Below are 57671 nucleotides of genomic sequence, written 5' to 3' on the forward strand. Positions count from 1 at the left end.
TCGGCATGGTGGACACCCACCTTGTGGACAGCCACCGCCGGGGAACATCCGGCGTCTGGGCCTGACCGCCGCCGGGCTGCGAACGGCCGCCCCCCAGCTGCCGGTCCACAGATGTTGGTAAAGATATCCACAGTGTTGATAACTTCGCCGGCTGCGTCCCGGGGAAAGGCACGGCGGGCCCGGCTGGCGCCGCCGGAAGGCCGAAACTTGCATTTTCCAAGTTATTAACAGTTGTGGAAACGGCTGTGGAAAACCCTGTCTTTAGCCGTTTTCGGGCCGCACCGGATGCTGACTGGTGATGGAAACGCGATTGAAGGCGTTCATCGCGATGGCCAGCCAGCTCACCGCCGAGCACTGCGCATCGCTGAGGTGCTTGCGCGCATAGGCCTCTTCCAGGTCGCGTGTGCGGGCGTCCGGAAGGACCGTGACACTCTCGGCCAAGGCCAGCGCAGCACGCTCGTGGTCCTCAAATACTTCGGTGTCCCGCCAGGCCGGCAGGACAGCCAGGCGCTGGGTGGATTCCCCGCCCTTGACTGCATCCGCAACGTGCATGTCGAGGCAATAGGCGCAGCCGTTGATCTGGGATATGCGGACGTTGAGCAATTCGATGAGCTTCGAGTCCAAGCCGGCCTCAAGCATCGCTTCCTTGGCCTTCAGCCCCAGCCCGTTCAGCGCCCGCCAGGCTGCGGGATGATGCTTGTCCAGGAAGATGTGGCTGTGGGTACTCACTCATTGCTCCTTGCAGATGCCCTCGTGGCTGTCAGTCAGACATTACACGGGGATGGTGTGCACCTCCGGGGGTTTATCCACTTAGCAACAGGCGGCTACCCACAAGTTATCCACAGATGGGGAAAACTTGTGGGCATTGTCGACGGAATCGGCACGATCTAGGCCTTCCGGGACTGCCGGGCATTGGAATCACACGCCTGTCAGTTATTAACAGTGTGAATAACCCTGTTGAAACCACGCCAGCAGGACCACCCGGAAGGCGTTCCCGTCTCTGTTTATCCCCAGAACACCCCGCAACGGTGAATTTTGGGCGAAGTTCTCCACTTAACCACAGCCCTGCGCGCAAAAGTTATCCACAGGTGTGGACTCAAGCGTGCATATCCTGTGAAAGTCGCCGGATGGCCCGGTTTTCCGGGCCCCGGCCCGTGACTTACAACTGTGTAAGTTATTAACAGTGTGGATAACCGCTGTGGAAAACCCGGCACGCTGTCTCCACCAGAACCTCCCTTTGCCCTCAGACAAAAAATGCCCCTGCTTCGAAAAGCAGGGGCATTGCGGGGGAGAGGCTGCAGGTCGGTCAGGACGCCACGAGGACCCGGTACCAGGAAGCCACGAACAGCAGGGCCAGAACCAGCGCAAGGCCGCCGGCCTGGAGGACGTTGCGACGCGGACTGCGGGGGACGTAGGCGATGGCAGCCGCGCACAGGGCTCCGGTGATGAGACCACCCAGGTGGGCCTGCCATGCGATCTGCGGCACCATGAATCCGATGACGCCGTTGATTGCGATGAGTACCCAGAGCTGCCTCGTTTCGCCGCCACGGTGGCGCTGCACCACGAGCATGGCGCCGAACAGCCCGAAGATCGCGCCGGAAGCACCAACCAGGCCCACTGGCCCGCCCTCGGGCAGGATCGGGGTGAGAATCAGGTATCCCACCGACCCGCCGATGGCGGACAGCAGATACACCGCAAGGAAGCGGATCCGCCCCAGCAGCGGTTCGAGCGCCTGCCCGAAAATCCACAGCGTGTACATGTTCAGCACGATGTGGAGCAGGAAGCCCTGGGAGTGGAGAAATGCCGAGGTCAGCATGCGCCACGGCTGGAACACGCCGTACTCAGGCGTGGCGTACACGGATGCGTAGGCCAGGGTCCGGTACACCGCATTTCCCGGGAGTATCCACTGCAAAACAAACAGCAGCGCACACACGGCGATGATGGCGAACGTCACCACCGGCTTGCCGGACGCAACGGCGCCGCCGTATACCGTCCGGGCTGTCGGCGTCGTACGTTTTGATTCGTTGACGCAGTCAACGCATTGGAATCCGACGGCGGCCGCGCGCTGGCACTCGGGGCATGCCGGCCGCCCGCAACGCTGGCAGCTGACATAGGAGGGCCGGTCCGGATGCCGGGGGCACACCGGGGCTTGCGCGGACGGCTCCGCCGCCGGAGTTCCGTAGCTCATGTGGCTAGAGCTGCTCGATGTCGATGCTGTTGATGGTCACATCTTCAACGGGGCGGTCGCCCATGCCGGTGCGGACACCTTCAATGGCGTCCACAACCTTCTTGGATTCGTCATCGGCAACTTCACCGAAGATGCTGTGCTTGCCCTGCAGCCAGTCGGTGGGGATGGTGGTGATGAAGAACTGTGAACCGTTGGTTCCCTTGCCCATCTGGATGCCGGCGTTGGCCATGGCCAGCTTGTAGGGAGCGCCGAAGCTCAGTTCGGGGTGGATCTCGTCGTCAAAGCGGTAGCCCGGTCCGCCGGTGCCGCGGCCCAGCGGGTCGCCGGCCTGGATCATGAAGTCCTTGATGATGCGGTGGAAGATGGTGCCGTTGTAGAGCGGCGTACCGGTCTTGTCCTCACCGGTCTCCGGGTGGGTCCAGGCCTGCTCGCCCGTTGCCAGCCCGATGAAGTTCTTAACAGTCTTGGGCGCGTGGTTGCCGAAGAGGTTCACAACGATGTCGCCGAGGCTGGTGTGGATGGTCGCTTTTGCAGTTGCTGTGGCAGTCATACGGTCATTCTTTCACGGCAGGTCAACGCGGACCGGGGCCGAAAAGACAGTTCCGCGTTCGGTGAAATCCACCGTGAATCCGCCGGAACGATAGCAGCCCGGCTATCCGTGCACGTAGGCTAACAACAGAACCGTCACATTAATCGGGAGGTAGTTGTGAAGAAATCGGATCGTATTGCCCGCGAACTGGAGTTGTCGGTCAGTTCTGCAGTGGAGAACGCAAAAGACCGCGTGGAAGCAGCAGTGGATTGGGCAGTTCCCCGCCTGCAGCATGGCCTCGACACCGCTTCCCCCAAGATCCAGGAGGGGCTCAAGGTAGCGGCCCACAACCTCGCTGACGGCGTCGCCACGGTTACGCCCCGGATCCAGGACGGCCTGGCACAGCTTGCCCCGAAGATCCACGACGTCGTCGAGGTCGCCACCCCGCGCATGCATGATGCACTGGACCGGGCCACCCCTGTTATTGCCCAGGCCCGCGACCGCGTGGTTGTTGAGTACCTTCCCCGGCTGTCCGACCAGATCGGCACCGCCTCCGAGGCTGTCCACCGGACGCTCGAAAGCACTCCGGCCCGCGTTGACGCCGTGGCCCAGAAGCTCGGTGACGTCGGCATCATCCACACCATCCAGGAGCAGGCACATGTTGCCGGCGGGCACCTGAAGTCGGCCGCCAACGAGGCCGGCCGTGCAGTGACGGGCAAGGCGCTGGTGGTGGAGCCCCAGAAGCCGAAGAAGCGCGGACTCCTCATCATCGGTGTGATCACCGCGGCCGTGGCCGCCGGGGTGGCGGCGTGGAAGGCTTCGAAGCCGGTCGAGGACCCCTGGAAGACTCCCGCTCCCGTGACGCCCGCACCGTCGACGCCGGCTGCGGCCACTCCGGCTGCCTCCGCCACTGGTGTGGGCTCGGCCGCTGAGACCCCCTCCCCGGTTCCGGCTGCTTCGGCGCCGGCTGACACGCCGCTGGATGCCGCCTTCGCCCTGGCTGCCGAGGACGAAACCGACACCAGTGCTGACAAGGCAAAGCACGTCGCCGGTGACTCGGACTCCGCCGACGCGGAAGTGGCCACCGATGCCAAGACCGCAGTGAAGAACATCGCGTCCAACATCGGGAACGGCACAGACAAGAAGGACTAGCCAACTGCCCGCAAGGGCCGTAACAGGAGGGGTTCCGCAGCCGCGGGGCCCCTCTTGCTGTCTGTGCAGGACTGCCTGCACGCTCGTTGCCTGCCGGGGAAGTGCCGCCGGGTTTCGGAGCATCGGTGCTAAGTTTGAGGTGATGTCACCCGATAGATCCGCAGAGGATGCCTTGACTGACACTGAGCCGCGCGTATCGATTGTTATCCCGGCATACAACGAGGAAAGTGTTATCCGGCAGTGCCTCATCGCGGCGGTGTACCAGTCGGTCCCTGCACACGAGATCATCGTGGTGGACAACATGTCCAAGGACCGCACGGCGTCGATCGTCACGCAGATGCAGCAGGAGTATCCGGAAAGCCCCATCATCCTGCTTAGCCAGGACAGGGAGCAGGGGCTGATCCCCACCCGCAATTACGGCCTCGACCACGCCACCGGGGACATCCTCGGCCGGATCGACGCCGACTCGGTGGTGGAGCCTGACTGGGTGGAGCAGGTGCAGAAGGCCTTCGAGGACCTGTCCACCTCGGCCGCCACCGGGCCCGTGGTCTACTACGACATGCCCATGCGGCGTTTCGGCCTCAAAGCGGATGACAAGATGCGCCAGCTGATGCTGAAGCTGGCCAAGCACCAGTACCACTTTCTGTTCGGGTCCAACATGGCGCTCCGCCGCTCAGCGTGGGAGACCATCCGCAGCGAAACCTGCCGGGACGAAAAGGACGAGATGCACGAGGACATCGACCTCTCCCTCCATCTCGCCGAGCACGACCTCAAAGTCCAGTACTGGCCGCAGATGGTCTCCGGAATGTCGGCGCGGCGGCTCGAGGACTCACCCCGCGACTACCGGTATTACGTGACTCGCTTTGACCGCACCTACAAGGCCCACAACGTCAAGAAGATGGCCCTCAAGGCGCCCATGGTGGTGTTCTTCTCCGTCTACTTCCCGGCGAAGCTCCTGCGCGCGATCCACACCGTCAACACCAGCCAGCCTGTCCGCCGCGGCGGACAGTAAGCCAGCCGTGGTGCCACGGGCGCTTTAGTCCGCGCCCAGCTCCGCAAGCGGACGTTCTTCCGGCGGCTTGCCCCGCCCGCCTTTGCCGTTCCGCTGACCGGACACCACGACGGCGAGGCCCACCAGGATGAGCGCGAGCCCGGCGTACGTGCCGGCCGGCAGGGTCTCGTTCAGGAACGCGGCAGCCAGCAGCGCGGCACCGGGTATCTCCAGCAGGATGATCATGGACACCAGCAGCGGGCTCATGGTGGCCAGCAGGTGGTTGAACGCCGTATGTCCCACCAGCTGGGCGCACACGGTGATGGCCAGGATCCCCAGCCAACCGCCGGCGTCGAACCCGGACAGGGGCTGGTTGGTGGAGATCGCCAGCACGGCCACGAGCACAGCGCACATGCCGTAGCAGAGGGTGGTGTAGGTCCCCGTGGTCATGCTCTGGCGGGCCCGGCCTCCGGCCAGGGTGTAGATGCCCGCGAGAAGTCCGCCGGCCAGGGCCAGGAGGTCGCCCAGCAGCGCGTCCGGGGAGGTGCCCATGTCGAACCCCGTAATGGCCACTACGCCGCCGAAGGAGATGCCGAGGCCCACCAGGACCTGCCAGCGGTGCCGCACGCCGCGGAAGAGCTGAATGATGGCAATCCACGCGGACTGCAGGCAGACGAGGGCCGTAGCGGCGGCAACGGAGGTCAGCTGCAGGGACGTGATGAAACAGGCGAAGTGCAGGGCCAGGGCCACGGCTGCAACGAGCGACCAGCGGAGTTCATTGCCCCCGATGCGTCCGAACCGGCGCGGTTTCCGGATCAGGGTGGGGGTGGCCATAACGGCTGCCGCGATGGCATTGCGCCAGAAGGCGATGGCAAGGGCGGTGACGGTGGTGGCGCCCAGCGTCGCGGCGATGAGCGGCCCTGACGAAGCCACACCCAAAACGCCCAGGGCAGCAAGGAAAAAGTTCACGCCTCCCACAGTAGTGGGCCTGACAGTTGAGCCTGCCGAAACACGTGGCGCCGTGGTTTGCCCGGCGATTCCCCAGGCAAAGCAAAAGGCCCCGACCGTTTCCGACCGGGGCCTTCCTTATGGTGGAGGCACGGGGACTCGAACCCCGAACCCCCTGCTTGCAAAGCAGGTGCGCTACCAATTGCGCCATGCCCCCATAAGAAGCAACCCGTCCATCATACCCTAGTCCCGGAGGCTGGCTGACCAGCTTCCGCGCCGGGGATCCGGGCTATTCAACCTTGTCGGTTGATTCGCTCCAGACTGTTTTCCGGGCTTCGGATTCCTGCACCCTTTTCTTGTAGAAGAGGACGCCTGCGACTGCAGCTGCTATGACCAGCAACTTCTTCACACGCACCCCGTTCCGGCGGGATTCCTGGAAATCCTGCCTGACTTCGACTTGAACCTGTGCAGGTTCCGTGGGCGTACCAGGACTTGAACCTGGGACCTCTTCGTTATCAGCGAAGCGCTCTAACCGCCTGAGCTATACGCCCCGATGCCTCATCGGGCCGAGACATGACTCTACAGCACATCCCGGCCCGATCTCAAATCGAGGCATTCCAGCGGGGTTTTTCCGCGGAATTACGGGGATTTAGTCGTCCGTCAGGGTCACGCCGATGCCGCCAACAAGGGTTGCCGAGATGTTGTACAGCACCGCCGAGAGCATGGACAAGGCTGTGAGAAGAACCACATTCACGACGGCGATGATCGTGGCGAACGACGCCACCTGGCCGAGCGATGCGACCTTCTTCAGTTCGAAGCCGCCGCCCTCGGAACCGGCGAGGGTTCCCAGCAGGCTGTCCACCTGGTCAAAGATGCCGGTCAGGTCCAGCACGGTCCACAGCACGATTGCGGCCACCACCGTGACAATGCCGAGCGCGACCGAGAGCAGGAACGCCATTTTCAGGACGGACCAGGGGTCAACCTTGCTGACCAGGAGCCGGGCGCGGCGCACCTTGGCCTTAGGGGCCGGCTTGACCAGCCCCGCGGCACCGGGCGCACCCTGGGGGCGCTGGCCGGGGGCCGCCGGGCGCTGGGCGGGAGCCGCGGGCCGCTGGCCCTGCGGACGCTGACCTGCCGGGGCACCCTGGGGACGCTGTCCCGCTGCTGCAGGACGCTGCCCCGGAAGGCCCGACGGCGCGGCCGGGCTCTGCTGGGGACGCACCGGGGCATTCACCCGGGGAGCGGATGCCGGCTGACGCATCCCGCCGGGACCATTACTGTTCGGCTTGGGATATGAGTCGGAATTACTCACTCGTTACCTCCGGTGTTGTCTTCGTTCGCCTCAGCATCGCCGGACGTTCCTTCTGCTTCATCGGCCAGTTCCGAAGCCGCCTGCGCGGAATCCTCGTCTGGTCCGGCATCTTCAGCCAACGTTACGTCATCAGCAGCGATAGCCAAGATTTCTGACGCACTGGGTTCATCGGCGTGGTCGGCCTCGGACTCCCGCTCGGCGCTGGCCTCAACCTCGGCTTCGAGGCCGCGTTCGGTGTTGCGGGCCACCTCGATGATGCGGTCATTCTTGTCGGGCTTCGCGAAGATGACACCCATGGTGTCGCGTCCCTTGGCAGGGACGCCGGCCACGGATGAACGGACCACCTTGCCGCCGCCCATGACCACGAGGACCTCGTCTTCCTCCTGGACCACCAGGGCGCCCACAAGGTCACCGCGTTCCTCGGCGAGCTTGGCCACCTTGATGCCCAGGCCGCCTCGTCCCTGGAGCCGGTACTCCTCGACGGCGGTGCGCTTGGCGTAGCCGCCTTCGGTCACCACGAAGACGAAGGATCCCTCGGCCACCACGTTCATGGCGAGCAGTTCGTCATCCTCACGGAACTTCATGCCGGTCACGCCGGACGTGGCACGGCCCATGGGGCGGAGTGCGTCGTCGGTGGCCGTGAAGCGGATCGACTGGCCCTTGCGGGACACCAGCATGAGGTCGTCCGTTTCGGAAACCAGCTGGGCGGAGACCAGTTCATCCTCCTCCCGGAGGTTGATGGCAATGACACCGGCGGACCGGTTGGTGTCGTAGTCCTCCAGCCTGGTCTTTTTGACCAGGCCGCGCTTGGTGGCGAGCACCAGGTACGGCGCCTGCTGGTAGTCCGTCAGATCGAGCACCTGGGCTATGTGCTCGTCCGGCTGGAAGGCCAGCAGGTTTGCCACATGCTGCCCCTTGGTGTCGCGGCCGCCCTCGGCAAGTTCGTAGGCCTTGGCCCGGTAAACGCGCCCGAAGTTGGTGAAGAAGAGCAGCCAGTGGTGCGTGGTGGTCACGAAGAAGTGTTCCACCACGTCGTCGCCGCGCAGCTGGGCGCCCTTGATGCCCTTGCCGCCGCGCTGCTGCGAGCGGTAGTTGTCGCTCCGCGTGCGCTTGACGTAGCCGCCGCGGGTGATGGTGACCACCACTTCCTCTTCGGGAATGAGGTCTTCCATGGACATGTCGCCGTCGTAACCCATCAGGATCTGCGTGCGGCGGTCGTCCCCGTGCTTGGCAACGATCTCGGCGAGCTCCTCGCTGATGATCGAGCGCTGGCGTTCCTCCGAGCCGAGGATCGCATTGTATTCGGCGATCATCGCTTCGAGTTCGGTGTGCCGGTCCTGGATCTTCTGGCGTTCCAGGGCAGCGAGCCGGCGCAGCTGCATGTCCAGGATAGCGCGGGCCTGGGTCTCGTCGATGTCCAGCAGCTCCATGAGCCCGTCGCGTGCGGCCTCCGTGGTGCTGGACGCGCGGATCAGTGCGATGACCTCGTCCAGCATGTCCAGTGCCTTCAGGAGCGCACGCAGGATGTGCGCTTCTTCCTCGGCCTTGCGCAGGCGGTAGCGGGTGCGCCGGGCGATGACATCCAGCTGGTGGGTGACCCAGTGCCGGATGAAGGCATCGAGGCTCAGAGTGCGCGGCACTCCGTCCACGATCGCCAGCATGTTGGCGCCGAAGTTCTCCTGCAGCTGCGTGTGCTTGTAGAGGTTGTTCAGCACCACCTTGGCGACGGCGTCACGCTTCAGGACGATGACCAGGCGCTGGCCGGTGCGTCCGGACGTCTCGTCGCGGAGGTCCGCGATGCCCTGGACCTTGCCGTCCTTGACCAGTTCGGCGATCTTGATGGCCAGGTTGTCCGGGTTCGCCTGGTAGGGCAGCTCGGTGACGACGAGGCAGGTCCGTCCCTGCAGCTCCTCGACGTTGACGACGGCACGCATGGTGATGGAGCCGCGGCCCGTGCGGTAGGCGTCCTCGATGCCCTTGTGGCCCAGGATGGTGGCGCCGGTAGGGAAATCGGGTCCCTTGATGCGCTTGAGCAGTTCCTCGAGGAGCTGCTCACGGCTTGCGGTCGGGTTGGCCAGGTACCACTGGACGCCGTCGGCCACCTCGCGGAGGTTGTGCGGCGGGATGTTCGTGGCCATTCCGACGGCGATGCCGGAAGACCCGTTGACCAGCAGGTTGGGGAACCGGGCCGGGAGGATGGTGGGTTCCTGGTTCTTGCCGTCGTAGTTGTCCTGGAAGTCGACGGTTTCCTCGTCGATGTCACGGACCATCTCCATGGCGAGCGGTGCCATCTTGGTTTCCGTGTAACGCGGGGCGGCAGCGCCGTCGTTGCCGGGTGAACCGAAGTTGCCCTGGCCCAGCGCCAGCGGGTAGCGCATGGTCCAGTCCTGGATGAGGCGCACCAGCGCATCGTAGATCGCCGTATCACCGTGCGGGTGGTACTGGCCCATGACCTCGCCCACCACGCGGGCGCACTTGTTGAAGGCACGGTCCGGGCGGTAACCGCCGTCGAACATCGCGTAGAGCACGCGGCGGTGGACGGGCTTCAGTCCGTCACGGACGTCAGGAAGTGCACGGCCCACAATAACGGCCATCGCGTAGTCGAGGTAGGAGCGCTGCATCTCCGTCTGCAGGTCCACCTGCTCCACGCGGTCGATCAGCACGTCGCCCTCCAGCACCGGCTCCGTACCGTCCGGAGACTCGGCCGGGACCTCAGGTGTTTCGTCACTCATAGTCTGTATTTTCCGTTTCAGGTATATGTCAGTTCTGGAATATCAAGCAAGTAGCCGCTAGATATCCAGGAACCTGACGTCCTTGGCGTTCTGCTGGATGAAGTTTCGGCGGGACTCCACATCCTCGCCCATCAGCACGGCGAAGATCTGGTCGGCAGCTGCCGCGTCCTCCATGGTCACCTGCAGGAGGGTGCGCCGGTCCGGGTCCATGGTGGTGTCCCAGAGCTCGGTGTAGTCCATCTCGCCCAGACCCTTGTAGCGCTGGATGCCGTTTTCCTTCGGAATGCGGCGCCCTGCTGCCTGGCCGGAGACCAGGACGGCGTCACGCTCACGGTCGCTGTAAACGTAGTCGTGCGGTGCGTTGGACCACTTGATCCGGTACAGCGGCGGCTGGGCCAGGTAGACGTAGCCGTTCTCGATCAGCGGGCGCATGTACCGGAACAGCAGCGTCATCAGCAGGGTGGTGATGTGCTGGCCGTCAACGTCGGCATCGGCCATCAGCACGATCTTGTGATAGCGCAGTTTGCTGAGGTCAAAGTCCTCGCCGATGCCCGTGCCGAACGCGGTGATCATGGACTGGACCTCGTTGTTGCCGAGCGCCTTGTCCAGGCGCGCCCGCTCCACGTTCAGGATCTTGCCGCGCAGCGGCAGGATGGCCTGCGTCTCGGGGTTGCGTCCGCGCTTGGCCGACCCGCCTGCCGAGTCACCCTCAACCAGGTAGACCTCGCACTTCGAGGGGTCCTTGGAGGAGCAGTCGGAGAGCTTGCCCGGCATGCCGAAGGACTCCAGCGGGCTCTTGCGGCGTGCATTGTCGCGGGCCTTCCGCGCTGCCATGCGGGCCTGTGCAGCAGAGATGGCCTTGCGGATCACGTCACGTGCAGGGCCGGGGTTGCGCTCCAGCCAGTCACCCAGCTGGTCCGTGACCACGCGCTGGACGAAGCCCTTGACCTCGGAGTTGCCGAGCTTCGTTTTGGTCTGGCCCTCGAACTGCGGCTCGGACAACTTCACGGAGATGACAGCCGTCAGGCCTTCACGGATGTCGTCGCCCGTGAGGTTCTCTTCTTTTTCCTTGATGATGCTCTTCTCCCGCGCATAGCGGTTGATGAGCGAGGTCATCGCGGCGCGGAAACCCTCTTCGTGGGTGCCGCCCTCGTGGGTGTTGATGGTGTTCGCGTAGGTGTGGACGCTTTCGGAGTAGGCCGTGGTCCACTGCATTGCCATCTCGACGGCGATGTGCCGCTCGGTGTCCTCGGTCTCGAAGGCGATGACGTCCTCGTGGACCACATCCACCTTCTTGCTCGAGTTCAGGTGCTTGACGTAGTCAAGGAGACCTTCGTTGTACTGGTAGACCACCGTGCGGTGCCCGGCGAGGACCTCGCCCTCGGCCACCACGCCGTCCAAGTCAAGGTCACCGGCTTCGTCCGTGCCGGCTGCTGCCTGGCGCTCGTCCGTCAGGGTAATGCGCAGGCCCTTGTTGAGGAAGGCCATCTGCTGGAACCGGGCGCGGAGCGTCTCGAAGTCGAATTCCACGGATTCGAAGATGCCCGCGTCCGGGTAGAAGGTCTGGGTGGTGCCCGTCTCGGCGGTTTCCTCGCCCTGCACCAATTCGCCCTGGGGCTTGCCGCCGTCGGCAAAGGACATCCGCCAGACGTGGCCCTGCCTGCGGACCTCGGTGTTGACGCGGCTGGAGAGCGCGTTAACGACGGAGATACCCACGCCGTGGAGTCCGCCGGACACGGCGTAGCCACCGCCGCCGAACTTGCCGCCGGCGTGCAGGATGGTCATGACCACCTCGACGGTGGGCTTGCCCTCGGTGGGGTGGATGTCCACCGGGATGCCGCGGCCGTCGTCGACCACCTTGACGCCGCCGTCGGCCTGCAAAACAATCTCGATGTGGGTGCAGTAACCCGCCAGGGCCTCATCAACCGAGTTGTCCACCACTTCGTACACCAGGTGGTGCAGGCCGCGCAGCCCGGTGGAGCCGATGTACATGCCGGGCCGTTTCCGTACGGCCTCGAGGCCCTCAAGTACGGTAATGTCGCTGGCGCCGTACTCCCGCGGTGTGGCCGTCTCCGCCGGGTTGCCGGTGGTCACGGCGTCCTCCGTTGCGGGCTCCACTGCCTCGATGTCTGCATTGTCGTTAGCCACAGGCGCTTTCGACTCCTCTATGTTCGATGATGGCCGGCCTCCGCCCTTCGCCGAAGCAAAAGGCATCCGCCAAAAGGCACGTCACTGGCGGCACCCGCTACCCGGTTGACCGCGGAACCGCTCCCGCGCAGAAAGAAGCGCTGGAAAACGGACTCAGTCAACGTTTCACCGGCGCCCAGTTATCTAGGGGAATTCTATCGTGAAACGCGGTTGAAACCCGCATTGGCGGGGTGTGGGCGCAGGCCAATATGCCGCTGGCTGGCCATTGGCCCCGCCTGCAAGGCCCCAGCAGTCCCCGTTTTGGGGTCCTATACGGCCGACGGCGGTTTGAGCGCCCTGCACGCCGTTTCCGCTTTGTTCACGGAAGGCACAACCGGCGGGAGCTGAACCGACGGATTTGGCCAGCGCCGTCGCCGCTTTGCCGGGTCTATCCGTACGTATCCCGCGGGCCGCGCCCGTTGACGGTGCGTCCGCCCTTGCGCCAGTTCGGGGCGGCCGGGCCGAGCACCTGGATGCTCGTGACCACGCCGTCACCAAGTTCGGTGCGGAACTTCTCCAGCAGGCTCATGCTGAGCAGGCGGAGCTGCGTGGCCCAGGCCGTGGAGTCGCACCTGACGTGGAGGGTTGTGTCGGTGAAGCTTTCGGGCGTGCAGTGGGCGGCGATTTCCGGTCCCACCAGCGCCGGCCACTCTGCCATGACCGAGCCCACGGCCACCGGAGAGGTCCAGCCACGCTCGGCCACCAGCCGGCCCACGACTTTTCCCAGGCCCAGGGGGTCGCGTCCGGTGGAGTGAAACTGGCTGAAGCCCCGCGTTCCCTGCGCTGCGGTGCGAGGTTTTTGTCTGGCGCCTGCCGGCGGCGCTTTCCGGCGGATCTCGCCACGGGCCGCCGCCGCCTCCCGCATCCTGTTGAGTGCCGCCTGGGCAGCATCGATTTCATCGGGATCGCGGCCGGGCTGAAGACCGCCGTCCTTATCCCTGTTCATCGATTCCTCCCGGGATTACCTTCACCCGCCGGCCCGCCAGCTCGTCCGGAATGTCGGCGTCGACGGCGGCGGTCACCAGGACCTGCTCGGCGCCGGCGACTATTGCGGCCAGTTTACGCCGCCGCTGCACATCGAGTTCGGCGAAGACGTCGTCCAGGATGAGGATCGGCGCGGAGCCTCCAGTGCGGGCGTCGTCAAGCATGACGTAGTAGGACGCCAGCCGAAGGGACAGACACATGGACCAGGTTTCTCCGTGCGAGGCGTAGCCTTTGGCCGGGGCCTGGCCGAGCACGAGTTCCAGCTCGTCCCGGTGCGGGCCCACCAGCGAGATGCCCCGTTCGAGTTCCCTGCGGCGGGACGCCGCGAAGGCCTGCACGTAGCGTTCGGTGAGCTCTTCCACAGACAGCAAGCGGAGATCCTCTGCCGAATTCTCCGGCGCTGACGGTGACGCCGAAGCGCCGGCCGGCTCGCCGTCGTCGTCCATCATGTTTTGCAGTGTTGAACGGTAGAGCGCATCCGCGTCCTTGGAGCCATCAGTGAGCTGGGCGTATGCGTTGTTGAGGTGCGGCCGGATTCGCTCAACTAGCTCCAGCCTCGCGTGCAGCAGCTCCGCACCGGCGCGCGCCATGTGCTGGTCCCAGACATCGAGCGTGGCTTCGTGGCCGGCGGTGAATTTGCCGGCCCGTGCGGACTTGAGCAGCGCGTTGCGTTGTTTCAGCACCCTGTCATAGTCGCTGCGGGTGGCCGCGTGCCGCGGAATCAGGCTCACCAGGAGCTCGTCAAGGAACCGACGGCGGTTCGACGGATCGCCCTTGACCAGGGCCAGGTCCTCCGGGGCGAACAGGACCGTGTGGCAGATGCCCAGCAGGTCGCGAGCCCGGACGGGGTTGCTGCGGTTGATGCGTCCGCGGTTGGCCCGGCCGCCGTTGATTTCCAGCTCCAGGACGGTGGACTGTTCACCCCGGACCAGCTTCGCCCGGATCATGGCGCGCTCTGTGCCGAACCGCAGCAAGGGGCCGTCGGTGCTGACCCGGTGCGAGCTGAGGGTGGCCAGGTAGCCGATGGCCTCCATCAGGTTGGTCTTGCCGATTCCGTTGGAGCCGACCAGGACCGTGACGCCGGGCTCAAACCGGAGATCCACCTGGGCGTAGCTGCGGAAATCGGTCAGGGACAGGTGTTCTAGGTACACGCGCTCTTCAAATTCTCGGGAACCGCCGGCCCGGAAGCCCTACGGAACCCGGACAAGGAATTACTTGGCCGGACGGGTGGCATGACCGCCGAACTGGTGGCGAAGCGCGGACACCATCTTCATGGCGGGCGAGTTGTCCTCGCGCGAGGCGAAGCGCGCAAACAGCGCAGCAGTGATCGCGGGGGCCGGCACCGCATTGGCGATCGCCTCTTCCACGGTCCAGCGGCCTTCACCGGAGTCTTCGACGTAGTCGTCGATCGAAGCCAGTCCGGGATCCTCGTCCAGGGCTTTCACCATGAGGTCCAGCAGCCAGGACCGGACAACTGTTCCCTTCTGCCAGGCGCGGAACGTGCCGGGCAGGTCGGTGACGATTTCCTTGGCGGCGAGGAGTTCGTAGCCCTCGGCGTAGGCCTGCATCAGGCCGTACTCGATGCCGTTGTGCACCATCTTGGCGTAGTGGCCCGCGCCGACGGCGCCCACGTGGACGAAGCTGTCGGCGCGGTCGCCTTCCGGACGGAGTGCATCAAAGACCGGAAGCGCGCGTTCGATGTCCTCGGCGTCGCCGCCTGCCATGAGGCCGTAGCCGTTCTGCAGGCCCCAAACTCCGCCGGAGACGCCGCAGTCGGCGAAGCGGATTCCCTTTTCGGCCAGGGCAGCGGCGTGCTTCTGGTCCTCGGTGAACCGCGAGTTGCCGCCGTCGATCACCATGTCGCCGGGCTGCAGCTTCGCACTCAGCTCGGTGATGACGGCGTCGGTGATTTCACCGGCCGGGACCATGACCCAGATGAGTCGCGGCGCGGGAAGCGCGGCGATGAGTTCATCCGTGGAGGCCACATCGGTAACGTCCGGGTTGCGGTCGAAGCCCGTGACCTCGATCCCGCCCTTGCGCAGCCGTTCGCGCATGTTGAAACCCATTTTTCCAAGGCCGATCAGTCCGATGTGCACGGTAAGAACTCTTTTCTGCATTGGGTGACGGGTGGGCCCACGCCGCCAGGGTTCCCTGGCCGAGCTTGCGAGGGGAGGGTGGCGGTGGGGATTAGTTGGGCAGACGCACTGGCATCACGAGATAGCGGTAGTCGTCCTGATCTTCGCCGTCGATATCGTTCTGCGCGGTGATCATGGCGGGCTTCGGTGCCGTGGTGAACGAGAAGCGCACGAACTTGGTTTCAATCACGCTGAGGCCTTCAACCAGGTAGTGCGGGTTGAATGCCACCGTGATGTCATCGCCGGACAGCTGTGCCTCGAGCTCTTCGGATGCCTGGGCGTCCTCGCCCGTGCCGGCGTCGAGGTGCAGCTGTCCTTGGGTGAAGGCGAGCCGGACCGGGGTGTTGCGTTCCGCCACGAGGGAGACACGGCGGACGGCCTCCACCAGCTCCTGGGTCTGCACGGTGGCGTGGATCGGAGTGGAATCCGGGAACAGCGAGCGGATCTTGGGGTAATCGCCGTCGACCAGCAGCGACGTCGTGGTGCGGCCGCCGCTCTCAAAGCCGATGAGCCGGCTGTCGTCGTCGGCGATGGCCAGATTGATGTCCCCGCTGCCACCCAGAGTCTTGGCAACCTCGTTGAGTGTCTTGGCCTTGACCAAGGCACTGGTTGAGATTCCCGGGGTGACCGGCTTCCAGGGCACTTCCCGCATGGCAAGCCGATAACGGTCCGTGGCCAGGAGCGTGATGAGGTCGTCCTCGATCTCCATCCGCACGCCCGTGAGGATGGGAAGGGTGTCGTCTTTGCTGGCCGCAATGATCACCTGGGAAACAGCCTGGGCGAACGCGTCGCCGGCGACAGTTCCGGTGATGGTGGGCAGCGGAGGGAGAGGCGGGTATTCCGCCTCGGGCATGGTGGCCAGGTGGAAGCTGCTTCGGCGGCAGGTGAGGGTCACTTTGTTGCCGTCGGTTTCGATGTCCACCGGTGCCGAGGGCAGGCTGCGGCAAATGTCGGCCAGGAGCCTGCCGGAGACCAGGATGGTGCCTTCCTCCCTGATGTCGGCAGGAATCTCGAGCCTCGCTGAGGTTTCGTAATCGAAGCTGGACAGGCTAACGGTACCGGATTCGGCCTTGAGGAGGAGGCCGGAGAGCACCGGTACGGGCGGCCGCGGAGACAACGATCGGGCTGTCCATGTAACGGCTTCTGCCAGGACGTCCCGTTCGACTCTGAACTTCACGGAAGGGTGCCGCCTTTCATTGCTGCTGCCATTTTCTGAACGGGAACTCCCGAGGAGCCCACAAGACCATTGCCCCCGAATCCCGGAACCTGCATGGTCCGCGCATGGCCGACCTCAAACAGACCCAGGGATGGGAGCGCTGCAGACAGCTTAGCCGGAACAACAAGAATTTCCCCATCCCCGTCTGTGATGCCGGCTCTGCCGGCGTTCGGGCTGCCGATGCTTTGGCCGGTGCGGAAGGTCCGGGAACGAGATTGTTGTTTGAGGGATTTCAATTTTTTGGGATTAGTAGTGTTAATAACTGCTGTGGAAACTGTGGATAACCCCGTTCTCCGGCTCGGATCCGCGGTTAAGCCCTGTTCATGGACTGTGGGTTCGGCGTGTTTTAAACAGGCTGTGGATGGGGACAAAATTTTTGGCCTGTTTCGGTGATCCACAGACGCCTTAAGGGTTTTAAGCCCATTAACCGCGGTTGTCCCCTTAACTGTCCACAGGGTTATCCACACGCACCTGTTAATAAGGTTAAGAACCCCGGATCAGGAGTCGCGCTGCTGCTGCTTGATCCGGTTGGTGAGCTCGGTGACCTGGTTGTAAATCACACGTCGCTCGGCCATGAGTTCACGGATCTTGCGGTCGGCGTGGATCACGGTGGTGTGGTCGCGGCCGCCGAGCTCCTGGCCGATCTTGGGAAGTGACATGTCGGTCAGCTCACGGCACAGGTACATGGCGATCTGCCGTGCGGTCACCAGCGTGCGGGTCCGGGACTTGCTGCAGAGCTCCTCCATGCTGAGTTTGAAGTACTCCGCGGTCTGCTGCAGGATCTGGCTCGAGGTGATTTCCTGGGCGCCGTCGTCGGTGATGAGGTCCTTGAGCACCATCTCCGCGAGGGCAACGTCCACCGGCTGGCGGTTGAGGCTGGCGAACGCGGTGACGCGGATGAGCGCGCCTTCGAGTTCGCGGATGTTGCTGGCGATCTTCGAAGCGATGTACTCCAGCGCGTCGTCCGGGGCGGAGAGGCCTTCGCTGAGGGCCTTCTTCCGGAGAATGGCGATGCGGGTTTCCAGTTCGGGCGGCTGGATGTCCGTCAGCAGGCCCCACTCGAAGCGGGATTTCATCCGGTCCTCGAACCCTGCGAGCAGCTTGGGCGGCTGGTCCGAGGTGATGACCACCTGCTTGTTGTTGTTGTGCAGCGAGTTGAACGTGTGGAAGAACTCCTCCAGCGTCCGGTCCTTGCCGGCCAGGAACTGGATGTCATCGATCAGAAGGACGTCCACGTTGCGGTACGTCGTCTTGAAGCTCGCGCCTTCGTCGTCACGGATCGAGTTGATGAAGTCGTTGGTGAATTCCTCGGAGTTGACGTACCGGACGCGGATGCCGCTGTAGAGGCGGCGGGCGTAGTGGCCGATGGCGTGCAGCAGGTGCGTCTTGCCCAGACCCGAGTCTCCGTAGATGAACAGCGGGTTGTAGGCCTTTGCGGGGGCTTCCGCCACAGCGACGGCCGCGGCATGGGCGAACCGGTTCGAGGATCCGATCACGAAGGTGTCGAAAACGTACTTGGGGTTGAGGCGGCCGAATTCATGCGAGGTGCTCGGGAGCATGGGCTGCGGCTTCTGCTCGATTGAGGGATCGTTTGCGAGGGAAAGCTCGACGGCGGGTTCGGGCTCCTCGTGGATGGGAACCAGATCGGTGTCAACGTCGATCGCGCAGCGGATGTCGTCAGAGAAGACGTTGCGGAGCGCGTCATCGAGGGCGTCTTTGACCTGGGTCTGGAGCACTTCCCGGGTCAGTTCGTTGGGCACAGCGACGAGAAGGGTGGAACCGATGAGGCCCTGGGCCTGCGCGAGGATGACAAAGCCGCGTTGCCGGGGCGAGACGCGGTCGTCCTGTTCGAGAAGGTTCACCACGCGCCGCCAGGAACTTCCGACAGTGTTGGCGTGGTTGGCTTCGTCTACTGTCATCAAATTTGGTTCCTCAAAGCTTGCTGTCTGCATTACATGCAGCCGCAAGCGTGAACCAGGGTGCTGGCCCGGCTTAATCCACAGGGTTATGCACAGTCCGTGGATAATCGGCTACTGAGACACTCTAGGGGATGAAAAGCCTAGAAGATAGCTGGGAAGTGCCTTGTGGATAATTACACCGTTGTGGTTCGAAAACGGCGGTAGTGAGCCGCTTCATCCACAGGTTGGGGACCCCGTTAGCCACAGCTGGGGAAACACGCGGGGTGGCCTGCTGGTTTGACTCCCCATAGCGTTTTGCCCTACCGTTGTGGAGTCCTTTGTGCCTGCTTTGTGAACCCATTTTGGACTTCCGGACGCTCCGCGTGTTTCGGGAAATCACGGGAAGCAGACACATACAAAACTTAGCGTCGGCCAGTTCTTCCCCTTACTGATCGGGTGGGCGCACCTTTGATCCACTGGAGTAACTAACGTGAGCAAGCGGACTTTTCAGCCGAATAACCGCCGTCGGGCCAAGAAGCACGGCTTCCGCCTTCGTATGCGCACCCGTGCCGGCCGCGCCATCCTGGCCGCCCGCCGTGGCAAGGGCCGCACCGAACTGTCGGCCTAAATACTGACTTGTCGGTCTTCTTCCTTTTGCGAGATTAGCGGTGCTTGCCACCCGGAACCGCCTGAGGACTTCAACCGATTTTTCAACAACTGTACGTTCCGGCGTCCGCAATGGACGCCGGAACGTAGTGTTATATACGGCAACTATTGGAGCCGACGAACCCAGCCGCATCGGCTTCATCGTGTCCAAAGCTGTCGGGAACGCTGTTGCCAGGAACCTCGTTAAGAGGAGACTTAGAGAAGCCGGCGCTGTCTCGCTGCGTGAGTACGGTACCGGATTCGCTATTGTGGTGCGTGCTTTGCCCGCTTCTGCAACAGCCAGCTGGGATGAGCTCCTGGCGGACTACAACGCCGCCTTGGAAAACACCATGAGGCGGCTGGCTGGCCGCCTTCCGGCGGTGACCGGAAAACGGCCGGCTGGAACGCAACCGGACGCAACAACACAGGAAGGGACACAGCGTGCTTGACCCGACTGCCGCCGTCGTCCGTTCCCCCAAGTCCGCAGCTGCGGCCGCGGGCCGATTCCTTTGGAACCTGCCCCGCAACATCCTTATTCTTCTGCTCCTGGCCTACCGCAAGGTGGTTTCGCCCTTGTACGGCCAGGTTTGCCGCTTTTTTCCCTCCTGCTCGGCGTATGCGCTTGAAGCAGTCACCGTCCACGGCGCCGTCAAGGGCAGCTGGCTCGCGGCCAGGCGCCTGGCGCGCTGCCACCCGTGGAACGCCGGTGGCGTGGACCATGTCCCCGCCGGCCACCGGGAATGGCCTGAAAACCGGACCCCCAGAATTGTTGTGCTGAATAACCCGGACAAGTACCTGGCTGCTCAGACTGATGGAGAAGGCCGCGCTGCGGCCTGACGAATAGGGAATCGTATGGACTTCTTTGGAACAATCATGGCGCCGTTCAAATGGCTGGTCTCAGTCATTATGGTCGGCTTCCATGACGGCTTGAGCTTCATCGGCCTGCCGGCCGCGAACGGCTGGACGTGGACGCTGTCCATCATTGGACTGGTTCTGGTTATCCGTGCCGCCCTGATCCCCGTGTTCGTCAAGCAGATCAAGGCCCAGCGCGGAATGCAGCTGCTGCAGCCGGACCTGAAGAAGATGCAGGACAAGTACAAGGGCAAGACCGACCAGCTTTCGCGCCAGGCCATGGCGCAGGAGCAGATGGCCCTGTACAAGAAGCACGGCACCAACCCGTTCTCCGCCTGCCTCCCGATGCTGATCCAGATGCCGTTCTTCTTCGCGCTGTTCCAGGTGCTTTCCGGCATCAGCTCCGCCAAGGCGGGTGGCCAGGGCATCGGTGCCATGAGTCCTGAGCAGGTCAAGCAGTTCGACGAGTCCAGCATCTTCGGTGCACCGCTCTCCGCGACCCTGCTCCACGGCACGCCAGTGGGCGGCAACGTCGTGGCGGTTTGGATCCTCTCCATCGTGATGATCCTGGCCATGACGGCCTCGCAGTTCATCACGCAGAAGCAGATCATGGCTAAGAACATGTCCGAAGAGGCCATGGCCAGCCCGTTCATGCGCCAGCAGAAGATGATGCTGTACATCCTGCCCATCGTCTTCGGTGTGGGCGGCATCAACTTCCCCATCGGTGTCCTGATCTACTGGACCACGACCAACCTGTGGACCATGGGCCAGCAGTTCTTTGTCATCCGACGCATGCCGACGCCGGGGTCCCCCGCCGCCAAGGCCCTCGCCGAGCGCCGTGCCGCCAAGGGCCTTCCGGCTCTTCCCATCCTGGGCGGCAAGAAGGCCGACGCCGAAACGGAAGCAGCTGCCGCCGCTGCGGTTGCGCAGGCCCGGACGCAGCGCACCCAGCCACAACGTAAGAACAGGAAGAAGAAGTAATGTCTGTTGAGAGCTCTGAACACGCACTTTCCGCTGACGCCAGCGAAGACCAGGAATCCGTTGCCGGCACCGTGAATGCGGGCAAGGGCACGTCGGCAAGCCGCCTCGAAGAGGAAGGCGACGTAGCTGCCGACTACCTTGAGGAACTGCTCGACATTGCCGATATCGACGGCGACATTGACATTGAGGTCCGCAACGGACGCACGTACATCTCGATCGTGACCGAGGAAGAATCCGCCGGGCTCGAGAGCCTCGTGGGACACGACGGCGAGGTTCTGGAGGCCCTTCAGGAACTCACCCGGCTCTCCGTGCTGTCCGCGACGGAGAACCGCTCACGGTTGGTTCTCGACATCAACGGCTACCGGAAGGAGCGCGCGGGCCATCTGCAGAAGATCGCTGAGGACGCCGTCGCTTCCGTCAAGGAAACCGGCGAGGCTGTCGCCCTGGAGCCCATGAGCGCCTACGAACGAAAGATCGTCCACGACGCCGTTGCTGATCTTGGGTTCGTCAGCGAGTCCGAGGGCGAGGGTGCCGGCCGGCACATCGTCGTTTCCGCCGACTGAACCGTTGGCTGACTTACTGATGGTTGAAATGACGGCAGCTGAGCGCCAAGCGGCGGAGAAGATCTTCGGAGACCGCCTGGGCCTCGCTGAACGGTATGTCGAGCACCTGGCCACGTCCGGGACCGAGCGCGGACTCATCGGTCCCCGGGAGATCCCCAGGCTCTGGGGACGCCATGTCCTGAACTGTGCGGTCATCGAAAGTGAAATTCCCCAGGGCAGCCACGTGGCTGACGTCGGAAGCGGTGCCGGCCTGCCGGGCCTTTGCCTTGCCATTGCCCGCCCTGACCTCGAGCTGACCCTCATCGAGCCACTGGAACGCCGGGTGATCTGGCTGCAGGAGGTGGTTGATGACCTCGGCTTGAGCAACGTCACCGTCATGCGCACCCGTGCCGAGCTCGCCGTCGGAATGGTAACGGCCGACGTCGTGACCGCCCGTGCGGTATCAGCGCTGAGCAACCTTGCAGGCCTGACCATTCCGCTGCTCGGGGGCGCGGGCGAAGTTGTTGCCATCAAGGGCCGCAGCGCCGCCGACGAGATCGAGAAGGCAAGCAAGGTCATCCGCAAGCTTGGCGGCGTCGAGACATCGGTGGTCACCGTTGGCCAAAACCTGCTCGAGGAACCCACCACGGTGGTGCGGATCGTAGTTAAGAAGACCCAAAAGAGCGCCTAGCACCGCAAGGTGCCGCGGGTCCTTAGGCTGTAGCGGTTAGGCTAGAGAACGGCAGTGAAGGCCGAACGAGAGTGAGTGTGTCCCAGTGACCAGTAGCGAAACCTCCACGCAGCGGATCCCCCCGTTCGTGTCCTTGGGGTCGGCGCGGGCCTTTGGCGTATCGCCGGTCGCTACGACAGTAAGTCAATTCAATCCGGTTGCAGGAACCAGCGCTCAGAAGGTTTCACGTGAAACCGCGGCCCGCGGAAATGTCCTGGACACCCTGGATGACTCAAGTCCGATCGCCCGTGAACTCGCGCACGAGAACAGGCGGCGGGAGCGGCTGCTCGGCCGCACCCTGCCGAAGCCTGAGAAGACACGAATCTTCACAGTTTCAAACCAAAAAGGTGGTGTGGGGAAAACCACCACAACTGTCAACATCGCTGCGGCGCTGGCGGCTGCAGGCCTGAACGTCCTGGTCATCGACATCGACCCGCAGGGCAACGCGTCCACGGCTTTGGGCATTGAGCACCATGCCGACGTCGACAGCATCTACGATGTCCTGATCAACGATGTGGCGCTCGAGGACGTAGTGGCGCAGTGCCCTGACATCAGCAACCTCATCTGCGCCCCGGCCACCATCCACCTGGCCGGCGCTGAAATTGAACTGGTTTCCCTGGTGGCGCGGGAGCAGCGCCTCCGCCGTGCCATCGACGTCTACGCCAAAGCCCGGCAGAAGAAGGGCGAGCAGCGGCTGGACTATATCTTCATCGACTGCCCGCCCAGCCTGGGACTGCTGACCGTCAACGCCTTCTGCGCGGCCAGCGAGGTACTCATCCCCATCCAGTGCGAATACTATGCACTCGAAGGACTGAGCCAGCTGCTGAAGAACATCGAGATGATCCAGAAGCACCTGAACGCTGACCTGGAAGTTTCCACCATTCTCTTGACCATGTACGACGGGCGGACCAACCTGGCCGCCCAGGTCGCAGCCGAAGTCCGGCAGCACTTCCCGGACCAGGTCCTTGATGCTGTGGTGCCCCGCTCCGTGCGGATCTCCGAGGCACCGAGCTACCAGCAGACGGTCATGACCTACGACCCATCCTCCAGCGGCGCGTTGTCCTACCTGGAAGCCGCAGCGGAAATCGCTGAGCGTTAGAATTTTCCAAACACAGCAACAGCCGGAGCCCGGCATGGCCGGGCTCTTCCGATGGAGGGAATCATCCATGAGCGATAAGCGACGCGGGCTCGGTCGCGGTCTTGGCGCACTCATTCCAAGTTCCGCTTCCGCAGGCGCTTCGGGTAACGGAGCAGCTCCGTCGCGCCCTGTGGATCTCTTCTTCCCGGAGGCGCGGAAGACGGCTGAACCGGTTCCGGCTGCTGAGCCGGACAAGCCTGTCCTCGATGACGCCCCCGCACGCCGGTCCGGCCGGAAGTCTTCGGCTCCGGGCTCGGCTGAGGCGCCAGCTGAGGCTGCCGCCGGTCCGGACGCGAAGACGGCTTCGGATGGAACGAAGGCCTCGTCCGCCAAGTCCGCTGCTTCGGTTAAGGACGCCGCGGCCAAGCCCGCGGCTTCGGATCAGGATGCCGGGAAGTCCGGTGGCGTTCGCCCGGAATCACCCGCCGTGGCTGAGACGGCGGGTGATGATGCTTCGGCCGAAAATGCCGCCGTCGGGCGGAATGCAAAGTCTGCTGCCGTTTTGGACAACGACGTCGAACTCGTCGAGGTGCCCGGCGTCCGCTTTGCCGAGATCCCGGTCACGGACATCCATCCCAACCGCAAACAGCCGCGTACCGTCTTCGATGAGGACGACATGGCGGAGCTTGTTCACTCGGTTCGCGAAATAGGCGTTCTCCAGCCAATCGTGGTGCGTACTTCAACCGAAACGGGTGGAGAGCCGTACGAACTGGTGATGGGTGAACGTCGCTGGCGTGCGGTACAGGCTGCTGGCCTGCCCACGATCCCGGCGATCGTCCGGGATACGACGGACGACGACCTGCTCCGCGACGCACTTCTGGAGAACCTGCACCGCAGCCAGCTCAACCCGCTCGAGGAGGCTGCGGCGTACCAGCAGCTCCTGGAGGACTTCGGCACGACGCACGAGCAGTTGGCCGACCGGATTGGCCGTTCACGCCCACAGGTGTCGAACACCCTCCGCCTGTTGAAGCTGCCACCGCTGGTGCAGCGTCGTGTCGCTGCCAATGTGCTTTCGGCCGGCCATGCCCGCGCACTCCTGTCCCTCCCCGATGCTGCGTCCATGGAGCGTTTGGCCCAGAAGATCGTGGCTGAGGGCATGTCGGTTCGCGCCACGGAGGAAGCGGTCACCTTGCACCGTGAGCCTGCGACGCCGGCCAAGAACAACATCCCCCGCCCGGGGGCACGTCATGAGCGGCTGGACTACCTGGCCTCCTCGCTCTCGGACAGGCTCGACACCAACGTGAAGATCTCGCTCGGCGCGCGCAAGGGCCGTGTCAGCATCGAGTTCGCCAGCGTGGAGGATCTCAACCGCATCATGGACGTCCTCGCACCAGGATCAGACAACTAAAGAATCAGTCGAAGATCAGGGCCCGCTCATACGAACGGGCCCTTTTCGTTTAAGACGGTTGAATGTTGGTTTCATGAGGACGGGGCAACGCTGTACATTCGGCACGTTGGCTACTGATTCTGTATTGGCTTCATCGGGGTGGTAGATGTCGCGGGCTGAGATGCATGATGCACCTGCCAGATACGATTGGATGCCGTGTTTGGCCCTTCTCCGCCGCGACCCGGGTTTATCGCAGGGACTTTGGTTCGTTCTTGCTTTTAGAAGGAGACAGGAGCCGTACGACGGCCTGAGAGCCTTCAAACGTCTACGGTGTCTCGTTTCCCGCCCTCATGGCGCGGTCTGGATCTGTGGCGCTCCGGTCTCTTCTGGAGAGGATCCGAGATGGCACTGTGGGGTTGTTTGAGCTTAGGGTGGACGGCCGCTCCAGGTCGCTGTGCTACCGCAGGGGCCCTTCTCGCCGCGACTTGGGCTGCGCGCAAGGTCGGGCCGGTATGTCGATGCTGCCCATCAGCTTCAGGCGTGCATGGTAGTGAGTGTCCGTTTCACGTGGAACCACCGCCATGAACCTCGGTCAGTTCACGGATTCTGACGCTCACGGAATCCCACGTGCCCCGATGTGTGGCTTCCGTATGCGGGTGATTGGCTTGCATGGGCCGTACGGGCGGTTCTGGGCTTCTCCGAACGGTCACCGGGGCCGCGCCTGCGAGCCGCTACCAGCTGAACGAGCGTGGTAGGAAGTGATGCATGGCCATTCGGGCGGACGGCACGACTGCGTTGGACGTGATGAATGGCTCTCCCCGGCCAGCACTGCCCCTGCACGGGCCTAGGCGTTTCACGTGAAACCCGCCGACGAGCCGACGGATGCCGCCCATGCTACGCGACAGGACTCTCCCGGGCCGGTGGTTTCAGTGAAACAAGCGACGCGGCGCGATAATCTTCGACGCTGGGCGATGATCTATCACCGCGTGAAGTCCGGTGTGCCCGTCTATGGTTCATGTCCAGCCTGGCAGAACCGGGTGCCTGGCAGAACCGCGTAGTGGCCTGAGATGTTCGGCCGATACCCGATCCGGTTCCTGTCCGCTGGAGCGTGGTTGTCCTTGCCAGTGGCAAACAACAATCTGCACTGGGTCATGCCCAGGGCTGCAGAACCGAATGGCCTGCCGCTGGCTCACTGAAAGGTGCCGGATCCGGAACCTGCTCCAGGGCCACGCCTGCGCGGGCACAGGGACCCATCGCCGATGCGAGCTGAATGGGTACTGGGCGTGCAGAGTGTCTTGGCGTCCGCAGGTGGCCCGTGACTTGCCCGGCGCCGCAGGCAATCTCGCTTGGCTCGTGGCATGGAGAGAGGAAACTCCGGCTAATACCGGAGCAGCCCGGTGGGGCTGCCAAGTCTGTCCACGATGGTCGTCACAGCTCACTGCTGAATCAGGTCACCGGGCCGTCGGCGGTCCCGCCGGGACCCCTAGCGGCACCTGGTCCCCTATCGTGCAGGCTGCTTCGTTGCCGGTCATGGCGTGTGTTGGGAGTGGGTGGGTTGGCACGTACAAGACCTTGGACACGCATACGAGTGCGGGGACTTGTCTGGACTGGTGCAACTAGGCTTCAATCCTTGCTGACTCTCCGGGCTGCACCCCTAGCCGACCCTGTTTTTGGAGAAACGTCTTTGGCATCTGGCAGTCTTGTACGTTCCCGCCAGCAGATGACTCTTATGGCCTCAGTGTCTCCGTTCGCGCCAGCTGCGAACACCGTCATGTAGCTTCGTGGCTCCTTGGATCATGTCGGTTGGTGTTGAGAGTAACTGGCTGGATCGAGCGACGGCGGTTTCTTTGGACACCCGCGCCTATCGCTGCCAAGGTTTCACGTGAAACGGCGCGCTGGAGCACTTGCCGTTGGCGCTCGAGTGCACGTGCCCCGAGGTGACCTTCGCTGGTTCGGCACGACCTGTGGAGTCGTTCACTTCAAACCTCTCCCTGCGGAAACGTACCGGCGACTCCAACGTTGGACTGCGTGGCTGAGGATACCCTGCCTCTCCCCCGCTGCCGGTCTTGTCGTCCCTCATAGTATCGAAGGCCGCCGTCGCCAAGGACACTTAGACGACCTGGCCAAATCGAAGTCGTCAGGCGTTCCGCCACCCGCGTCCGCAAGTTGGCCACTGAGCACCGCTGACTCCCTCACGCGCGAGCTCGGCTGGATCTGGACGATGCTTCCCAATGTCCGGACTGGCTAGGCCCCGGCACTTGAGGGCCTCGACCCGGCAAGTCGAGATGGTGATAAACCGGTGGATAAGCCTGTGGATAAACCTGTGGGTAAAGTTGAGGGTGTCCGCCGCATCACGTCCCTGTGATTGGTGTCCGCGGTCCAGGATGAAGCGATCGAAGCGCGGACCGCCCCCGCCGGCTTCCGAGCGTTTCACGTGAAACCGTGAGGGAAGATCCGCTCGCGACTTTCGGACGTGCAATGCGCTTGTTTCGATACGCCAAATCTAGCGAATACGGTTTCCGGAAACGTGGTATCAAGCACTGTTCAGTGAGCTGCGGCGCGCCTCCTCGCTTCAGCAACTCGGCGGCGAGGCTGGGTGTCTTGATTCTGCAGCCGGCGCCACAAAGGTCTCGAGCCGAGAGAAGTGTCACAGGCCTGGACCGCTCGAGTTTCAGCTGTGGATAACCCGGTGGATAACCCTGTGGATTCGACTGTGGATAACACTGTGAATAATGTCATGTCTTGTCCCAGCAAAACGTCGCATGAACACCACCCCTTGGTGAGATGCGCTCGTTCCAGGGGTCGTGAAATGCACTGCCCGGGATGCGAACCGAACGCGGCTAGCGGACGGCGAAGCACCATCGTTTAGTCCGACTGGCGGTACAAACCCCCGTGCCGGCATACCGGTGTGCAGAAATGGCTTGTCGCCTTGATGAAGGAGGAAGGATACTTTGGGCCGTCTTCCGAGTCCCCAATTCACCTGCACCGCTTCTGCGGCCGCTGCCGTTTTGATGTGCAGCACCCGGGTTCATAGGTGGCCCTGATGGCGAGGGCAGTTGGGAAGCTTCGAATACGCAGGCTGGCCGGACTTATCTACGGGTGCGGTGCAGCACCTAACACGTTGCAGCTGCTGCATGGGCTGTACACCATCACCATCACATCGTGGAGTACTCTGATTCGAGACTCGCACCGCTCCTTGTGTTTCGTGTGAGCCTGGCACTTCGTGCGGGCCGTTCGAGGCAGGCACTAGCTGTCATGTGGCCTCCATTTTCGGTCTCGACCGCCGCGTTGTTGAGAGGCCACCATCCGGTTGTCTCCTGGCGACACTATGCAGTGCGCTGCTTAGATCAGTGCCAAGTCGAGGGGTAGTGGATGAATGGACCGCTGCTATTTATGGTGGCTACATCAAAGAGGCCCAGTAGAGCCGCCCTCAGCAACACCCGCCAACTTGTCGACCAGCCGAAATCCTGGGACGCTGACGCTGCCTGTCGCCATCATGTCGGTATGTCTGATGAGCTGGTGGCGCTGGCCTGATGTGAATTTACTGTCCTCTTCATCTGGGTTATTTCACTGCACCGGAACCTGGCCTATCCGGCCCTCGACGATCGAGGGATCGAAATGAGGGTCTTCGTGGAGATTGACTCCAGGGGTAGGCGCGGGCAGAGTATCGGCAGGAGTGTGGCCGCCGAGCGGTGTAGTTCCGCCGGATCGCGACAAGGTGCTGTCAGTCTTCGTGCACAGGCGGTAACGACACCAAGTCTTGGCGCGTCCTCGCGTCCTGTTCTTTCAGTGATTCCGCGAGCACCTCAGTGCAGCAGATATTAAGATTACTGAGCTTATTGCGCCTGCTTATGACGGGACGAGCGCATTGCCATTCGCTACTGTGCCGGGACATTGAAAGGATGCTTAGCAACTCGGTGTCGTTGATGCATCGCATGTACTCATCGCGTCGGACCTTTCGGTTTCACGTGAAACACGCCGCCTGCCGCCCGGGACTCCGTGAACGGCGGAGCGGCGGCGTGGGATCCCTTGGGCTGTAGCCATCCGTGGGGAAATGCGACTTGGTGACCGTCCAAGGACCGGCGCGCAGGGCGGTGCGCTGCTGGACGTGGAACCCCTGTGCGCAGCAGAGGCAAGATACTGTCCCCTAGATTTGGCACGTTGGTCTCGTGGTAACGGGCGAGCCTGGCGCGGGGCGCTAGGGCGTTCTTCCTTGAACGCGCGGCGGCACTTGGATGCCGATAGTGGCGGCGACCAACCTCCGTACCGCCCAGACTTGCCTGGATCCAGGACGCTGCTGGATCCTTTCACTGGGGCGTACGGATCGCAGCAGCGTAGTCGCGAGTGGCGGCGAAGTGAATTGTCCTACGACCGCTGCCGCGTGGGCGCGGACGGCGAGCCGTTTCACGTGAAACATGATTCCGCCACGCTGAGGCAGCGCGACTGCGCCTTCCGATGCATCCGCAGGGCTGTTTCACGTGAAACATAGCCGCTAGGCAGCAATGTCGGCCGGTTAGTGACGTCGGCTGCCGAATAAGGTGAATGCGAAAGCGCTGGCCGTTGGCTGAACGACCGTATCCTGGCCGCGGGTAAACGTCGCCTCACTCGGGTGATACAAAAGGGGAATCCAGCCCGCTAGTACGTCCTCAGAGGACAAACGCGCGACTATGGGCCGCCCCAGAGTGGGCCCGTGACAGGCAGCGTTCCCATCGGTAGCAAAGACGCTGATCCCTCAGATAATGTTCCCGGGAAGTCGCGCCAACAAACATCCGAGGATTTCTCCCCCTTCTGATACGTAAGAACCCCCGGTCGCCCGCATGCCGAAGCACACGGCGTATGCCAGATGTCTTCTCCGCTAGGCCGTTTAGTCGTGTGGGCAGGCGCTGCATGGGCATGATCGCTGGGAGGGTGCGCGACTGGATCTTCAGGACAGTGGGATCGTCTTGATTTTCATGGCGGCATTCTCGGCCTGTCCTGTCCTGTCCTGCCGGTCTTGGCGTGTTGCTGGGCGCCTGCAGGCTCTTGTGTGTGGGTATCCTTCCATTCGTCGATCAGCAGCATCTGGGCTTCGGCGCCCCATATTCGATAGATGCTGCCCGTCGTGGAATGCGATGAGAGAATTTCGGGATGGGTTGGCCCGCTATGACTGAGTGGCTAGTCATTTTCCGCGTCCATACAGGTACTTGGGCCGCGTACGTTCAACAGGGGGCTGAGCGGGCGCTGGCTTCAGCAACTGAGGCCATTGGGTGCGTTCCCCAGGCACTTGGGCTCTCTATGGAGTGCAAGCTTTCGATGGATCTGGTACCGGACCAGAACCGGCTGTCCTGCAGTTGCGGTTATCCGGCCGATCTTGGCGGAAACGGGGCGCACTATTCGGATTCAGTTGCTTTACGGGTGGGGTGATCGATTCATTGAAGTGGGTCTGCGCCGAACGGCAGCATTCGCGTCGTGAGTAAACACAAGTACCGTCTGCAGTGCAATCGGATCCGCACGTTCCCTGAACCTGGCTGCCGTTCGGGCCACGGCCGAGCAACTTAGCGCGAGTCGTGTTTCACGTGAAACCGCTGCCAGCACGGGGTGCAGTATTTATCGGGAGCCCCTTGCCGCGATCCGTTCCTGGGAGGTATCGCTGAATGACCCTAACCCCCTTTCCCTGCGTGAGGGATGCCGAGAATGGAGAGCGGGACCTCGCGATGTGTACCGATGCAGGCTGGTCCAAGTATCGCGATACCTAGCCGCGCAAGAAGACCTGCAACCGTCCGCTAGTGTGAACATCACGGCGCGAAAAGTGCAGTCTAGGGGCGAGGCCCCTGATGCAGACCAATGGCGGCCGCAGTTTCACGTGAAACATCCACAGACGCTGGACCGCGCCATCGTCATTACCCGGGAAGCCGCAGGATGAGTGGTTTTCCGGGCACGTTCATCTGCGGAAACGTTCACGCCCCGCGACTGCGATGACCCACAGGGCACGTGGCGCAGCCAGCCGGCGTCTGAAGTCCGCTGGGCAAGAATGCCCCGTGTATGTAACCGATACGAGTGTTTTGCAGTCACATCCAAGGCCGAGCGAAGTGGCGGGCTGCCCGCCCCGGAAGGGCGAATGCGAAAAGGTGGCCACCACTCCCCTGGGAGTGATGACCACCTTCGTGGATCTGCTGCAGGCGGCGCCCGTCAGGTTTCCCCTTCAGACTCGGTGCACCTAGGACAGAACGTCCGCGAATTCCTTCTCGAAGAACTGCTTGGGCTTGGCGCCGATGACCGTGCTCTTGACTTCGCCGCCCTGGAACAGGTAGACGGCAGGGATGGAGGTGATGCCGTACTCTGCTGCGATGGCAGGGTTGTCATCAACATTCACCTTGACGACGTTGACCTTCTCGCCGTACTCCACCGAGATCTCGTCCAGGATGGGTCCCAGCTTCCGGCACGGACCGCACCATTCGGCCCAGAAATCAACAATTACCGGCTTGTCGGCGGCGAGGACGTCAGTGCTGAAACTTGCGTCAGTTACATCTTTTGCGTTGCTCATAACCCTTGTCTTTCTCTTCGAATGGATTTCAGCGCCGGTCAGGCGTGAAGGTCTGCGAGGTAGTGCTCGACGTCGATCGCGGCGACACAACCGGAGCCGGATGCAGTAATCGCCTGGCGGTAGGTGGGGTCCACGACGTCGCCGGCCGCGAACACACCCTTGATGCTGGTGCGGGAGCTGCGGCCCTCGACTGCGATGGTGCCGGCGTCCGTGATCTCAAGGCTGTCCTTGACGAGCTCGGTGCGGGGATCGTTACCGATGGCCACGAAAACTCCGGTCACTGCCAGCTCCGACTCGGTGCCGTCGACCAGGTTCTTGAGCTTCAGGCCGGTGACCCTGTCTCCGCCGAGAACGTCCTCGACGGCGCTGTTCCACACGAAGTTGATCTTCTCGTGGGCCTGTGCGCGGTCACCCATGATCTTGGAAGCCTTCAGCGTGTCGCGGCGGTGCACCACGGTGACGGACTTGGCGAACTTGGTCAGGAAGAGTGCTTCCTCCATGGCCGAGTCGCCGCCACCGATTACTGCAATGTCCTGGTCCTTGAAGAAGAAACCGTCGCAGGTTGCACACCAGCTGACACCGTGGCCGGAAAGCCGCTTTTCGTTGGCCAGGCCGAGCTCGCGGTACGCGGAGCCGGTGGACAGAATGATGGCGCGCGCGCGGAAGGTCTCCCCCGTCGCGATCGTGACAGTCTTGATGTCGCCCTCGAGGTCCAGGGCGGTGACGTCCTCGAACTGGATCTCGGTGCCGAAGCGGGCAGCCTGCTTTTCGAAGTTCTCCATCAGGTCCGGGCCCATGATGCCTTCCGGGAAGCCCGGGTAGTTCTCGACATCCGTGGTGTTCATGAGCTCACCGCCCGCAGTGACGGAGCCAGCCAGAAGCAGGGGCTTCAGGTTGGCGCGGGCCGTGTATACGGCGGCCGTGTAGCCAGCGGGGCCGGAGCCGACGATGATGACATCACGTACTTCTGACGCGCTGTTTTCTGCGGTGCTCACTGAACGGTGAACCTCTTCCTTTGTCGATGCGCCAGCCTTCCGGCCGGCCACATGGCACAACTGATTGGCAGTGTGGAATATTCCAAACGTGTTTGGAGGCAGGCAAAAACGCCCGTGCCTGCACGGACCCACCGCCACGGGACTTTCCACAAGGGTACCGCCTCCGGCAGCCCAGGGGCATGCCGGTTACGGCCCCGAGGAAAGTGACATCCGGACGGCAGCGGCCCCTACTGGACCTTGATTACTGGACCTTGATCTCCGCCAGCCGCAGGCCATACCCAAAGCGCGTCTTCGGAGCGGCGAGCTTGGGCAGGTTCTTGATCGAGATGATGACGTACTGGGCGGTCACCGGTTCGGCCAGCGGCATGGTGAGGTCAGGCGACGTGAAGCTGTTGGTACCCACCTGCTTCGCCCCGTCCAGTGAGGGCCGGTCGTTGGTGTAGACCGTGATGCTTCCGCCAGAGGCACCCAACTGGTTCAGGGTGATCGAGGAGACCTGTGACGGGTTCTTGAGCTTCACAACCAGCGGGACACCCTCGGGTGCAAGGCCGCCCCAGTCGTCGGTGGCAAACTCCATGTCTGACCAGTAGCTCGCCGCGTTTCCGTCAAACGCCTTGCCGAGGTCGCCGTCGTACGTCGACGCGAAATCAAAGTTGCCCTGACGGGTGATCCCTTCAATGGCCGGCGGCCCTGCGGCCGGAGCGGTGCTCTTGGTGGGCGTTCCGCTGCTCGGTTGGGTGGCGGCCGACGGCGGTGCGCTGGCTCCGGGGGTCGCTTCCGATTGTGGGGCACTCTTGAAGAGGCTGCCGAGGTTGGTCACGGCAAAGATGAGTCCGACGATCAGGACAGCGGCGAGGAGGCCACCAACAAGCCACCGCATGGAACGGGGCTCCTTCTGCGGCTCGTCGTCTTCGTCGTCGTAATAGTCGGCAGCGGGAGCGGCGCCGGTGCGGGGAACGGAAGGGAAGTTGCCTGCACGCCGGTCTTGCTCGTGCGTCTCGCTGTCGTCGTCGTCGTACGCGTCTTCGGGGGCGTAGTCGTAGTCGTTCTCGGACCACAGCGACACCTTGGACGAGTTGTGGCCGTCCCCGGAGGCTCCGGCGGCGGCAGCTGCACTGACAGCTCCGGTGGCGGCACCTGCGGCGGCAGCACCGCGTGCGCCGTTTCCGGAACGGTTGGCGTCGCGCTGCAGGAGTGCCTGCTCAACGTTGTCGTGCTGGACGGTTGCGTGGCCACCTGTCTGCTCGTGGCCGTTATCCGCCTGGATCGGCTGCGGTGCGGTGGTCTCCGGGACGTCCTGCCTGTTGTTGCGGGAAGCGGCAGCACCAGCAGCGGCACCGGCGGAAGCCGCACCGGCGGCCGCAGCCGCGGGACGGGCGGCCGGAAGCGGCGGGACGACGGGGGCCTTCCGCACCGGAGCTGTGGGTGCCTGCTGTGCAGGAGCCTGCTGCCCGCGACCCAGCGGACCTGCCGAGCCGGCGGCGGGGCTTGGTGCAGTGGCAGGATACTGCCCGCTGTGCCCGGACTGGCCTTCGCCGTAGTTGATGTAACCGGCTTCGACCTCGTCGTCTTCGTCGTAGGTCTCGGGTTCGTGGGAGCGGGCCTGGCCGAAGATCTCGCTGCCCAGGGTGTCCGTGAAGAACGGCTCCACGTAGGGCGGGTTGGAGGCAACCACAAGGTCCAGCAGGTCCGCGGCGGAAGTGTGGTTGGTGATCAGGTAGGTTGTGGCATCGCTGACTCCGAGGTCAAGGATCTGCACGTTCCCCGGGCGCTCCCCCGTGGCCACTTCGCGGGCGCTCTGGGCCACCTGGTCGGCGTTGTGCGGGCCTGCCACCAGGATGCTGACCGGGCGGTTCAGCACCTGGTCCACACCGTCCAGCACCAGATCCTGGTCATGTGAGCTCAGCACTGTGGCCGTGACCTTGTAGCGGCCGCCAAGTACTGATCCGACATCGATCGGGTGGGACACGTGTTCCTCCTAGCCTGTCCGGGAATTGCTTCTGGCCCTGGCGACTGCATCGCCAGGGTGGCCTCCGGCGCGCCGGCGGACCCTTGGTCTGCAACTACCCTTGTTCCCCTCGATCCTAGCCGATGCTGTGCAACGGCCGCGGAAGACGGGGCTGGCCGACTCCCGTGCGGACTACTTTTTCCTTCTCCGCCGCGACGGGAAATGCGGGTTCTGGCCGGGGGTTCCCTGGTAGGTCCGGCGGCCGGGAAGCGGGATCTCCCCCCGGAGGGAATTCCTACGTGCCGTCCCGGGGACGTCCTCCTCCGGAAGGTAAGTGACGCCGTCGTACTCCTCCGGCTGGGGCGCAGGCCCGGCACGGAAGGAGGCGGAATCAAACTCGCCGGATATCCGCGGAATCAGGCCGGTATCGGAAGAGACTGTGGCGCGTTCCGGCGTCGGACGCCCCCGAAGAGCGGTGCCGGCGGAAGCGGCAGCCGGAGGCCCGGCCTTCGCTGCCGCAGAGGGAACAGCACCGGAACCGCGGCCCAGCCGGCCCAGCAAGGGCCGCAGCAGGTCGCGCAGCTCGGTGACCTTGAACAGCTTCAGCAGCAGCAGGTACGCAGCCAGCATCACGGGGCCGACGACGACGATGGTCACCAAAGCGGCTGGCCGGCTGCTCCAGGCGAAGCCGACCGGGCTGTAGCTGCCCATGAACCACAGCGCCCCCACACCGGCAACTGCCGAGCCGAGCGCGGCGTACCCCATGCGGATGTAGGAATTGATGATCCGGGGACCGTCCAGGTGCCCCAGCAGGCGGCGCAGGAAGATGGCCGAGACGATCACCGAGAGGATGTTTCCGCCGGTGTAAAGGACGGCGATGGCGAAAATGATGTGGTCGAACGGCAGGAACTGGATGAAGAACGCGGCAACCACGTTCACCAGGGCCAGCACCAGCTGGATGTAGAACGGCGTGCGGGCGTCCTCGTTGGCGTAGAAGACCCGCGACATCATGAAGTTGGCGCTCATGAACGGGGTGCTGAGCGCCAGGATGGTGAGGGTCTGCGCCAGCATCACGCCGTCCGTGCGGGCACCGCCGGAGAAGAACATGCCCAGCGGCCCGGCCAGGGCGAACAGAGCCAGGGCTCCGAACACCGTGGCCACCGCCATGGTCCGCAGGCCGTGGGACAGGGCCTCGCGGAGCTCCGCGCGGTTCCCGTCCTGCGAGGCCCGGGTCATCCGGTTGAACAGCACCGTGGCCAGGGAGAGCGCAATGATGGAGTGCGGCAGCAGGTACAGCTGGCTCGCCACTTCCAGGACCGCGTTACCCGGAAGCATGTCACCGGCGGCGTCTCCTGCCTCCTTCAGCCGAAGCCGTTCGGCGCCGGGGATGGTGGCGATGCGCATGACGTACAGGAACGCGAGTTGGCCGACGGCGGCCGTCAGGAGCGTCCATACGCTCAGTCTGGCGGCATGGCCGAGGCCCACACCGCGCCAGCCAAAGCGCGGGCGGAGTCCCAGCTTCAGCCGGAAGACGGGGATCAGGAGGATGGCGGTCTGGGAGACGACGCCGATGGTGGAGAACCCGGCGACGAAGAAGGTCTGGGTTGCCCCCCAGTTATCCAGCGAATGCGCGTTGACGTTGTTGGCGCCGAAGATCCAGATGAACATGCCGAGGCCTGCGATGGCCACGATGTTGTTCAGGATGGGTGCCCACATGGCCGGGCCGAAAGCCCCGTTGGCATTGAGGACCTGGGTCAGCAGCGCGTACAGGCCATAGAAGAAAATCTGCGGCAAACACCAGAAGGCGAAGGCCACCGCCAGGGCCTTCTGCTGCGGCGAGTAGCCCTGCGTGGTGAGTTCGATGACCGCCGGCGCGAACAGGGTGACCAGCAGGGTCAGGGACAGGAGCACCAGGACTGCCAGCGTGAGCAGCCTGCTGATGTAGTCCGCTCCCCTGTCCGGTGCCTTGCTGGCCTTGATGATCTGCGGCACCAGCACGGCATTGAAGACACCGCCGGCCACCAGCAGGAAGATCAGGTTGGGCAGGTTGTTGGCGTTGATGAATGTGTCATTGACAGTCGAGCCCAGGCCCAGCGCCGCGCCCAGCATCCAGGTCTTGCCGAACCCGAGCACACGGGAGACGAGTGTCCCTGCAGCCATGATGGCGCTGGAACGGGCCTCGCCGGGCTGGGCGGCACTTGAGGCGGCCTCGCTGGCAGGCGTCACACCGGGCGATGTTTCGCCCGGCTGTGAGGGCTGGTCGGAGGACGGATTGACTGCTGACATCGTCTTCATCGTCTCACCCGGGTGCCGATATTGCGGCACGCATGGGGGCACCAGGCAGGCATTGCCGGACGGTCAGAGGTGCTCGGGAAGGACTTCGCGTGCCAGGTCGGCGATGCGGCGTTCATTGGGAAACGAAAGCTTGCGGGCAAGCTCGTGGATGGGAACCCAGGCAACATCAACCGCTTCCTTGTCAGGATCGTTTTCGATGGTGAGTTCACCGCCGGTGGCCCGCAGCAGGTAGTGGTGCACGGTTTTGTGCACGCGGTGTCCGCTCACGGTGAACCAGTAATCGATGCTGCCCAGCGGGGCCAGGATGTCACCGTCGATGCCAGTCTCCTCGGCGATCTCACGGACCGCGGCTTCCTCGTTGTTCTCCCGGCCCTCCGGGTGCCCCTTGGGCAGGCACCACTCCAGCCGTCCGCCCCTATTAAGGCGGGCAATAATCGCTACCCTCAGTTCGTCGTCGGACGTGTCCACCACCACGCCACCGGCGGAAACCTCCTCCACCGTGGGGAGGGAGGCCGGGGCCGAGTGCGGTGCAGGCGCGACGTGGGCACCGATTGCCGACGGCAACGGTGGGTTCGTCCTCCTGCCGGGAGCGCTCGGTACTGGATGGGCCATGCAGTCCACTCTAACGACTCTTGCCCCGCCGTGATGACCGGGACATGGCTTGCAGGTGGACTGCATGTGACGGGCCTGACCGGAGCCGTCGCACAATGACGGGATTTGGTGCGGTGGAGCTTGGTTTTCTGACAAGCTTAAGTAACTATGGCGCACGCACATCAAAAGACTGATCTTCACACCGTCGACTTCCAGGTGGACCCGGTGGTCCTGGAGCTCGGGCAGCGGTTCGTGGATGCCGGTCATGAGCTGTCGCTCGTCGGCGGACCGGTCCGGGACCTCTTCCTGGGCCGCACTTCCCCCGATCTCGATTTCACGACGGACGCGACGCCGGACCAGACCGTGGCGCTGATCAAGAAGTGGGCGGACAACTTCTGGGAGATCGGCCGCGCCTTCGGAACGATCGGCATGCGCAAGGCCGGCTTCCAGATCGAAATCACCACCTACCGCGCCGAAGCCTACGACCCCGAATCCCGGAAGCCCGTGGTGGCCTTCGGGTCCTCCCTCACGGACGACCTGCTGCGCCGCGACTTCACCATCAACGCCATGGCCCTGCGGCTGCCCTCGATGGAACTGGTGGACCCCTTCGGCGGAGTCCGCGACCTCCACGCCTCCGTGCTGGCCACCCCCGGTGCCCCCGAAGCTTCTTTCTCCGATGATCCGCTGCGGATGATGCGGGCGGCCAGGTTCGCGTCCCAGCTGGGTGTGGCTGTCCGGGATGACGTCCGCGTTGCCATGACCCGGATGGCGGAGCGCATCAGCATCATCTCGGCCGAACGCGTCCGCGACGAGCTGGTCAAGCTCGTCAGCGGGCGGCACCCGCGGGTGGGCATCGACCTGCTCGTGGACACCGGCCTCGCCGAGTTCGTGCTGCCCGAGGTGTCCGCGCTCCGGCTGGAATCGGACGAGCACCACCGCCACAAGGACGTCTACCAGCACTCCCTGCAGGTCCTGGAGCAGGCGGCCGCCCTGGAGACTGATTCCGACGGCGCCGTTCCCGGCCCGGATTTTGTGCTGCGGTTTGCGGCACTGATGCACGACGTCGGGAAGCCGGCTACGCGCCGGTTCGAACCGGGCGGCGCGGTCAGCTTCCGCCACCACGACATGGTCGGAGCCAAGCTGACCACCAAGCGGATGAAGACGCTGCGCTTCGACAACGACACCATCAAGGCCGTTGCCCGGCTCGTGGAGCTCCACATGCGCTTCTACGGCTACGGGGATGCCGGCTGGACCGATTCAGCCGTGCGGCGCTACGTCACCGACGCCGGTCCCCTGCTGGAGCGCCTGCACCGCCTGACCCGCTCCGACGTCACCACGCGGAACCAGCGCAAGGCCGACCGGCTGTCGTTCGCCTACGACGACCTCGAAGCCAGGATCGGGGCCCTGCGCGAGCAGGAATCCTTGGACGCGGTCCGGCCCGACCTGAACGGCGCACAGATCATGGCGGTGCTGGACCTCAAGCCCGGACCCGTCGTGGGCAGGGCCTACAAGTTCCTGCTGGAGGAACGGATGGAAAACGGCCCGCTCGAGCTGGCCGATGCGGAGTCCCGGCTTCGGGCCTGGTGGGCCGAGCAGCCCGAGTCCGCCGCTCCTTCTCCTGACTCTGCCGTATCTCCGGCTGCTCCAGCCTCTCCCGCCGACGTCGAATCTTCCCTAACTGAGGAGTCCAAGTGAACGCCGCCAACATCGCCCGCCCCCAGCTCTGGATCCTGCGGCACGGTGAAACCGAATGGTCCAAGAGCGGCCAGTACACCGGGCTGACGGACCTGCCCCTGACGGTGGAGGGCGAACAGCAGGCGGTGGAGGCGCGCAGGATCCTGGACACCGTCGACTTCGACCTGGTCCTGACCTCCCCGCTGCGCCGTGCCCGCCGGACCGCGGAACTCGCTGGTTTCCCCGACGCCGTCCACGAGCCTCTGGCCGTGGAATGGGACTACGGCGACTACGAGGGCATCAGCTCCGACCTGATCCGCAAGGACAACCCCGACTACCTCATCTGGACGCACGGCGTTCCCAACGGCGAGAAGCTGGAGGATGTGGCTGCGCGGGCAGACAAGATCATTGCCCGGGTCCTGGAGTCCGGGCTGGACAACGTCCTGATCGTGGCCCACGGGCACTTTTCCCGCATCCTCACCGCCCGCTGGCTCGAACTCGACCCTGCTGAGGGGCGCCATTTCCTTCTTGGAACAGCCAAAGTCTGCACCCTCGGCTGGGACAAAAGGACACCTGTGATTCTCCGCTGGGGCCTGTAAAAGGATCTTTTTCAATTTATTTTCAGAATTATTCTGGGAATATGTAGTCAGCACCGTCATTCCTGGTGTACTTTTATTCCTGACCCCAGAGCGATCTGCCGGGGTCACGGCGCACGTTGTCCGGCCAGTCAGCCGGCACCGGCAGAGCAGAAAAGGAGGTTGGGAAAATGATTACTTTGACTAGCGGATGGAAGATGACCATCACCGCGTTTCCGGCCTTCGCTGCTGAACTGCGCCCTCTTCACGGACTCGCCCGAGCCTGATTCTCCTGCCGGCCCCGCATCTAGCGGGAGGCCTCGCAGGACATCGGCAGACGGTTCTGCCTCTTTCTCAGACACTCTGATTTAGAAGCTCTGGCCCCGGCGGTCTGACGCCCGACGCAGCGACCACCCGGTTGCGCAGCTCCCCCATAATTCGGAACCCTGCTTCCTGTTGGGGCTGCCGCACTGCCGTACCGTGGGCCAATTACCGCTTTTGCGGGTTCCATTTCCTTGCCGGGTATTTCTTTGCCCTTTTCGCAGCCATTTATTTGCACGCTCGAATGGCGCTAATAGGCATGCCCAAATTCTCTTCATTATTTTCTGAAAGGAGGTGAATTTTCATGCTCCGTAAACTCCAGGAAGTTTTCTCCGGCCGCGGATCCAGCGATGCCGACCTTGAATCCGGCCGTACACCTGCAATGAGCCAGCAGCCACAGTTCGACGGTCAGCTGCTCGATCAGAAACGGGAGGACGTCTACGTACTCATGCATCAGCAGGTCAGCAGCCTGCGCTGAACGGCGCTGGACCCACCGGTAAGCTCGAGACCATGCAGGAGACACAGCCGCCGCCCGATCGAAAGCTCGTGCGCCTGGTGGTGCCGAGCCGCAGCGACAGGCTCCTGCGGAACTTCACCGAGCTTATCGGCGGGCCTCTGGGCCAGCGGTCAGCCCCGGGCGTTGTCGCGCCCGGCTTCTTCACGGTGGAGCGCGTACTGATCATCCTGACCGTGCTCGCTGCCTTGGCCGCCGTCGCCATCAAGGACTACTGCCGGGTGAACGGCTGGGAGACGCCGTCACAGTTCTACTCGACCTGCTATTCGGACTTCCCTGAGCTGTTCCGGAACAGGGGCCTCGGCGACGGGGCCTTTCCGTTTCTCACGCCGGGCGCCCTTTTCGAGTATCCGGTCCTGATGGGCCTGATTGCCGGCGTAACGGCACGGCTGGTGCCTGGCGAGGGGGTCACGGATGCCCGGATCCTCGGCTACTTCGATGTCAATGCCACCCTGATCGCCGCCGTGTGGATTGTCACCGTGCTGGCCACGGCCCGCATGACCCGGCGGCGGCCCTGGGACGCTGCCATGGTGGCCCTGGCGCCCGGGATCGTCTTCTCGGGCGTGATCAACTGGGACATGTGGGCGGTGGCCATGCTGGCCCTCGGCATGTACTTCCTCTCCCGCGAGCGGCTGGTGCTGGCCGGCATCCTGATTGGTTTGGGGACCGCCACCAAGCTCTACCCCGTCCTGGTTTTCGGCGCCATCTTCCTGCTGGCCGTCCGTACCGGCAAGATCCGGTCCTTCGTTGTTCCTGCTGCGTCGGCAGTCCTGGCGTGGCTGGCCGTGAACCTCCCCATTGCCGCCCGGGACCCGGTCGGTTGGAAGTACTTCTTCGAGTTCACGCAGGACCGCCCCGCCGGCTACAGCTCGCCGTGGTTTGCCTACAACCTGGTGGCGGGGCGGGTGCACTGGACGCTCCTCACGCCGGAGGCCATCAACACGCTGGCCCTGAACGTGTTCCTGCTCGCTTGCGTCCTCATTGCGGTCCTGGCTTTGACTGCCCCGCAGCGGCCGCGGATTGCGCAGCTGACCTTCCTGATCGTGGCTGCCTTCATCCTCACCAACAAGGTCTACTCGCCCCAGTTTGTCCTGTGGCTCGTGCCGCTGCTGGCCCTTGCCCGGCCCAGATGGCGCGACTTCCTGATCTGGCAGGGCATTGAGGGGCTGCACTGGGCAGCCATCTGGATGTATCTTGGCCAAGTGACCAGCGGTGGCGTCTCACAGCACAACATCGACATGCCGTACTACGTGCTGGCCATCGCCGCACATATGCTCGCAACTGCATATCTCATGGTGCGGGTTGCGTGGGACATCTGGGACCCCCGCTTCGACCCCATCCGGCGGCATGCGATGGACGACCCCCACGGCGGCCCCTTCAACCACGCACCTGACAGGCTGCGGATCGATCTTTTCCGCCCCTCCGCGTCCCTGGTCCCCTGGCGGACGGTCGCCCGCGATGCCTGACGTCGCCGTCGTTGGTTCCGGCCCCAACGGACTCGCTGCCGCCGTCGTCATGGCGCGGGCGGGCCTGAAGGTCCACGTGTATGAGGCCGCGGACCAGCTCGGCGGGGGATCCCGGACCTCTGAGGTCATCGAGAAAGGGCACTGGCATGACGTCTGCTCGGCCGTGCACCCCATGGCACTTGCCTCGCCCTTTTTTAAGGCGTTCGAACTTCCCCGACGGGTGGACCTGAAGCTTCCGCCGGTTCAGTTCGGGTCCCCGCTGGACGGTGGCCGTTCGGCCCTGGCCTACCGTTCACTCGACCGGACCGCCGATGAGCTGGGCAGGGACGGCCGTGCCTACCGCAGGCTCCTCGCTCCCCTGGTGCGGCATGTCGATGGCGTCGTCCAAACCACGTCCGACCAGCTGCTGCGGGTTCCCGGCGATCCGCTGGCCGCTGCCCTTCTGGGACTGCGGACCCTTGAGCAGGGTTCGCCGATGTGGAACTGGCGCTTCCGGGAGGACAGGGCACCCGCACTGGTCAGCGGTGTTGCGGCCCACGTCGTGGGGCGCCTGCCCTCACTGTCCGGGGCGGGAGCAGGCCTCCTGCTGAACGCTTTGGCGCACAGCGGCGGCTGGCCCATTCCGGTGGGCGGCTCGTCCGCGATCGCCGATGCGATGGCTAAGGACATCGAAGCCCGCGGCGGCGTGCTGCAGACGGGTTTCCGCGTCACGTCGCTGGCCGAGCTGGAACCGGCGAGGGCCGTGCTGCTGGACGTGGCGCCTCCTGCCCTTGCCCGCATCGCCGGCAGCCGCCTGCCCGATTCCTACCGCCGTGAACTGGAGTCCTTCCGGTTCGGCAACGGCGCCTGCAAAGTGGACTTCATCCTGTCCGGGCCCGTGCCGTGGAGCGCCGCGGGACTGGCAGACGCCGGAACGGTGCACGTTGGCGGCACACGGAAGGAGATGGCGGAGGCGGAGCGTGCCGTGTCCCAGGGCCGGCACCCGGAGCGGCCCTACGTCCTGGTTTCGCAGCCGTCCGTGGTCGATCCGGGCCGGGCGCCGAAGGGCAGGCACATCCTCTGGTCCTACTGCCATGTGCCGGCGGGGTCCACGGTGGACATGGGCCAGGCCGTCATGGACCAGCTGGAACGTTTCGCGCCCGGATTCCGTGACCTCGTTGTGCAGCACAAGGTCACGACGGCGGCAGAGCTGGCCGCCTACAACGAGAACTACGTCGGCGGCGACTTCAGCGCCGGCCTCCTTGATCCCCGGGGACTGGTGCAGCGGCCGGTCGTCTCTCCCGTGCCCTGGCGAACGCCCGCACGCGGCGTTTACCTGTGTTCCTCCTCGACGCCGCCCGGTCCCGGCGTCACCGGCATGCCCGGGTTCCGTGCAGCGACATATGCTTTGAAGGACATATTCGGGCTCGGGGTCCCGGCACTCGGGCTCTAGCGCGGATACTTTCACCAGCGCGAAGGGATCCCTGGGCCCATCGTGTCCGTGACCGTTTCGTGGCGCGTTTCTTGACCCGCGCCGGGCAGCGGCCGGGGGATAATAACGCGGTGGGGAACACTAAAAAACTTTCACTTGTCCTTGCCGGTCTCATACTCAGCGGTTCACTAGTAGCCTGCGACGACGGCCGCGGCGGCGCGGAAACGGCAGCCAAGCAGCTGGCCTCCGCCGTTGCCGGCCTGGACCTCCGTCCCGTCGCCTTCGACGGGCGCGATTCGACGGTGGCCAACGACCAGCTCAACCAGGTCTTCAAGGCACTGACGCCGGCCAAGCCGACGGTGGAGGCGGGAGAGCTGACGCTCGACGGCGACACCGCCCGGTTCCCGCTGAACTACAGCTGGAAGATTTCCACCGGCGAGTGGAAGTACACCGTCTCGGCCGACCTCCGGAAATCCGGCGATAAATGGCTTACCGTCTGGTCGCCCGGGATGCTGGTGCCGAACCTGGCGGAGGGGGAGGTCCTCAGTAAGTCCATACAGTCGCCACCCCGGGCCGACATCCTCGGTGCCGGCAACCAGAAGCTTGTTACCTTGCGCCCGGTGGTCAACGTGGGCATCGACAAGCCCCAGCTGGGCGGTGCCGACGCCGCAGATTCCGCGACGAAGCTCGCGAAGCTGGTGGGCGTGGATCCCGCGGCCTACGTGCAGCAGGTGGAGGCCTCCGGCGCGGAAGCGTTTGTCCCCGCCATCACTCTGCGCAACACCAGCGACCGCACCGTGACCGACGCCGAGATCGAGGCCATCCCGGGCGGCAGGGCCATCCCTGACGAACTGCCGCTGGCACCGACGCGGAACTTCGCCCGGCCCGTCCTGGGCACGGTGGGCGAGGCCAGCGCAGAGCAGATTGAGAAGTCCAAAGGCACCCTGTCCGCCGGGGACGTCATCGGCACGGGCGGGCTCCAGCAGCAGTACGACGCCCAGCTCCGCGGCACGGCCGGCACCGTGGTCCGCGTGCAGCGTGCGGACCTGACCCGGGAAGAGATCCAGTCCGCACCGACCGACCCGCGGCGCACAGTCTTCGAGGTTCAGGCAGTTCCCGGCAAGCCGCTGCAGACCACCCTGGACACGAAGCTGCAGCAGCTCGCCGAGGACACCCTTGCGGACATCAAGCCGGCGGCGGCCATCGTGGCCCTCCGGCCGTCCACGGGAGCCGTGCTCGCTGCCGCGTCCGGGCCCGGAAGCAACGGCTACAACACGGCGATGCTCGGCCAGTACGCACCGGGGTCCACTTTCAAGGTGGTGGACTCACTCGCCATGATCCGCAACGGCTTCACACCCGACTCCACGGTCGAATGCACGCCCACGCTCACCGTGGACGGCAGGAAATTCAAGAACGCCGAGGGCTACCCCAAGGACTCCCTCGGATCCGTGACCCTGCGTGATGCCTTCGCCCACTCCTGCAACACCGCCTTCATCGCCGCCCGTGACAAGGTGACGCAGGCCCAGCTGGAATCGGCTGCCACGTCCCTCGGGGTGGCAGTGGAGGCCCCGAAGCTGGGAGCCGAGGCGTTCCTTGGCTCCGTTCCCGGCGAAGCCGAAGGCACCGAGCATGCCGCTTCCATGATCGGCCAGGGCAGGGTGCTCTTGTCCCCGCTGGCGGCCGCGGTCATGGCAGGCTCGGTGGCGAAGGGCGCACCCGTGTCCCCGGTCCTGGTGCAGGAGAGCGCTCCCGCGGCGCCGTCGGCCGGCCCGGTGCCGACGGCGGAAGGTTCCGCACCGTCGTCGACCGTCACAGCCGAAGCCCCCGCGAAAGCCGCCCAGACCCCGGTCACCAAAGCGGAGGCCGCGTCCCTCTCGGATATGATGCGCGCAGTGGTCACATCCGGCCACGCGGGATTCCTGGCCGAGGTCCCGGGTGAACCCGTGGGCGCCAAGACCGGAACCGCAGAGTTCGGCAACGCCAATCCGCCCAAGACGCACGCCTGGATCATTGCCGTGCACGGCGACCTGGCAGTGGCCGTGTTCGTCGAGGACGGCGGGCTCGGCGCCACCACCTCGGGCCCGCTCCTGAAGAAGTTCCTGACCGCCGCCGGCTGACCTCACGCTTCCTCCCCCACGCTGGAGTTTTTGTACACGTATCGCGACTTTGGGGCCCATTTGGGGCCATTATCTGTACAAAAACTCCAGAGTGCGGGGCGTGGGAGAATTACCCGGTGGCCCATATTGACGTTTCCGGCATCGACTACTTCCTCTCCGACGGCACCCAGCTGCTCAACGGGGTGACCTTCAAGGTCCCGGACGGCACCAAAACGGCGCTCATCGGACCCAACGGAACGGGCAAAACCACGCTGTTCCGCATCATCGCCGGCGACATCACGCCAGACGAAGGCGTGATCGGACGCTCCGGCAACATGGGCATCATGCGCCAGTTCGTGGGCCAGGTCCGCGACGACTCCACGGTCCGCGACCTCCTGGTGTCCGCGGCACCTCCTGCATTGGCGGATGCTGCGCGCGCCGTGGACGAGGCGGAGCTCGCCATGCTGGAGCACGACGACGAGCCAAGCCAGATGCGCTACGCCCAGGCGATCGTCGACTGGGGAGACGCCGGCGGGTACGACGTCGAGACTGTCTGGGACGAGGTCTGCATGGCCGCGCTGGGACTGCCGTTCGACCGCGCCCAGCACCGCCGCGCGTCAACCCTTTCCGGCGGCGAGCAGAAGCGGCTGGTGCTGGAGGCGCTTTTTGCCGGTCCCGACGAACTGCTGCTCCTCGACGAGCCGGACAACTACCTTGACGTTCCGGGCAAGCGCTGGCTTGAGGACAGGCTCAACGAATCGAAGAAAACAGTCCTCTTCATCAGCCACGACCGTGAGCTGCTGAACAATGCCGCCGGCCGCATCGTCACCCTCGAGCCGGGCATCAACGGCGCCGGGGCATGGATCCACGGCGGCGGCTTCGGCTCCTACGTCGAGGCACGGGCGGACCGGAACGCGCGCTTCGAGGAGCTCCGCAAGCGCTGGGACGAGGAGCATGCCAAGCTCAAGGAACTCGTCAACATGTACAAGAACAAGGCTGCCTTCCGCTCCGACATGGCCAACCGCTACCACGCAGCCCAGACCCGGCTGGCCAAGTTCCTCGAGGCCGGGCCGCCGGAAGCGCTGCCGATTGAGCAGAACGTCCAGATGCGGCTCAAGGGCGGGCGCACCGCCAAGCGCGCCATCGTGGCCGAAAAGCTGGAGCTCACCGGCCTGATGAAGGCCTTCTCTACCGAGATCTGGTTCGGGGACCGGGTGGGCGTGCTGGGCTCGAACGGCTCCGGCAAGTCGCACTTCCTGCGGCTGCTCGCCACCGGCGGCACCGATCCGGAGCGCGAACACCTTCCCGTGTCCGACGTCGAAATCGCCGAAGTGCCCCACGAAGGCACCGTGAAACTCGGCGCCCGCATCCGGCCCGGATTCTTTGCCCAGACTCACGTCCGGCCCGACCTTATGAACCGGACACTGCTGGACATCCTGCACCGCGGTGACGAGCACCGTTCCGGCCTTGGCCGCGAGGCCGCTGCCGGTGCACTCGACGGCTACGGGCTGGCCGGCCAGTCGGAACAGAAGTACGAGTCGCTGTCCGGTGGCCAGCAGGCCCGGTTCCAGATCCTGCTGCTGCAGCTCTCCGGGGCCACCCTGCTCCTGCTCGACGAGCCCACTGACAACCTCGACCTCCACTCGGCCGAGGCGCTGGAGCGGGCGATCGACCACTTCGAGGGCACAGTCCTGGCCGTCACGCACGACCGCTGGTTTTCCCGGACCTTCGACCGCTTCCTGGTCTTCGGCTCCGACGGCAAGGTGTACGAGTCCGCCGAGCCCGTCTGGGACGAGAAGCGGGTTGAGCGCGCCCGCTGACCGGGCTCAACGGCGCTTGGGTTCGGCGCGGGCAACCGGCGGGCACCTGCACTGGCTAGAGTTGTCGAATGACCTCAACCCAGCAGCTCGCCGACCGGCAGGTCTCTGCCGCCGCCATCGCCACGTTCATCATTTTCGGCGCCAACGGCCTGGTCTTTGCGAGCTGGGCGGCCCGCATTCCGGCCGTTACGGAGATACTGGGGATATCGTCAGGGCAGATGGGCACGCTGCTGCTGTGCACCGCAGTCGGCTCGCTGATCGCGCTTCCCACCGCCGGGCACGTCATCAACCGGATCGGCACCGCCAACACGGTCCGGGCCAGCGGCTTCCTGGCCGCCCTGGCGGGTGTGGGCATCGCCGCGTCGCTGCTCGCCGAATCGGTGCCCGGAACCGCCGTCGGGCTCTTCTTCTTCGGCATCGGCATCGGGCTGTGCGACGTTTCCCAGAACGTTGAGGGGGCCGACGTCGAGCACCGGCTCCGCAAGACGGTGATGCCCAAGTTCCACGCGGCTTTCAGCGGCGGCGCCTTCCTGGGTGCACTGATCGGGGCCGGCCTCTCGGGACTCGGCGTGGGCCTGCCGCAGCACCTGCTGGTCATCGCCGCCTCCGTGGCCGTCCTGACCTTCGTGGTCCCCCGGTATTTCCTCCCCCACACCGCACCCGAACAGACCGCCGACGGCGAAGCCAAGGCGGCGCGGGGACCCTCGGCCTGGCGGGACCTTCGTACCCTGCTGATCGGCGTGGTGGTCCTGGGGGCCACGCTGACCGAAGGGGCAGGCAACGACTGGATCGCCAAGGCGTCCGTGGATGGCCTGGGAACCTCCGAGGCAACCGGAGCCTTGCTCTTCGCCCTCTTCGTGCTGGCCATGACCACCATGCGGTTCTTCGGCGGCGGCGTCATCGACAAGTACGGCCGGGTGGCCGTCCTGAGGGGGAGCATGGCGGCCGCCGCAGCCGGCCTGGCCCTGTTCGTGTTCGCCGGAAACCTCTGGCTGGCCGCCGTGGGAGCCGCGCTGTGGGGCCTGGGGGCGGCCCTCGCCTTTCCGATGGGAATGTCCGCCGCGGCGGATGATCCGAGGCACGCGGCGGCCCGGGTGTCGGTGGTGTCCACCATCGGATACGTCGCCTTCCTGGCCGGTCCACCGCTGCTCGGCTACCTCGGGGACCTGACCGGAATCCACATGGCACTGCTGGCCATCGGTGCGCCCATCGTGGTTGCCCTGGTGCTCGCCGGTGCCGCCAAACCGCTTCCCGTCAGGAAATGACCCGCCTGCACTAAGCATCCGCGCCCGACACAGTCCGAACCGGGGCCCGCTCCGGCACCGGGCGGTAGGGTAGGGCAATGCGACGAATGCTGCGCCGCGGACCCGGCTGGGTTGCCGCCCTGGACCGCACGCTGATGCGGGCCGTCTCCGGGTTTCCAGGCGGTCACCATGACACCTTTTTCCGGCGCCTCTCCGCCTCGGCCAACAAGGGAAAGCTGTGGTTTGGCGTCGCAGCCGTGGCTGCCGCCATCCCGGGGCGCACCAGGCGCGCGGCGGTCCACGGGTTGCTGGCCCAGGGCGTGGCGTCGGCCGTGACCAACCTCGTTTTCAAGACCCTGCTGCCCCGGGCCCGGCCTCTGCCGGAGCACCTGCCGGTGTTCCGCTTCGTCCATCCCCAGCCCACGAGCTCGTCCATGCCTTCGGGCCACTCGGCCTCCGCCGTGGCGTTCGCCCTTGGCACCGGGCTGGTGCAGCCGGCCTTGGGGGCGGTTGTGGCTCCGGTGGCGGTGGGCGTTGCATACTCCAGGGTGCATACAGGTGCGCACTGGCCGTCGGACGTGCTTTTCGGATCGGCGATCGGGGCCGGCGCCGCGCTGGTGACAAGGAAATGGTGGCCTGTCCGTCCGCCCATGCCCGCCACCTCCAGACGGCGGGCGGACGTGCCCAAGCTCCCGCAGGGTGACGGCTTGAGCATCGCCGTGAATACGCTGGGCGGCTCCTTCACGGAGGAGACCGCGGCTGCCCTTCAGGGAGTATTCCCTCTCGCTCATATAACGCTCATGGCACCCGAGGACAATGTCGTCCAGCGGATGGAGGAGGCAGCCACTGTGCCGGGCATCCGCGCGCTCGGAGTGTGGGGCGGCGACGGCACGGTGGGCACCGCCGCGGCGGCCGCCGTCGACCATGATCTTCCCCTACTGGTCCTGGCCGGTGGAACCCTTAATCACTTCGCCCGTGACGCCGGAACGCCCTCCCTCGTGGAAGCCGTCAAGGCAGCGGAAAACGGGTGGGGAGCGCTGGCCGATGTGGGGGCTGTCGCCGTCGAGCGCGGGCTCGCGGATGACCCCGAAAGGGTGGAGCTCATCATGCTCAACACCGCGAGCGTCGGGCTCTACCCAAACCTGGTGCGCCGGCGCGAACATCTTCAGCCTGCCATGGGAAAACCGCTGGCCGGCGTCGTGGCGATGTTCCGCACCTTCGCCGTGGAGAAGCCGATCACGCTGATCGTCAACGGCGTCCGGCACAGGCTGTGGATCATGTATCTGGGCCGCGGCCGATACTATCCGAGGGACCACGCCCCGCTCTTCCGCCCGGTGCTGGACGACGGAGTGCTGGACGTCAGGATGATGACCGCCGACGAGTCCTTCGCCCGGCTGCGAATGCTGTGGTCCGTGCTGACGGGAACGGTGGCAACCTCCAAAATCACCCACCTCACCGAAGCCACCCGCGTCCGCGTGGAGTGCGGCACAGCCCCCATGGTGCTGGCGGTGGACGGCGAGGCCATGCCGGGCGTCCGGGCCGTGGAATTCACCCTGAAGCGCGCCGCCCTGCGCTACTACTCGCCGGCGGAAGACAGCTGATGGCCGGCCGCTCATCCCACCGGATGATGCGCGGTACCCTGATTCACCCCTGAATCATCCCTGAGACCGGCGAATCGGGCGGGCGGCGTCGGTAGCGTGGAACGTGCACACCAGACAGCACCCCAGCAGCTACGCAAAGGAACGCTTCCATGATTGAGGCAGAAGGCCTGACGAAGGTCTACGGCGACAAAACCGCCGTCGGCGGCGTCAGTTTCACCGTCCAAGCCGGCCAGGTCACCGGATTCCTGGGACCCAACGGGGCCGGCAAGTCAACCACCATGCGCATGATCATGGGCCTGGACACCCCGACCGCGGGGACGGTGACCGTGAACGGCGTCCCGTTCGCCCGGCACACGGCGCCGCTGCGCGAAATCGGTGCCCTGCTGGACGCCAAGGCGGTCCACACGAGCCGCTCGGCGTACAACCACCTGCTGGCCATGGCCGCCACCCACAGCATCCCGCGGAAGCGGGTGCATGAGGTCATCGAGATGACCGGCCTGGCGGACGTGGCCCGGAAAAAGGTCAAGGGCTTCTCCCTGGGCATGGGCCAGCGGCTGGGCATCGCCGCCGCGCTCCTCGGCGATCCGCAGACCATCATCCTGGACGAACCCGTCAACGGGCTCGATCCGGAAGGCGTGGTCTGGGTGCGGAACCTGGTGAAGTACCTGGCCTCCGAGGGCCGCACGGTGTTCCTCTCCAGCCACCTCATGAGCGAGATGGCCCTGACCGCCGACCACCTGATCGTGATCGGCCGCGGCAAGATCATCGCCGACGCACCCATCAAGGACATCATCACGGGCAAGGGACAGAGCCGGACGCGGGTGCGCTCGGACCAGCCGGACCGGCTCATGCACGTCCTCGCCGGTACAGGAGTCTCCGTGGAGCTGCAGGACCACGATCTTCTTGAGGTTACGGGCCTGGATCCCCGCCAGATCGCCCGCGCCGCCCTGGACAACCAGGTCCTCGTGTACGAACTCACACCGCTCCAGGCGAGCCTCGAGGAGGCCTACATGGAGCTGACCAAGGATGAGGTCGAATACCACTCGCTGATCACCGCGGGAACCCCGGTTCCTGCCCAGTCCGGAGGCAACTGACGCCATGAGCACACCGACTTTCACCCAGCCCGCCCCCGGCTCCCGCCGCACCGGAACCCACGCCGCAGGGTCCGCCGGACCGGGTCCGGGTTTCTTCCGTGTCCTGAATTCGGAGTTCATCAAGTTCCGCACACTCCTGTCCACGCTGATCCTGCTCGCCTCGACCGCCATCGTGATGGTCGGGTTCGGCGCGCTGTCCGCCTGGGGAACGGGACAGTTCGCCGACCGGGCCAGCTCCGACCCCGGGGCAGCAGCACAGATCGCGGCCCAGGGCGGCGACCTCGCGGTCACGGTCCCCACCTCCGGGGCATCCTTTGCGCAGCTGATCCTGGGCTCACTGGGCGTCCTGCTCATGAGCTCGGAGTTCACCACCGGCATGGCCCGCTCGACGTTCGCCGCAGTGCCCAAGCGGCTTCCCGCCTTTATCGCCAAGCTCGTGGTGGTTGTGGTCAGCTCCTTCGCGCTGACTGCCCTGTCCACCTACATCGCCGGTCTGGTGGCGGTGCCTATCCTTGATAACTTCAATCTCAAGCTCGACCTCGCCAGCCCGCAGTCGGTCAAGCTGCTCCTCGTCACCAGTGCCTACGTGGCCGCGGTGGCCGCCATCGGGATGGCGCTCGGCACGCTCCTGCGGAATTCCGCCGGCGGCATCATGGCACTCGTGGGCCTGTTCTTCGTGGCACCGATCGCGTTCCAGCTCATCCCGGGCGACTTCTTCGAAGAGGCCCGCAAGTACCTCCCCGGAAACACGATCAGCCCGATGACCGCCGTCGAACATGTGCCGGACACGCTCGAGGCCTGGCAGGCGGCCCTGGTGCTGGGCGCCTGGGTGGCGGTTCCGGTGGTCCTGGCCATGATCCTGCTGAAGAAACGGGACGTCTAAGCCAGCCCGTAAAACCAAAACGCATGATTGACACTGTTTCCGCGAAGGACGCGCCAGCCACGCCGGCTGACGCGTCCTTCGCCGAGCTTGCAGCCCGACGGCGGGGCCGGCTCCGGCGCTACCTGTACCGGCGTCCGCGGGTCATGGATGCCGTGGTCGTCGCCTGCTACGTGCTGCTGGTGGTGCCTACCATCATCGACGCCGCACATGCGGGCCGGTGGGGCGCCATCGCCCTGCTCGCCGCCGTCGCGCTCTCCCTCTTCCTGCGGCGGTACCGCCCGATGGCCGTCGTTACGTTCATTGCGGCGGCCGAAGTTGGCGTGACACTGCTCCACCCGTGGGGATCCAACGTGTCCGCCGGGCTGTGGTTCTCGCTCTATGCAGTGGCCGCCGTGCACACCCGGCGCTTCGCCCTGGCGACGATGGCGCTGGCCAGCGCTCCGCTGGCGCTGCTGTACTTTCTGGCTGCGGTGGGGCCGCTCGAACGGGAACTGCCGAGGACTCCCTCCTCGCCCGAGGAGTTCCGCCTCGTGACCAGCATTGCGGCCGGCACCAGCATCGCCTTCTCCAACGTCATCGCCACCGGAATCGGCATTTCCGTGCGCCAGCGGCGGGAGCACGAGCAGGAGATCGCGGCCTGGGCCGCACAGGCCGCCCGCCTCGGTTCTGTCACCGAACGCAACCGGATCGCCCGCGAGATGCACGACGTCGTGGCGCACTCCCTGACGGTCATGGTGGCGCTTTCCGATGGGGCCGCCGTCGTGGTCCGGAAGGACCCTGAACGGGCCGGGGAAGTCCTCGCCGAGCTGTCCCGGACGGGGCGCACTGCCCTGGCGGACATGCGCCGCGTTCTTGGAGTCCTCAGGGATGACGCACGGGATAACGGTGCCGCCGGCCAGGCGACCCGTGAACCCTTGGCGGACAGCGCCAGCCTTGGCAAGCTGCTGGACGGCTTCCGGGCCGCAGGCCTTCCGGTCCATTACTCCCACACCGGGCCGGCGCTGCCGGAGGACGTGGCCTTCCAGCTGACCGTGTACAGGATCGTGCAGGAATCGCTCACCAACGTGCTGCGGTACGGCAGGGCGCTGAGCCGGGTGGAAGTGCTGGTGGTGCGGGAGGATTCCACCGTCACCATTGACGTGCTCGACGACGGCCGGGGCACCGTTGATCCCCCCGCCCCCGCAGGGGCCGGCCCGGGCGCAGGCGCGGCCGGCCGGCTCGGCACGGGGCAGGGTCTCAACGGGATGAAGGAGCGGGCCGGAATCTACGGCGGTACGGTGGAGGCAGGCCCGGCCGCCGGCGGCGGCTGGCGCGTGCGTGCGGTGCTGGCACTGAACGGGAACGTCCCGGACGGAAGCATGCAGAACGGCAATTGGGGGAACGAATGAACGAGTCCGGACGGCTTCGGGTCCTGCTGGCGGATGACCAGCCGCTGCTGCGGATGGGTTTCCGGCTCATCCTGGAGGGCGAGGACGGCCTCGAGGTGGTGGGCGAGGCCTCCGACGGGGCCGACGCCGTCCGCCAGGTGGGCCACCTCGATCCGGATGTCGTGCTGATGGATGTCCGGATGCCCACGCTTGACGGGATCGAGGCCACCCGCGCCATCACCGGTTCGGGGGCGCGTGCCCGGATCATCATCCTGACCACCTTCGACCTGGACGAGTACGCCTTCGCCGGGCTCCAGGCCGGTGCGTCGGCCTTCCTCCTCAAGGATGTGGCGCCGGCCGACCTTGTCCAGGCCGTACGGGTTGTGGCGAGCGGGGACGCCGTGGTTGCGCCACGGGTCACGCAGCGGCTCCTGGAAACCTATGTCCGGGGCGCCGGGCCGGCGGCGGCACCGCCGGCCCCGGCCCCCCGCGATCCATTGCTGGAGGATCTCACGCCCCGGGAAACCGAGATGCTGGAAGCGATGTCCGAGGGGCTCTCCAACGCGGAAATCGCGCACCGGTATTTCCTGTCCGAGGCCACCGTGAAGACCCATGTGCGGCGGATCCTCACCAAACTGCACCTGCGCGACCGCGTCCAGGCCGTGGTCTACGCCTATGAAACCGGCCTGGTGACGCCAAGTAACCCCGACTACTGACACCGGCGGCCGGCAACAGCATAGTCTCCGCACAGCAACGCCCTATGCAGGCCACAGCCGGCTGGAGTTGGATGGTGCCATGACGAACGAACCCCGCACCCCCGAAGGACAGCAGCCCCGGCACGAGCCGCATCCCAACCACGACCGCGGGCTCGAATTCGATCTTTCGACGCTTATCTCGCGCCGCTCGCTGGGCATGTTCCTCGGCGCCGGAACGGCCGCCGCTCTGGCAGCCTGCACGCCAGGCGGGACGTCGTCCGCACCGTCGGGGTCGCCGTCGTCCTCCACCAGCGCGACGGCCACCCCCTCTGCTTCGGCAACCACAACGACGACGGCGCCATCGGCCACCGCTTCCGGGTCCCCCACCGTGACCCGCGCGATCGCCGAGTGCGGGGTGGAGATCCCACAGGAGACGGCCGGGCCGTATCCCGGCGACGGCTCCAACGGACCGAATGTCCTGGCGGCCTCCGGCGTGGTCCGGCAGGACATCACCTCAAGCTTTGGCACGTCCACCACCGAGGCAACCGGTGTGCCGCTGACCGTCACCCTGACCCTGCTGGACAACGCCAACGGCTGCGTCCCGCTGGCCGGTGCGGCCGTCTATGCCTGGCACTGCGACAAGGAAGGGCGGTACTCGCTCTACGATTCGGGCCTGGAGAACGAGAACTTCCTGCGCGGGGTGCAGGAGGCGGACGCCAACGGCCAGGTCACTTTCAAGACCATCTACCCGGGCGCCTACAACGGCCGTTGGCCGCACATCCACTTCGAGGTGTTCGAATCGATGAACAACGCCACGGCGGCCGGCCAGGTCCTGGCGGTCTCGCAGATCGCCCTGACCGACGCCGCCTGCCGCCAGGTCTACGCCTCCACGGGCTACGAAACCAGCGCCCGGAACTTCCCCAACACCACCCTGCAGTCGGACAACGTCTTCGGCGAGGACGGCGGCATCTATCAGCTGGCCACCATGTCCGGCTCGGTCTCCGGCGGCTACGCGGCAGGGCTCAACGTCACTATCTAGGGCACCGCTAGACTCGGAGCCATGCCACTCCATTCCTCAGCAGCCGAGCACATCCGGGACCTGGGCGACTACGTCAGTGCCTCGCCGTCGAGCTTTCACGCCGCCCACGAGGGGGCCCGTCGCTTGGCGGCGGCCGGTTTCACCGGCCTGGACGAGGCGCAGCCGTGGGACGCCGCGGCCGGCAAGTTCTATGTGATCAGGGACGGGGCGCTCATCGCCTGGGTCACGCCCGCCGGCGCCGGGCCCACCACCGGATTCAACATCCTGGGTGCCCACACCGATTCGCCCTCCTTCAAGCTCAAGCCCAAGCCGACCACGGGACGTTTGGGCTGGCTCCAGGCCGGCGTGGAGGTTTACGGCGGGCCGCTGCTGAACTCCTGGCTGGACCGGGAACTGCAGCTCGCCGGCCGGCTCGTGATGCTCGACGGCACCCAGCACCTGACCGCCACCGGGCCGCTGCTGCGTTTTCCGCAGCTGGCCATCCACCTGGACCGTGCCGTGAACGAGGGCCTCACGCTGGACAAGCAGCAGCACATGAACCCGGTGTTCGGGCTCGGTGACCCCGGGGACGAGGATCTGCTGGCGCTGCTGGCCGGACGGGTGTCCGGCGACGAAACGCCGGTTGATCCGGCCAGGATCGGCGGGTATGACGTCGTCGTTGCCGACACGCAGCCCCCCGCTGTCTTCGGAGCCAGGGACGAGTTCTTCGCCTCCGGCCGGCTGGACAACCTTTCGGCGACTCACGCCGGGATCACGGCGCTGATCGCGCACGCTGACGCTTCCGACGGCGGCCCGGAGGCTTCCGGTGAAACCGGGCCGATCGCTGTTCTCGCCGCGTTCGACCACGAGGAAATCGGCTCGGCCTCCCGGTCCGGGGCCTGCGGTCCGGTCCTTGAAGACATACTTGTCCGGATCTCGGACGGGCTGGGCGCCTCGGCGAGCCAGCGGCGGCAGGCGTTTTCGGCGTCGTTCTGTGTGTCCGCGGACGCCGGCCACGCCGTCCACCCCAACTATGCCGAACGGCACGACCCGGCCAACCGCCCTGTCCTCAACGGCGGACCGCTGCTGAAGATCAACGCCAACCAGCGGTACGCCACCGACGCCCCCGGCGCTGCCTTCTGGGCACGTCTCTGCGGCGGGGCGGGCGTTCCCTTCCAGGAGTTCGTCTCCAACAACGCGATCCCGTGCGGATCCACCATCGGCCCCCTGACTGCCACGCGGCTGGGTATCAGGACGGTCGATGTGGGGGTTCCGCTGCTCTCGATGCACTCGGCCAGGGAGCTTTGCGGGGTGGAGGATCCGCATCGCCTGGCACGCGTGACCGAGCTCTTCTTTGGAGCTGCCGCGCCAGCCTAGCGGAGGGGCGGCAGGTTTCGGCGCCGTTACAGAATTACCTCTCAGGCAACAATTGTTGCTTATTGATGCCCGGACTTGGGAGCATGCCCGTTTTGGACTCCCGTAAACTGTTTGATTGCACAGCCCGGAGTAACCCGCGGCTCCCTTAGTGTGAAACGCACATGTGGTGCGCGGCACAGGCATTCCGCCGGCCCGGCCCCTTTCCGAAACCTGCAACAAACGAGGATGGCGCAGCCATGCACGCTGACCAACAACTGTCGAAATCCCTAAAACCCCGGCACCTGTCGATGATCGCGATCGCCGGGGTCATTGGCGCCGGCCTCTTCGTCGGCTCCGGCGCGGCGATCCAGCAGGCCGGTCCCGGCATCCTGCTGGCCTACATGGCCGCAGGAATCGTGGTCATCCTGGTCATGCGGATGCTTGGCGAGATGGCGGCCGCCAACCCGGAAACCGGGTCCTTCTCCACCTACGCGGACAAGGCGCTGGGCCGCTGGGCCGGCTTCAGCATCGGCTGGCTTTACGCGTGGTTCTGGATCATCGTGCTGGGCATCGAAGCCACAGCCGGCGCCGCGATCATGCACCGCTGGGTGCCCGGCATCGACCAGTGGGTCTGGGCACTGGCGCTCATGGTGCTGCTGACGCTGACCAACCTGGGCTCGGTGAAGTCCTACGGGGAGTTCGAATTCTGGTTCGCCTCCATCAAGGTCGCAGCCATCATCCTGTTCCTCCTGTTCGGCATTGCGGCGATCCTCGGGCTGGTTCCGGGCGTCCCGGCTCCGGGACTGAGCAACCTGACGGGCAACGGCGGGTTCCTGCCCAACGGCCCGGGCGCCGCGCTTGCCGGCATCCTCGTGGTGGTCTTCGCGTTCTTCGGGGCCGAGATCGCCACCATCGCAGCCGGTGAATCCGAAAACCCGGTGGAAGCGGTCAAGAAGGCAGTGAAGTCCACCGTCTGGCGCATCCTCGTCTTCTACATCGGCTCCATCGCCATCGTTGTAACGCTGCTGCCGTGGAACTCCGCCAACGTGGCCAAGAGCCCGTACGTCGCCGTCATCGAACTGTTCGGCATCCCCGGCGCGGGCACCATCATGGACGTCGTCGTGCTCACCTCGGTGCTGTCCTGCCTGAACTCCGGCCTCTACACCGCCAGCCGCATGCTCTTCTCCCTCTCCCGGCGCGGCGATGCCCCGAAGTCCTGGACCCGCATCTCCAAGCGCGGCGTGCCCGCCGCAGCAGTGCTGGCCTCCACCGTGGTCGGATTCATCACCGTGGGACTGAACTACATCGCCCCGGACACGGTCTTCCTGTTCCTGGTGAACACCTCCGGCGCCATCGCGCTGTTCGTCTGGCTGGTCATCGCCACGTCCCAGCTGGTGCTGCGCCGCCGGATGGGGGCCGCGGCCAAGGACCTGACGCTGAAGATGTGGTTCTTCCCCTACCTCACCTGGCTGGCGATCGGCAGCATCGTGGCCCTCGTCGTCGGCATGGTGATCCTGGACTCCACCCGCGAGTCGCTCCTGCTCTCCGTGGCCCTGGCCGTCGTGGTGGTCGGCATCGGTGTCTGGCGCTACCGCAAGGGCGGTCCCGCGCATTCCGGTGCGGCGGACGCTCCTGCCGCGCCCGAAACCGCAGATGCAGGCGTAGGGGCCGGGCCGGCGTCGTAATCCCGTCCCGCA

General features: G+C 65.0%; 45 protein-coding genes and 2 tRNA genes (1 of these 47 only partly in view). 27 read left to right on the plus strand and 20 right to left on the minus strand.

Going from position 1 to position 57671, the window contains the following annotated elements; all coding sequences use genetic code 11:
• On the plus strand, positions 1-65 hold the final stretch of the coding sequence (locus tag ACFRAH_RS09180; protein ID WP_377990587.1) for a DNA-3-methyladenine glycosylase I. It extends 532 nt beyond the left edge of the window; only the last 65 of its 597 coding nucleotides appear in the window; the start codon falls outside the window, past its left edge; its stop codon occupies positions 63-65.
• A gap of 196 nt (positions 66-261) precedes the next feature.
• Here ACFRAH_RS09180 and ACFRAH_RS09185 read toward each other — a convergent pair whose 3' ends face one another.
• From ACFRAH_RS09185 to ACFRAH_RS09195, 3 genes are all read right to left on the minus strand, one after another.
• Entirely contained in the window at positions 262-729 is a 468-nt protein-coding gene (locus tag ACFRAH_RS09185; protein ID WP_377990588.1) for a carboxymuconolactone decarboxylase family protein, read from the minus strand.
• A 577-nt stretch (positions 730-1306) separates the two neighbouring features.
• Complete coding sequence (locus ACFRAH_RS09190) at positions 1307-2188, minus strand: rhomboid family intramembrane serine protease (protein ID WP_377990589.1); 882 nt, start codon at positions 2186-2188, stop codon at positions 1307-1309.
• A 4-nt stretch (positions 2189-2192) separates the two neighbouring features.
• Complete coding sequence (locus tag ACFRAH_RS09195; RefSeq protein WP_377990590.1) at positions 2193-2738, minus strand: peptidylprolyl isomerase; 546 nt, start codon at positions 2736-2738, stop codon at positions 2193-2195.
• 156 nt (positions 2739-2894) lie between these two features.
• Here ACFRAH_RS09195 and ACFRAH_RS09200 point away from each other — a divergent pair, with 156 nt between their 5' ends.
• The gene (locus tag ACFRAH_RS09200; RefSeq protein ID WP_377990591.1) at positions 2895-3869 is read left to right on the plus strand and encodes a hypothetical protein; all 975 of its coding nucleotides are present in this window, start codon (positions 2895-2897) and stop codon (positions 3867-3869) included.
• 142 nt (positions 3870-4011) lie between these two features.
• A complete protein-coding gene (locus ACFRAH_RS09205; RefSeq protein ID WP_377990592.1) occupies positions 4012-4881 on the plus strand; it encodes a glycosyltransferase in 870 nt (289 codons plus the stop codon).
• 24 nt (positions 4882-4905) lie between these two features.
• Here ACFRAH_RS09205 and ACFRAH_RS09210 read toward each other — a convergent pair whose 3' ends face one another.
• The 12 genes from ACFRAH_RS09210 to dnaA form a co-directional block, all read right to left on the minus strand.
• Positions 4906-5829, minus strand: coding sequence for a DMT family transporter (locus tag ACFRAH_RS09210; protein WP_377990593.1), 924 nt, complete (start codon positions 5827-5829; stop codon positions 4906-4908).
• 120 nt (positions 5830-5949) lie between these two features.
• Positions 5950-6025 (minus strand) — tRNA-Ala (locus ACFRAH_RS09215).
• 72 nt (positions 6026-6097) lie between these two features.
• Positions 6098-6223 (minus strand): DLW-39 family protein, encoded by a 126-nt coding sequence (locus ACFRAH_RS09220; protein ID WP_377990594.1) that lies wholly within the window; start codon positions 6221-6223, stop codon positions 6098-6100.
• 62 nt (positions 6224-6285) lie between these two features.
• Positions 6286-6359: transfer RNA gene (locus ACFRAH_RS09225), tRNA-Ile, on the minus strand.
• A gap of 98 nt (positions 6360-6457) precedes the next feature.
• Positions 6458-7120, minus strand: a complete 663-nt coding sequence (locus tag ACFRAH_RS09230) for a DUF3566 domain-containing protein (protein WP_377990595.1) — start codon at positions 7118-7120, stop codon at positions 6458-6460.
• Positions 7117-9852, minus strand: a complete 2736-nt coding sequence (gene gyrA / locus ACFRAH_RS09235; RefSeq protein ID WP_377990596.1) for a DNA gyrase subunit A — start codon at positions 9850-9852, stop codon at positions 7117-7119. Before gyrA ends, ACFRAH_RS09230 begins: the two co-directional genes overlap by 4 nt.
• Positions 9853-9909: 57 nt before the next feature.
• A complete protein-coding gene (gyrB, locus tag ACFRAH_RS09240; protein ID WP_377990597.1) occupies positions 9910-12000 on the minus strand; it encodes a DNA topoisomerase (ATP-hydrolyzing) subunit B in 2091 nt (696 codons plus the stop codon).
• A 427-nt stretch (positions 12001-12427) separates the two neighbouring features.
• Positions 12428-12985, minus strand: coding sequence for a DUF721 domain-containing protein (locus ACFRAH_RS09245; RefSeq protein ID WP_377990598.1), 558 nt, complete (start codon positions 12983-12985; stop codon positions 12428-12430).
• Positions 12972-14174, minus strand: a complete 1203-nt coding sequence (gene recF / locus ACFRAH_RS09250; RefSeq protein WP_377990599.1) for a DNA replication/repair protein RecF — start codon at positions 14172-14174, stop codon at positions 12972-12974. Before recF ends, ACFRAH_RS09245 begins: the two co-directional genes overlap by 14 nt.
• A gap of 60 nt (positions 14175-14234) precedes the next feature.
• The gene (gene gnd / locus ACFRAH_RS09255) at positions 14235-15140 is read right to left on the minus strand and encodes a phosphogluconate dehydrogenase (NAD(+)-dependent, decarboxylating) (protein WP_377990600.1); all 906 of its coding nucleotides are present in this window, start codon (positions 15138-15140) and stop codon (positions 14235-14237) included.
• Positions 15141-15210: 70 nt separating this feature from the next.
• The gene (gene dnaN / locus ACFRAH_RS09260; protein WP_377990601.1) at positions 15211-16335 is read right to left on the minus strand and encodes a DNA polymerase III subunit beta; all 1125 of its coding nucleotides are present in this window, start codon (positions 16333-16335) and stop codon (positions 15211-15213) included.
• Between the two features lie 536 nt (positions 16336-16871).
• A complete protein-coding gene (gene dnaA, locus ACFRAH_RS09265; RefSeq protein WP_377990602.1) occupies positions 16872-18293 on the minus strand; it encodes a chromosomal replication initiator protein DnaA in 1422 nt (473 codons plus the stop codon).
• Between the two features lie 469 nt (positions 18294-18762).
• Here dnaA and rpmH point away from each other — a divergent pair, with 469 nt between their 5' ends.
• The 8 genes from rpmH (at position 18763) to ACFRAH_RS09305 (ending at position 24508) form a co-directional block, all read left to right on the plus strand.
• The gene (gene rpmH, locus ACFRAH_RS09270) at positions 18763-18900 is read left to right on the plus strand and encodes a 50S ribosomal protein L34 (protein ID WP_003800212.1); all 138 of its coding nucleotides are present in this window, start codon (positions 18763-18765) and stop codon (positions 18898-18900) included.
• A 40-nt stretch (positions 18901-18940) separates the two neighbouring features.
• Positions 18941-19366, plus strand: a complete 426-nt coding sequence (gene rnpA / locus ACFRAH_RS09275; RefSeq protein ID WP_377990603.1) for a ribonuclease P protein component — start codon at positions 18941-18943, stop codon at positions 19364-19366.
• Positions 19359-19754 carry a membrane protein insertion efficiency factor YidD gene (gene yidD, locus ACFRAH_RS09280; protein WP_377990604.1) on the plus strand — a complete coding sequence of 132 codons (396 nt, stop codon included), beginning with the start codon at positions 19359-19361 and terminating at the stop codon, positions 19752-19754. The genes rnpA and yidD overlap by 8 nt, the downstream gene beginning before the upstream one ends.
• Positions 19755-19769: 15 nt before the next feature.
• A complete protein-coding gene (gene yidC / locus ACFRAH_RS09285) occupies positions 19770-20750 on the plus strand; it encodes a membrane protein insertase YidC (RefSeq protein WP_377990605.1) in 981 nt (326 codons plus the stop codon).
• Positions 20750-21313 carry a protein jag gene (locus tag ACFRAH_RS09290; RefSeq protein WP_377990606.1) on the plus strand — a complete coding sequence of 188 codons (564 nt, stop codon included), beginning with the start codon at positions 20750-20752 and terminating at the stop codon, positions 21311-21313. Before yidC ends, ACFRAH_RS09290 begins: the two co-directional genes overlap by 1 nt.
• 19 nt (positions 21314-21332) lie before the next feature.
• Positions 21333-21983 (plus strand): 16S rRNA (guanine(527)-N(7))-methyltransferase RsmG, encoded by a 651-nt coding sequence (gene rsmG / locus ACFRAH_RS09295; RefSeq protein ID WP_377990607.1) that lies wholly within the window; start codon positions 21333-21335, stop codon positions 21981-21983.
• An 85-nt stretch (positions 21984-22068) separates the two neighbouring features.
• On the plus strand, positions 22069-23121 hold the full coding sequence (locus ACFRAH_RS09300; RefSeq protein WP_377990608.1) for a ParA family protein: 1053 nt from the start codon (positions 22069-22071) through the stop codon (positions 23119-23121).
• 67 nt (positions 23122-23188) lie between these two features.
• The gene (locus ACFRAH_RS09305; RefSeq protein WP_377990609.1) at positions 23189-24508 is read left to right on the plus strand and encodes a ParB/RepB/Spo0J family partition protein; all 1320 of its coding nucleotides are present in this window, start codon (positions 23189-23191) and stop codon (positions 24506-24508) included.
• Between the two features lie 6175 nt (positions 24509-30683).
• On the opposite strand, the gene trxA is transcribed toward ACFRAH_RS09305, so the two are convergent.
• From trxA to ACFRAH_RS09330, 5 genes are all read right to left on the minus strand, one after another.
• The gene (trxA, locus tag ACFRAH_RS09310) at positions 30684-31010 is read right to left on the minus strand and encodes a thioredoxin (protein ID WP_003800194.1); all 327 of its coding nucleotides are present in this window, start codon (positions 31008-31010) and stop codon (positions 30684-30686) included.
• 38 nt (positions 31011-31048) lie between these two features.
• Entirely contained in the window at positions 31049-32005 is a 957-nt protein-coding gene (trxB, locus tag ACFRAH_RS09315) for a thioredoxin-disulfide reductase (RefSeq protein WP_377990610.1), read from the minus strand.
• A 241-nt stretch (positions 32006-32246) separates the two neighbouring features.
• Positions 32247-33974: an ABC transporter substrate-binding protein gene (locus ACFRAH_RS09320; protein WP_377990611.1), complete on the minus strand. Its 1728-nt coding sequence runs from the start codon at positions 33972-33974 to the stop codon at positions 32247-32249.
• Between the two features lie 171 nt (positions 33975-34145).
• Positions 34146-36239, minus strand: coding sequence for a murein biosynthesis integral membrane protein MurJ (gene murJ / locus ACFRAH_RS09325; RefSeq protein ID WP_377990612.1), 2094 nt, complete (start codon positions 36237-36239; stop codon positions 34146-34148).
• A 72-nt stretch (positions 36240-36311) separates the two neighbouring features.
• Complete coding sequence (locus ACFRAH_RS09330) at positions 36312-36812, minus strand: NUDIX hydrolase (protein WP_003800186.1); 501 nt, start codon at positions 36810-36812, stop codon at positions 36312-36314.
• Between the two features lie 195 nt (positions 36813-37007).
• Here ACFRAH_RS09330 and ACFRAH_RS09335 point away from each other — a divergent pair, with 195 nt between their 5' ends.
• The 16 genes from ACFRAH_RS09335 to ACFRAH_RS09410 all read left to right on the plus strand — a co-directional run bounded on the left by ACFRAH_RS09335 (position 37008) and on the right by ACFRAH_RS09410 (position 57659).
• Positions 37008-38534, plus strand: coding sequence for a CCA tRNA nucleotidyltransferase (locus ACFRAH_RS09335; protein ID WP_377990613.1), 1527 nt, complete (start codon positions 37008-37010; stop codon positions 38532-38534).
• A complete protein-coding gene (locus tag ACFRAH_RS09340; RefSeq protein ID WP_377990614.1) occupies positions 38531-39112 on the plus strand; it encodes a histidine phosphatase family protein in 582 nt (193 codons plus the stop codon). The genes ACFRAH_RS09335 and ACFRAH_RS09340 overlap by 4 nt, the downstream gene beginning before the upstream one ends.
• 601 nt (positions 39113-39713) lie before the next feature.
• A complete protein-coding gene (locus ACFRAH_RS09345; RefSeq protein ID WP_377990615.1) occupies positions 39714-39887 on the plus strand; it encodes a hypothetical protein in 174 nt (57 codons plus the stop codon).
• 32 nt (positions 39888-39919) lie between these two features.
• A complete protein-coding gene (locus tag ACFRAH_RS09350; protein WP_377990616.1) occupies positions 39920-41389 on the plus strand; it encodes a glycosyltransferase family 87 protein in 1470 nt (489 codons plus the stop codon).
• On the plus strand, positions 41382-42821 hold the full coding sequence (locus ACFRAH_RS09355) for a phytoene desaturase family protein (protein WP_377990617.1): 1440 nt from the start codon (positions 41382-41384) through the stop codon (positions 42819-42821). Before ACFRAH_RS09350 ends, ACFRAH_RS09355 begins: the two co-directional genes overlap by 8 nt.
• 110 nt (positions 42822-42931) lie before the next feature.
• Positions 42932-44917 carry a penicillin-binding transpeptidase domain-containing protein gene (locus ACFRAH_RS09360; RefSeq protein ID WP_377990618.1) on the plus strand — a complete coding sequence of 662 codons (1986 nt, stop codon included), beginning with the start codon at positions 42932-42934 and terminating at the stop codon, positions 44915-44917.
• Between the two features lie 116 nt (positions 44918-45033).
• Positions 45034-46716 (plus strand): ABC-F family ATP-binding cassette domain-containing protein, encoded by a 1683-nt coding sequence (locus ACFRAH_RS09365; protein ID WP_377990619.1) that lies wholly within the window; start codon positions 45034-45036, stop codon positions 46714-46716.
• Positions 46717-46784: 68 nt separating this feature from the next.
• Positions 46785-47981, plus strand: a complete 1197-nt coding sequence (locus tag ACFRAH_RS09370) for an MFS transporter (protein ID WP_377990620.1) — start codon at positions 46785-46787, stop codon at positions 47979-47981.
• Between the two features lie 77 nt (positions 47982-48058).
• Positions 48059-49561 (plus strand): bifunctional phosphatase PAP2/diacylglycerol kinase family protein, encoded by a 1503-nt coding sequence (locus ACFRAH_RS09375; RefSeq protein WP_377990621.1) that lies wholly within the window; start codon positions 48059-48061, stop codon positions 49559-49561.
• Between the two features lie 149 nt (positions 49562-49710).
• On the plus strand, positions 49711-50655 hold the full coding sequence (locus ACFRAH_RS09380; RefSeq protein ID WP_377990622.1) for an ABC transporter ATP-binding protein: 945 nt from the start codon (positions 49711-49713) through the stop codon (positions 50653-50655).
• Between the two features lie 4 nt (positions 50656-50659).
• Entirely contained in the window at positions 50660-51538 is an 879-nt protein-coding gene (locus ACFRAH_RS09385) for an ABC transporter permease (RefSeq protein WP_377990623.1), read from the plus strand.
• Positions 51539-51561: 23 nt separating this feature from the next.
• Positions 51562-52926, plus strand: coding sequence for a sensor histidine kinase (locus tag ACFRAH_RS09390; protein ID WP_377990624.1), 1365 nt, complete (start codon positions 51562-51564; stop codon positions 52924-52926).
• Positions 52923-53621, plus strand: coding sequence for a response regulator (locus tag ACFRAH_RS09395; RefSeq protein WP_377990625.1), 699 nt, complete (start codon positions 52923-52925; stop codon positions 53619-53621). Before ACFRAH_RS09390 ends, ACFRAH_RS09395 begins: the two co-directional genes overlap by 4 nt.
• A 79-nt stretch (positions 53622-53700) precedes the next feature.
• Entirely contained in the window at positions 53701-54639 is a 939-nt protein-coding gene (locus ACFRAH_RS09400) for an intradiol ring-cleavage dioxygenase (RefSeq protein WP_377990626.1), read from the plus strand.
• Positions 54640-54660: 21 nt separating this feature from the next.
• Positions 54661-55995, plus strand: a complete 1335-nt coding sequence (locus ACFRAH_RS09405) for a M18 family aminopeptidase (protein WP_377990627.1) — start codon at positions 54661-54663, stop codon at positions 55993-55995.
• Between the two features lie 236 nt (positions 55996-56231).
• A complete protein-coding gene (locus ACFRAH_RS09410) occupies positions 56232-57659 on the plus strand; it encodes an amino acid permease (protein ID WP_377990628.1) in 1428 nt (475 codons plus the stop codon).
• Positions 57660-57671 lie beyond the last annotated feature (12 nt).

Source organism: Arthrobacter sp. NPDC056727 (assembly GCF_042790555.1).
Lineage (GTDB): Bacteria > Actinomycetota > Actinomycetes > Actinomycetales > Micrococcaceae > Arthrobacter.

Excerpts from the sequence above, each read along its gene's own strand:
- gyrA (WP_377990596.1), bottom strand. The coding sequence starts at position 9,852 with ATGAGTGACGAAACACCTGAGGTCCCGGCCGAGTCTCCGGACGGTACG.
- ACFRAH_RS09350 (WP_377990616.1), top strand. The coding sequence starts at position 39,920 with ATGCAGGAGACACAGCCGCCGCCCGATCGAAAGCTCGTGCGCCTGGTG.
- dnaA (WP_377990602.1), bottom strand. The coding sequence starts at position 18,293 with ATGACAGTAGACGAAGCCAACCACGCCAACACTGTCGGAAGTTCCTGG.
- ACFRAH_RS09410 (WP_377990628.1), top strand. The coding sequence starts at position 56,232 with ATGCACGCTGACCAACAACTGTCGAAATCCCTAAAACCCCGGCACCTG.
- ACFRAH_RS09245 (WP_377990598.1), bottom strand. The coding sequence starts at position 12,985 with ATGAACAGGGATAAGGACGGCGGTCTTCAGCCCGGCCGCGATCCCGAT.
- ACFRAH_RS09375 (WP_377990621.1), top strand. The coding sequence starts at position 48,059 with ATGCGACGAATGCTGCGCCGCGGACCCGGCTGGGTTGCCGCCCTGGAC.
- ACFRAH_RS09205 (WP_377990592.1), top strand. The coding sequence starts at position 4,012 with ATGTCACCCGATAGATCCGCAGAGGATGCCTTGACTGACACTGAGCCG.
- ACFRAH_RS09305 (WP_377990609.1), top strand. The coding sequence starts at position 23,189 with ATGAGCGATAAGCGACGCGGGCTCGGTCGCGGTCTTGGCGCACTCATT.
- ACFRAH_RS09195 (WP_377990590.1), bottom strand. The coding sequence starts at position 2,738 with ATGACTGCCACAGCAACTGCAAAAGCGACCATCCACACCAGCCTCGGC.
- ACFRAH_RS09345 (WP_377990615.1), top strand. The coding sequence starts at position 39,714 with ATGCTCCGTAAACTCCAGGAAGTTTTCTCCGGCCGCGGATCCAGCGAT.
- ACFRAH_RS09190 (WP_377990589.1), bottom strand. The coding sequence starts at position 2,188 with ATGAGCTACGGAACTCCGGCGGCGGAGCCGTCCGCGCAAGCCCCGGTG.
- ACFRAH_RS09335 (WP_377990613.1), top strand. The coding sequence starts at position 37,008 with ATGGCGCACGCACATCAAAAGACTGATCTTCACACCGTCGACTTCCAG.
- yidC (WP_377990605.1), top strand. The coding sequence starts at position 19,770 with ATGGACTTCTTTGGAACAATCATGGCGCCGTTCAAATGGCTGGTCTCA.
- ACFRAH_RS09390 (WP_377990624.1), top strand. The coding sequence starts at position 51,562 with ATGATTGACACTGTTTCCGCGAAGGACGCGCCAGCCACGCCGGCTGAC.
- ACFRAH_RS09400 (WP_377990626.1), top strand. The coding sequence starts at position 53,701 with ATGACGAACGAACCCCGCACCCCCGAAGGACAGCAGCCCCGGCACGAG.
- ACFRAH_RS09380 (WP_377990622.1), top strand. The coding sequence starts at position 49,711 with ATGATTGAGGCAGAAGGCCTGACGAAGGTCTACGGCGACAAAACCGCC.
- trxA (WP_003800194.1), bottom strand. The coding sequence starts at position 31,010 with ATGAGCAACGCAAAAGATGTAACTGACGCAAGTTTCAGCACTGACGTC.
- ACFRAH_RS09370 (WP_377990620.1), top strand. The coding sequence starts at position 46,785 with ATGACCTCAACCCAGCAGCTCGCCGACCGGCAGGTCTCTGCCGCCGCC.
- ACFRAH_RS09395 (WP_377990625.1), top strand. The coding sequence starts at position 52,923 with ATGAACGAGTCCGGACGGCTTCGGGTCCTGCTGGCGGATGACCAGCCG.
- ACFRAH_RS09405 (WP_377990627.1), top strand. The coding sequence starts at position 54,661 with ATGCCACTCCATTCCTCAGCAGCCGAGCACATCCGGGACCTGGGCGAC.
- ACFRAH_RS09355 (WP_377990617.1), top strand. The coding sequence starts at position 41,382 with ATGCCTGACGTCGCCGTCGTTGGTTCCGGCCCCAACGGACTCGCTGCC.
- murJ (WP_377990612.1), bottom strand. The coding sequence starts at position 36,239 with ATGTCAGCAGTCAATCCGTCCTCCGACCAGCCCTCACAGCCGGGCGAA.
- rsmG (WP_377990607.1), top strand. The coding sequence starts at position 21,333 with ATGGTTGAAATGACGGCAGCTGAGCGCCAAGCGGCGGAGAAGATCTTC.
- gnd (WP_377990600.1), bottom strand. The coding sequence starts at position 15,140 with ATGCAGAAAAGAGTTCTTACCGTGCACATCGGACTGATCGGCCTTGGA.
- ACFRAH_RS09290 (WP_377990606.1), top strand. The coding sequence starts at position 20,750 with ATGTCTGTTGAGAGCTCTGAACACGCACTTTCCGCTGACGCCAGCGAA.
- ACFRAH_RS09385 (WP_377990623.1), top strand. The coding sequence starts at position 50,660 with ATGAGCACACCGACTTTCACCCAGCCCGCCCCCGGCTCCCGCCGCACC.